Here is a 56,875-nt window from a genome sequence, read left to right as displayed (position 1 = left end):
TCGGCGCCCTGCTGGATCGCCTTGCCGCACGTGCTGATCAGGTTGCCACAGGTGGACGAGTTGATAGGTCCGGTGAAGTGGATGATATGTCTGGCCATGCTGGTCTCCGCATTCGGGGTGGCCCAGGGGCGCTCATCAAAAAAGAGCTCCCTTGGGTGGAATCTCCAAGCGCTGGCAAAGTTCCGTCGAAATGACCCATCGGCGACTTTCTGTTGACGTTATTTTCACAGTCCTCCCTTTAGCGTCACGGCCTTTCCGGCAGCCGCAGGACTCGCGGCCGCCATGGTTCAACGAGGCAAACGTGTCAGACACTACATCCCCTTCCACCGCAAAACGCCTGGACTGGGCCGGCCTGGGCTGGCTACTTCTGTTCTTCTGGTACTTCTCCGGCGTCACCCAGGCGCTCTTGCTGTTCAGCGGTACCACAGGCTTTGCCGGTTTTCGCGACGCCTTGTTCCTGAGCAGCCTCTGGCTTGCCCCGGTGTTATTGCTGCCGCGCTTCACCCGCGCCACCGCGGCAGTGATTGGCCTGGTGCTATGGGGCGCCTCCCTGGTGGGCTTGAGCTACTTCGGCATCTATCGCCAGGAGTTCTCGCAAAGCGTCATTTTCGTAATGTTCGAGTCCAACACTGCAGAGGCGAGCGAGTACTTCAGCCAGTACTTCAGTATCTGGCTGGGCTTGGCACTGCTGCTGTACACCGCGGTCGCCGTGCTGCTATGGAAGCGCATTCGCCCGGTTTCGCTGCCTCTTCGCAGTCGCGTTCCGGTAGTTGTTCTGCTGTTGGCGGCGAACCTCGTCTACCCCTTCTACAAACAGATGGTCAATCAGCAGCGCAATTTTGCCGACGCGATGGAAAAGGTCGAGCAGCGCATGGAACCGGCGGTCCCCTGGCAGTTGTTGGTCGGCTACCGGCAGTATCGCCAGCAACTGGACAACATGCAGGCACTGCTGGCCCGCAACGCCTCGTTGCCGCCCTTGAAAAATCTCCATGACAGCAGCGGTACCGAACCGCGCACCTTGGTGCTGGTGCTGGGCGAATCCACAACCCGCGAACACATGCACCTGTATGGCTACAACCGTCCGACCACCCCGAATCTCGACGCTCTGGCGGCCAGCGACAAAGGCCTGACGGTATTCCACAACGTGGTTTCGCCTCGCCCTTACACCATCGAGGTGATGCAGCAGATCCTGACGTTCGGTGACCAGCAGAACCCGGACCGCTTCCTCACCGATCCATCGTTGATCAACCTGATGAAACAGGCGGGCTACAAGACCTTCTGGATCACCAACCAGCAGACCATGACCAAGCGCAACACCATGCTGACCACGTTCTCCCAGCAGACCGACGAGCAGGTCTACCTGAACAACCAGCGCAATCAGAACGCCAGCCAGTATGACGACGTGGTGCTTTCACCGTTCGAGAAGGCATTGCAAGACCCCGCACCGAACAAGTTCATCATCGTCCACCTGCTAGGGACGCACATGGATTACCGCTATCGCTATCCGCAGGCCTACGATCGCTTCACAGACCGGCAAGGTGTTCCGCCTCAGCTCACCGACAGCCAGGCAGACACCTACAATTTCTACGACAATGCGGTGTTGTATAACGACTACGTGGTTTCGAGCCTGATCAAACGTTACTCGGCAAGCGCTGCCAATGGCTTCCTGATGTACCTGTCCGACCACGGCGAAGATGTGTACAGCTCGGGTAATCATGACCGCCTGGGACGTAACGAAGGCGCCCCGACCCGGCCGATGTACACCATTCCATTCTTACTCTGGACCTCGCCAAGCTGGCAGGCCACGCATCCGCGCGACTTCCAGGCGATGGCCAACCGGGCCTACAGCAGCTCGCACCTGATCCATACGCTGTCAGACCTCGCGGGGCTCAGCTATGACCGCTACGAGCCGAAGAAGAGCCTGGTCAGTTCGCAATTCGTGGCGGCGCCACGTTGGATTGGCGACCCCTATCGCAAGGACGGTCTGCATGAGTTCGACCAGTTGCCGCAGGATACCCTGGACAAGGCCACCCGGGTGCAGGGCACGGCGAACGCCGCCAATCCTAACCCTGGCAAGATCTGAGAGGTTGAGCGAAACGCGGCAATGCAGTGCCAGGACATGCCCGGCACTGCAGCGCCTTCACTCAAGTGCGACCGCCCTTGCGGCCCGACTCGCGGTCGTGGTCCATGTTGCTGCCGGAGGACTGGCCGCCCTTGCGCCCCGCTTCGGAGGCCTTCTGGCGGTCGTTGGCGAAGTTGCCAGGGTTCTTGCTGCCGCCTTGACTACCCTGGCGGCCATTTTCTTTGTTAGCCATGGTCTTTAACCTCATTTGGCTTCGGATATGCACGGCAGTACGCCGTACATAGGTTCGGAGTGCGGTCTCCCGCAGGGATTCGTTTTCAAAAGAAGGGTTCTGACCGGTGGCGTTAAATATGCGGGGAGTCTGTATTTGGCGCACCAAGCGACTGGCCATGACGTCGCCCCAGCCAACTGCCGGTCAGCCCCCAGCCCAGTGCCAGCAGAGCGCCAATGACCATGGCCAATTGGGGATGGTCGGCCATCACGTCCAGCCCGCGCTTGAGCCAACCGCTCAGCGCATCGCCGCCGCGGTAGATCACGGTGTCGACGAAGTTCTTGGCCTTGTACTTGTCCTCGGGCGTCAGCACCGTGAACAGCATCTCCCGACCCGGTCGCACCAATGCGTACTCTCCGGCCCTACGCACCACCATCACCACCACGAACACCGCAAAGACTGGATACAGCGCAAGGCAGACGAAACCGACCGCCATTGCCAGCGGCACCCCCACCAGTAGGACACCAACCCCCAGATATCGGGCCAGACGTCCGGTGAGAAACAGCTGGGTGAGAATCGCCAGGGCCTGGACGATGGTGTCGATCAGCCCGAAAACCTGGGTCTGGCGAGTGCGGTCGGTGAATGTCTCGCTGACGATCCGCGCCTGCTCGAAGTACAGGAAGGTGCTGACGCTGGCCAGCAACACCACGAAACCGGCAATGCCCAGCAGGTACGAGGAGTGCAACACGGCGGTGGCGCCAGACAGTGGATTTCCGCCCAGAGGTTTGGAGGGTGGGTGTTCGGAAATGGCGGGCAATGGGTGGCGCGCCCGCCAACGTTGCAAATACCCAGTGGCAACGATACTGCCCAGCAGACAAGCGGTGGCCAGCAGCAGCAAGCCTGCGTGGCCGAGGGGTGCCACCAACAAGGTGCCGAGGATCGGCCCACTGAGCCCGCCCAGGCTGGCCCCGGCGGCCAGCAGCCCGAACAGCCGCGTGCCCTGTTCGTTGTCGAAGATGTCGGCGAGCACGCTCCAGGCCAGGGAGATGGCCAACAGATTGAACACCGACAACCAGATGTAAAAGGCCCGTGCTGCCCAGATATCATCCGGATTGCGGGCAAAGAGCACAGCGAACAACAGAAGGTTGCTGGCGAAGAAACCGTAGGTCCAAGGCAAGATATGGCGTCGGCGTACCCGGCTGGCGAGCACGCCAAACAAAGGCAGGCTCACTAGGGTAGCGAAGAAGGTCCCGGTGAACAGCCACTGCAGGTTATCCACCCCGCCCGCCACGCCCATGGTTTCGCGCACCGGACGCAGCATGAAATAGCCGGTGAACAGCAGATAGAAAAGCACCAGGCCCGCCACCACCGCTGCGCCTTCCCCTGGTTGCCAGTTCAGCCCCTTGCCCAGTCGACGCCGCCAGGTGTTCATGGGTCAGGCGAACTGCTCGATCAGCGCCTGTTGCTGCGCCTGGGTCAATAGCGGCCCGTGCCCGGCCTTGAGTTGGTCGAGCTGGCGATCCGGGCGGCCGGTGGCTGGGATCACCGTGGTGACCGCCGGATGGCTGATGGCGAACTTGAGAAACAATTGCGCCCAACTGCCGATGCCTGCCTCGCCAGCCCATCCCGGAAGGGGCATATCCTTGACCCGGGCGAACAGACGCCCATCGTCGAATGCCCGGTTGATCAGCACCGCAACGCCTTTTTCCTGGCATAACGGCAACAAGGTCCGCGCCGCGTCCGGGGCGTTGACCGAGTAATTGATCTGGATGAAGTCCAGCGGCTCGCGGCGCACGATCTCGGCCACGTCGTCATGGCCGCTGTTGAGGTAATGGGTAATGCCCACGTAACGGGTCTTGCCCTGCTGCTTGAGTTCGCGGGCATAGGGCAGCTGGATCTGCCATTGGCGAAGGTTGTGCACCTGCAACAGCTCGACCTTGTCGGTGCGCAGGCTGCGCAGGGTACCCGCCCATTGCTCCTGGGCATCGGCGCGGCTGTTGGCAGCGATCTTGGTGGCAATGAAACACTGCTGGCGCCATCCGCCCTCCTCCAGCAACTGGCCAAGGATGGCATCCGCTCCGCCGTAGTTGGGTGAGGTGTCGATGACTTTGCCGCCACCCTCGAAAAAGGCCTTCAAAACGACCTTGAGCTGCTGGTACTGCGCGGAGCCGGCCTGGACCTCGAAACTGCCTGACGTGCCCGCCCCAATCACTGGCAAGGCTTCCTGGGTAGAGGCGATGGTGCGGGTAAGCAGCCCGTCGGTGTTGGCCGCCCGCAGCCAGGGGCTGGCGGCCATCAGACCAAGCGTCGCCCCAGCGCGCAGGACATCGCGACGTGCGTACATGGCAAAGCTCCCGTCATCTGTCGGAAACTTCCAAGGCTAGTTGCTCTATCCGTGGCCGCCGGGTGTTTCTGTATCTGGATGTTTAGCGATCAGCCGAGCAAACGCTGCAGATTCACCGCACCTTCGGTCATCGGCGGGCACCAGTAGTAACCGCCAGTGAGCGGGCGACTGAAACGATACAATGCATCGATGACACCGTCCTCGAGACCGCTCATGCGGCGCAGCTGCACCTCGAAAGCATCGAACGAGCGGCCCAAGGCCACGAAAGCCAGACCCGCACCACGCGAGTCGGTCCAGGACACCGAACGGCGGACCATGAAGGCCTCTGGCTCGAAGCTTTCCTGGGCGGTGCGCTTGACGTGGGCCGATTCCGGAGCGTCTTCGAGCTCTTCATTGTCGCTCAGGCGGCGACCGATGATGTCGTCCTGTTCAGGCTGGGGCAGCGACTTGAAGTAGTTCAGGTCATGCTTCCACAGCTGGAAAGCGGCGAAACTGGAGCCGCTCAGGCCAACGTGGTCGCCAGCGACGATGGCCGCCTCGACCGCCGCTTCGTCCCGCGGGTTCTCGGTACCGTCTTCATAACCTGTGAGGTCATGGCCTGCGCGGTGCAGGAAACCGTCGACACTGTCCACCAGGCGCAGGGCCGGGCTCAGCGATTGTTCAAGCTGCTGGGCGCGCAGGAACAGATCGCCGCGCTCTTCACCCCGCAGCCACAGCCACAAGGCATGCTGGGTACTTGGGTTCTCGACCACCGCGTCCAGCAGCGGAAACGGCCGCAGCCCTTCGATGTCGCGAGCCAGCGCTTTGGCCAGCGGTGCGCCAATACCCAGGATCAGGCTGCGTCCATCGACCTGTGGTTGCAGGGCATCGAGAACGGAGGGCAACGCCTCGAGCGATTCGATGGCGAAAAACAGGTGACGGGCGTGGGCTGGCACCGGCGTGGCAAGCAGACCTTGCTGATACGGCATGTCAGGCTAATCCTTGGCAAAAGCCCGAATGCTACTGCGCCCGCGGCCTCACCGCAACGCGGCAAGCGGCCGCTGCATATTCGGCCAGTACTTCTCGACGCGAATCGCCGGCGCTCCCGAAGAGGCCATCAAGCGCATCGTCCAGGCGTTGGTGCCAGCAAAGTTCGAGGCCAGCCGAGATGTGCGGGTAGACCCGGCCGCATTCACCGAACTGCTCGATCTGGCCGAGCGTATCGGGGTCCTCTTGCTGCCGGACGCCCTGGGCTGAAGCGAGTGCAGTAACAAAAGGTTACCAAGCACTGGCATTGTGCGATTAGCGAGTCAGTTAAGCCGACCTACACTCCTCGGATCATGCGCCCGAGAACCCGCCGATGACCGCCTCTCCCCTGTTGACCGCTGTCCTCCCCCTGGCCTTGGGCATCATCATGCTCGGCCTTGGGCTGTCGCTGACCTTGGCAGACTTCGCCCGCGTGGTGAAGTACCCCAAGCCCGTGGTGGTTGGCCTGACGTGCCAGATTCTGCTGCTGCCACTGGTCTGTTTCCTGATCGCTAACGGCTTTGGCCTCGAGTCGGCGCTGGCAGTGGGCTTGATGTTGTTGGCCGCGTCCCCGGGTGGGACCACGGCCAACCTGTTCAGTCACCTCGCTCATGGCGATGTCGCGCTGAACATCACATTGACGGCAGTGAACTCGCTGATCGCCATTCTGACCATGCCGCTGCTAGTGAACCTGTCGTTGGCCTGGTTCATGGCTTCTGAGCAAGCCATCCCGCTGCAGTTCGCCAAGGTCTTGCAGGTATTCGCGATCGTGCTGCTACCGGTCGGCCTCGGCATGTTGATTCGCCACTGGGCACCGCGCTTTGCCACTCGCATGGAAAGACCGATGAAGCTGATCGCTGCGTTGTTCCTGGCCTTCACCATCGTCCTGGCACTGGCCAAGGATTGGCAGACCGTCGTGGAGTATGCCCCCGTCGTCGGCCTGGCGGCCTTACTGTTCAACTTGCTGAGCCTGGCTGTCGGTTATTGGGTGCCTCGGCTGTTGAACATTCCCAAGCGCCAGGCTATCGCCATCGGCATGGAAATCGGTATTCACAATGGAACACTGGCCATTGCGCTGGCGCTAAGCCCGTCACTGCTCAACAACGCGACCATGGCCGTACCGGCAGCGCTCTACAGCTTGCTGATGTTCTTCACCGCAGCAGGCTTCGGTTGGTGGGTCAGCCGCGGGCATAGTGCGGCGGCACCTGCGCCCAAGGGCGAAACGGCCAATTGATTCACGGCCGTTTACGGCGCTGCTGCAACTGCCTTTTCAGTTTGCTCAGGGGTGGTGCGTAGAAGAAACCGAACGAAACGCAGCCTTCGCGCCCCTTGATCGCATGGTGCAGGCGGTGCGCGCGGTGCAAACGCTTCAGGTAACGATTGACCGGTTGCGGTTTACGGGGCCAGTGCCGGTGGAAGAAACCATCGTGGGCCAGCACGTACAGCAATCCGTAACCGCCCACGCCACCGCCCACCCACTGCAGCGGCGCGTAGCCTGACTTGCCCAACGCCACCAGCGTGGCAGCGATCAATCCCAAGGCCAGCAGGTACAGGTCGTTGGTTTCAAGCATGCCCAGGTGCGGTTCATGGTGCGAGCGATGCAGCCACCAGCCCCAGCCATGCATGATGTACTTGTGAGCCAGCGTACCGACGCCCTCCATGGCCACCAGGGTGCCGAACAGCACGGCAAGATTGAACAGCATGTCAAGGTCCGGGCGATGGAAAACGGATGGCCAAGGGTACCGGCTGCCACCGTTTTTTTCCACGAAACTGTCAGGTTTACGCGTTGTTTGTAGCCGTTTTCCTGATGAAGCCATTGTCATGTTTTTAGCCTTGACCGCCCTGGTTTCGCGGCGTATGGTCCGCGTCGCACTTTTGCATTCCTGAACAGGAGTCCTGCATTGGACAGTAGCCCCAGTCGTTTGCGACAGGCCCACCCGGCGAGCTAGTCCGGCAGATTCCTGCCACTGTCTCGCCATTGGCAAGGCAGTGGAATGCTCCTTCTTCAAGGCCAATTCCTCCCTCTTGTACCACCACCGGTGGTCCTGCGCATTTCTGGTTTTTCAACCGCGCCGTATGGTGGCGCTCGCATGGGCATTTGCCCATCGAAGAGGTTTGCTATGGATTGGAAAGTCTTTCTGCTGCGCGTCAGCACTGCCCTTCTGCTCGGTGCACTGATCGGCGCCGAGCGTCAACTACGTCAACGCATGACCGGCCTGCGCACCAATGCGCTGGTCAGTACCGGCGCCTGTTTGTTCGTGCTGATGACCCAGGCGGTACCCGGCATGGCCCCCAACGATGCCTCGCGTATCGCGGCCTATGTGGTCTCGGGCATTGGATTCCTGGGGGGCGGCGTCATCATGCGTGATGGTTTCAACGTGCGTGGCCTCAATACCGCCGCCACCCTTTGGTGTACTGCCGCTATCGGTGTGCTGTGCAGCCTGGGCCTGCTGCTGGAGGCAAGCTTGGGCAGCCTGGTGGTGTTGTGCGCGAACATTTTGCTGCGTGATATCGCCCAGCGCCTGGATCAGCAACAGGTCGTGCCTGCCAGTGAAGTCGAACAGCATTTCGAAGTGCGCATCGTTTGCCGAGCCGAGGACGAAATCCAGGTACGCAGCCTGATGCTGCATAGCCTTGCTGACCCTGGCCTGCGCTTGCAGTCGCTGCACAGCGAAGACCTGGCCGACCCGAAGCGCCTGGAGGTTCGCGCCGAACTGCTGGGTAACCCGCAAGCGGCTGGGCAGCTTGAGCGCCTGGTCAGTCGGGTCAGCCTGGAAAAGGGCGTCAGTGCCGTGCGCTGGCAAATACAGCCACAGGCACTGGCGGCTGATTGAACCGGTCAAGGCGCGTCAAGCGCCTGGGCGCTTACTGTGGGGCTGCGCCCTGCCCTTGAGCTGTAGCTGGCACGCCTCGAGCGCTTGATCGCGCTGCTTAAGCTCATCGTTCAGTCGCTGTAGTTCCCGTACCTGGTCAGCGCAAGTACCGCGCTTGGCTTCCAGCTGCTGAGTCTGGCTTTGCAGCTGACGCCGCATTTCATCGCTCGCCCCCTGCGCTTGCGCCAGGATCGTCCGCAGCCCCTGGATCTGGGCGTCGCGCTGCTCCAGCACGCTGTCCAGAACCTCGCGTTCACGGGTTGACTGTCGCTGCTCGCCGAGCATGCGCTCATTGTCCCGGTGCAGCCGGGTCAGTTCGTCTTGCTTGAACATCAAGCCTTGCTGCAACTGGCGCACTTGCGCCTGCAGCTGTTTCAGCTGCGCTTCATGGCGGCGCTGCTCTTGCTCTAGCGCATTGCGGGCGTGACGATGCTTTTCCTCCAATGAAAGAATCTGTTCGTCCTTGTCGGCGAGGCGCACCTTCAATTCGCCAAGCGACTGGCTGAGGCTTGCGTTGCGCAGCTGTTCCGTCTGCAGGGTACGTTGCGTGGTGCCGAGCGTTTCCGACGCTGCCTCCAATGCCTGGGTTTGAACCTGCAGCTGTTGATGGGTCGCAGCCAATGCCTGCTGGGCGAGCTGAAAACGGGCTTCAAGTTGCTCACGCTGCTGGCTGAATGCAACTTCGGCCGCCTCGATGCGCAGGTCGGCCTCCTGCTGCAATTGCCTGGCCAGTTGCTCCACCAAACGTCCCAGTGGCTCGCTTAGCGCCGCCGTGCCCTTTGGTGTGGCCGGCTGAAGGCTCTCTAGCTCCTTGAGATAACGATGGATGGTGGTCTTGGACCCGGTATTCCCGAGCTCGATACGTACCGCATCGATACTGGGATGTTCGCCACGGGCTAGCAACGCTTGCCGTGCCTGTTGCACCACCTCTTTATTTATTCCGACCCGGGCCATCGCCGCTCCTGATATTTCGTACCATAGTATGTACTATGTATTTACGTACGAATTTTCCCTTTGTTCCAAGGCAATTTCAAGGTTTCCCTCGCAAGCCCGCCGGGTCGATTCTTGCTGCACGATCTAGCCTTTTCGCTTGAATGCCTCGCGCCGGGCTGCCCGCTCGTGGGCGAACTCCTCACTCACGTGGGCTTCGAGATCATCACGCGTCACCGGCGCGCCGCAGTGCGGACAAATGCTGGCAAGGCCCACGTCATGCCCGCATGCCCTGTGCACCATACGTACCGCCACCGCCTCCCCCTCGCCTTTGCACCAGCGCTCTCCCCAGGCACGCAAGGCATAGATCACCGGGTAGAACGCCTGGCCCTTGGCGGTCAGGTGGTAGCCGTGTCGCCGGGGCTTGTCACTGTATGGACGGCGTTCGACCAGACCGTCGGCCTCCAGCGCCTTGAGCCGGGTAGTCAGCATTTGCGGGGTTGCCTGGGTCTGGATCTGGATATCCTCGAAGCGCGTCGCGCCCATGTACAGCTCCCGCAATACCAAGAGCGTCCATTTGTCGCCTACCTGCTCCACTGATCGGCTCACTGGGCATAGCGTGGATGAGGCATCGGCTGGCCGTTGTGTCACAACGTTTCTCTCCATAGTCACTTTGATTTTCAAAGTAACACGGCAACCAGCCTTTGGCCCACCTAAAGAAACGGCTAGAACCACCGAAACCATTGACACTATGATTTTCATAGCTGATATTCGGCACACCTATCCCGGAGCCTCCCCCATGACCGACACCGCCTACCCCCTGTCACGCACCGGCCTATTGCTGGTCGATCCTTACAACGACTTCCTTTCCGAAGGCGGCAAGCTGTTCCCGCTACTCAAGGACGTCGCCGAGCACGTGCACCTGCTCGACAACCTGCGCAGCACCGTTGCCAGCGCGCGCGCCAACGGCGTGCAGGTGTTCTATGTGCCCCACCGCCGCTGGCAGCCCGGCGACTACGATAACTGGAGCCATCCGAACCCGACCCAGCGCCTGGTGCAGCAGCGCAAAACCTTCGCCAAGGGCACCTGGGGCGGCGAATGGCACCCGGACTTCATCCCCCAAACAGGCGATATCATTGTCCATGAGCATTGGGGCCAGAGCGGCTTCGCCAACACCGATCTGGACTTCCAGCTCAAGCAGCAAGGCATCACTCACGTGATCGTGGTCGGGTTGCTCGCCAACACCTGTATCGAATCGACGGCACGCTTCGCCATGGAACTGGGTTACCACGTCACATTGGTGCGTGATGCCACCGCCGCCTTCACGCCGGAAATGATGCACGCCGCCCACACGCTCAATGGCCCGACCTTCGCTCACAGCATCGCCACCACCGCCGAACTGGCGCAGTCGCTGGCCGAACGTTGAGTACATGCCCGTGAGTGAACCTTCCGGCCGCTTGGTGGCGGTGATGGCGGCAAGCTGCGCGCTGGCCGTGTCCGCGCTCTACTACCACCAGCCCCTGCTGGCACAGATGGCAGCAAGCTTCGGGCTGACGGCGACACACGCCAGCGCCATCGCCACGCTGACGCAACTCGGCTACGCCCTGGGCCTGTTATTGATCGTGCCGCTGGCCGACGCGCGTCAACCGCGCCAGCTCGCCTCGGTGGCGATCATCGCCAACCTGGTGGCCTTGCTTGCCTGTGCCTGGGCCCCCAGCTTCGCCATGTTGTGTGCGGCGAGCTTCGCCGTGGGCATGACCGCGATCAGCGCGCAGTTGATCATTCCCACCGTCGCCGGCGCGGCATCGGCGGCAAGCCGCGCACGGGTGGTCGGCAGCTTGCTGGGTGGGCTGTCCAGTGGCCTGCTGCTGGCGCGCACGGTGGGTGGCCTGCTCGGCGCCAAGGCGGGCTGGCAGGCGGTGTTCTTGATGGCGGCAGTGGCCGACCTGGGCTTGCTATGGATCGTCGCCCGCCAGCTACCGCTCAACCCGAGCCTGGGTTCGATTGGCTACACACATCTGCTGCGTTCTCTCGCCACGCTGCTGCGCGAAGAGCCAGTGCTGCGCCTGTGCGCGGCCAGCGGGTTCCTGATGTTCGCCGCGTTCAGCGCGCTGTGGGCATCGCTGGCCTCGCTACTGAGCCAGCAGCCCTACAGCTTCGGCCCAGCCACCGTTGGCCTGCTGAGCCTGGTGGCGCTGCTCGGTATATTCGCTTCGCCACACATCGGCGCGCTGGCGGACCGCATCGGCACGCAGCGTACGGTGATGACAGGCGTGTCAGCGCTGGTCATCGGGTTCAGTCTGGTCGCCTTTGCCGACCACAGCCTGACCGCGCTGCTGGCCGGAATGGCACTGCTCGACCTGGGCAATCGTGCGGGTTTGGTGGCCAACCAGGCGCGGGTCTATGCGTTGCGCGCCGAAGCGCGCAGCCGACTGAACACGGTGTTCATGAGCACCTACTTCCTCGGCGGGGCGACCGGTGCGGCGCTAGGCAGCTACGGTGCGCACCAGGCCGGATGGGCGGGCCTGGCGGCGGTGGGTGGCGCGCTGGCCGTGGCGGCCGGGCTGCTCGGAGCACTCGCGCCTGGGGCTGAAGGGCAGCGACGCTAGCACGCACGTCGATGGCGTGCAGCTCAGGGCTGCCCCCTTCGCATCATCGGTCCCATCCCAGCATCGACCACGAAAGTCGCGGGCGCCACGCCTATCAGCTGAGCTGCGCCTTCAGCCAGGCGGCAAGCGCTTGTGCCTCTGGGCGGCGCTCCTGGCCGTGTCGCACGCATACCGACAAAGCGTCCTGCAGCACGACGGTCTCGGCGAATGGCGCAACCAGTTCCCCCCGCGCGAGCATCCCCTCTGCGGTGCGTCGCCAGCCCATGGCCAGCCCGTGTCCGGCAACAGCGGCCTGGAGCATCAACGAGTAGTTATCGAAGCTCAACGACTTGCCGCCGCTTGGCAACTCAAGGCCATGGGCCGCCATCCAGGTGTCCCATTCCAATTCGTATTGCGGCACTGTCTGGTGCAGCAGCAGGGTGCAGCGCTGCACCTGATCAAGCGTCAGCGCATCGCTGCCCATGCGCGCCAGATAGCTGGGGCTGCAGACAGGGAACACTTCATCGCTGGCGCTGAACAGCAGCGGATGCGCCCCTCGGTCCCGACAGCTGCTCTGCATCGCCACGTCGAAATAGCCCTCGTACTCGGCCAATGGCCGCAGCAACGTCGCGACCTTGAGTTCGATCTCCGGGAATTGTTGGTGAAAGCTCGATAGCCGAGGCATCAGCCAGTGGAATGCTTCGCACATCTGACACAGCAGCACCACTTGGTTGGTTCCGGCAACGCCGCGCAGCCGGTCGGCCTCGTTGGCAAGCCCAGCCAATGCATTACCCAGGATATAGGCAAGACTGCGCCCCGACTCGGTCAGGTACACGCCGCGGTTACGCCGCTCGAACAGCGCGACACCAAGGTCTGCCTCAAGCGCGCGAATCTGCCGGCTGACCGCTGCCTGGGTGATATGCAGCTCCTGGGCCGCACGCGATACGCTGCCGAGCCGGGCGGTTGCCTCGAACGGCAGCAGCGAGGCCAGTGGGGGGAGTGACTTGCCGAGCCTATTCATGACTTCAGGTTAACCCTCTGGACCGAAAGATCATTTGTAGCACAGCCTGCGCGCCCGCAGCATGGACACATGCCCACCACCGCCCCCGGCCAGGAGCCAACATGCTCGCCTCACCCTCATCCAGCGCCCGGGGCGTGGTCTTTGCCGTCATCGCCACGCTGTTCTGGGCCAGCAACTTCATCACCCCCTACGTCGCGGGTGAATATGGGATTCTCGACGTGTTGCTGGTGCGTTACCTGTTCACTGGTGCTCTGGGCCTGATTGGTCTGCTGCTGTATCGCGAGCGGCTGCGCCAGTTGGGGCCCCGGCAATGGCTGACCGGCATGGCCCTGGGCGTCATCGGCTATCTGGTCTACAGCGCCAGCATCGCGGGGAGCGTGATCTTCGGCGGCCCGACCCTGATCGCCGCCTTCATCGGCTGCGTGCCGGTGCTCCAGGCGCTGCTGGGCAATGTGCACGCGCAACGGGTGGCATGGACACGTCTGGCGCTGCCGATCGGGCTGCTGGGCATCGGCCTTTCGCTGATCAACCTGGACCTGTTCACCAGCCCCTACGCCCCTGCTGACGGTGTGCTCGCCGGGATATTCGCTGGCTTGGCGATCCTCGCCTGGCTGTCGTTCAGCGTCATCAACCAAAACGCGGTCGTCGATCTCGCGCCACGGGCTACCGCAGCTTGGACTTGCCTGATGATGGTTGGCGCAGGCCTGGTCGCAGCCCTTCTCGCGCCCCTTGCCAGTGCCTACGACCTGCTGCGCTGGCAGGGGGCTCAATGGAACACCGAGGGCGCGCTGCACCTGTATGGCTGGGCAGCGCTGATCGGCGTGTCCTCGTCGCTGGTCGGCGCCGCAGCCTGGAACATCGCCACCCGCCATCTGCCCATGGTGCTGTCTGGCCAGTTGATCGCCCTGGAGTCGGTGTTCGCCAGCCTGATGGGGTTGGCGTTCGTCGGCCGTGCACCAAGCGCTTTGGAAACAGCGGGCCTGCTATTGGTGCTCGCTGGCACCGCGCGCGCCATCCACATCATTCTCGCTCCTGCCCACTCGAGCGTGGCGCCTACCCACCGCAAAGGAGTCTCAACGAAATGAACGCGATCGCGGATTACCGCACCTTCCCGCTCATCAGCCCCTTGGCCAGTGCCGCATCCTTCGCCAGCGGGGTCTCGGTAACCTGGGCCGACGGCCGGGTCAGCCCGTTCCACAATCTTTGGTTGCGCGACAACTGCCCTTGCGGTGATTGTGTCTACGAGGTCACCCGCGAACAGGTGTTTCTGGTGGCCGACGTACCGGAAGACATCCAGGTGCAAGCCGTCACCATCGGCGACGATGGCCGGCTGGTCGTGCAATGGGACGACGGCCATGCCAGCGCCTATCACCCCGGCTGGTTGCGCGCCCATGCCTACGATGCCCAGAGCCTGGCCGAGCGCGAGGCGGCCAGGCCGCACAAGCACCGCTGGATGCAAGGTCTGTCGTTGCCTGTCTACGATCATGGGGCGGTGATGCAGGATGACGACACGCTGCTCGAATGGCTGCTGGCGGTGCGCGACGTGGGCCTGACGCAGTTGCACGGTGTTCCCACCGAGCCCGGCGCGCTGATTCCCTTGGCCAAGCGCATCTCGTTCATTCGCGAGAGCAACTTCGGCGTATTGTTCGACGTGCGCTCCAAGGCCGATGCGGACAGCAATGCCTACACGGCTTTCAACCTGCCCCTGCACACCGACCTGCCGACCCGTGAATTGCAACCGGGTTTACAGTTCCTGCATTGCCTGGTCAATGACGCCACCGGAGGAAACAGCACCTTCGTCGATGGCTTCGCGATCGCCGAGGCGCTGCGCATCGAGGCCCCGGCCGCCTACCGGCTACTCTGCGAAACGCCGGTGGAGTTTCGCAACAAGGACCGTCACAGCGACTACCGCTGCACCGCCCCCGTGATCGCGCTGGACAGCAGCGGCGAAGTGCGCGAGATCCGCCTGGCGAACTTCTTGCGCGCCCCCTTCCAGATGGATGCCCAGCGAATGCCGGACTACTACCTCGCCTACCGACGCTTCATCCAGATGACCCGGGAACCACGTTTTTGCTTTACCCGCCGGCTGGAAGCGGGGCAACTGTGGTGCTTTGACAACCGACGCGTGCTGCATGCCCGAGATGCCTTCGATCCGGCAAGCGGTGACCGGCATTTCCAGGGGTGCTATGTGGATCGGGATGAATTGTTGTCACGCATCCTGGTGTTGCAACGGTAGGACCGCCGCGGGGGCTCGATAGGCGCCCCCGGCCATTACCGCCACTTTCTTTTCTGGCCCATAACGAGGGGCAACCCAGGCGCGGCATGCATCATTCGATACACGACGTCACAAATGATGTAACTCACGGCCCATTTATCAGTTGGCCGTGAGTTCTTAAAGTTTCTCCATCCGCTGCTCATTACCCACAGCACACTGGATAGAGGAACTGATCATGCCATTTATCAGCGTTCGTATCACCCGTGATGGCGTTACCCGGGAGCAAAAGGCTCAGGTAATAAAAGAAATCACTGAAACCATGGAGCGCGTTCTCCATAAAGACCCGCTGTTAACGCATATCGTGATAGAAGAAGTCGACACTGATAACTGGGGTTACTCAGGTATTACAACCACTGAATACAGGCGGCAGTTGTCGGAATCGAAGTCATGAAACGGACAGTAGAAATCGATTTCGTTTCCGATGTCGTCTGTCCGTGGTGCGCACTCGGTTCGGCGGCATTGAATCAAGCCATCGCCAACGTAGCCGACGAGATAAACGTTCAGTTGACCTACAAACCGTTCGAGCTCAATCCCGAGATGCCTGCCGAGGGAGAACATGCCCTCGAACACATGGTTCGCAAATACGGTAGAACCGCGGAGCAGGTGGCGGCGCGCAACCAGTTGATGATCGAACGAGGACGAGAAATCGGCGTTGAGTTCAACCTTGAAAAGCGAACTCATTTTTTCAACACGCACGATGCTCATCGCCTGCTGTACTGGGCGGCCAGCAAAGGGCTTCAAACTGAGTTGCACCAGGCCTTGATCGAGGCGTACTTCGTCAACGGACAAAACCCCAGCAGCCACGCAACCTTGACGACCTTGGCCCAAAACGTCGGACTGAATGCCAAGGATGCGCTGCAAATCCTGGAGCGCGGGCAATACACGCACGAAGTTCGCCAAGTTGAAAGTTTCTACAGGGAACGCGGCATCAGTGCGGTGCCTGCAATGATCCTGAATCAACAGTACGTCGTTGCCGGCTCGCAATCTGTCGAGTTTTACGAGCAGGCCATAAGACAGTCGGCACGCATCACGTCGCCCACCTAAAGAACGTTAATCGATAACGGAGGAATTATCATGAGCAACCCTAAAAAAGTGATCATTGTAACTGGCGCATCTCAGGGCATCGGTGCGGGGGTGGTCAAAGGGTTCCGAGCCCTGGGTCACAACGTTGTCGCCACCTCGCGGTCCATTCAGCCATCGACGGATCCGGATATCCTGACCGTTGCAGGCGATATCGCGGACCCGGCCACTGCGCAGCGAGTGGTTAGTGAGGCCGTGGCCCGCTTTGGGCGCATCGATACACTGGTCAACAATGCAGGGATTTTCGTCGCCAAGCCCTTTACCCACTACACCCAAGAAGACTATGCGCATGTCGTCGCAACAAACATGAGCGGCTTCTTCTATATCTCGCAACTTGCCATCGCGCAAATGGAAAAGCAGGGTAGCGGGCATGTAGTCAGCGTCACCACCAGCTTGGTGGATCATGCTATCGACGGCGTTCCGTCGGTAATGGCGTCGCTTACCAAAGGTGGTATCAACGCTGCGACCAAATCGATCGCCATTGAGTACGCCAAGCGAGGCATCCGCGCCAATGCCGTGTCGCCTGGCATCATCAAAACCCCGATGCACGGCGCTGAAACGCACGAAGCCCTGGGTCAACTCCATCCCGTCGGCCACATGGGTGAGATCGATGACATCGTTCAAGCGATTCTTTACCTGGACAGCGCAGCATTTGTGACCGGCGAGATTCTGCACGTCGACGGCGGTCAGAGCGCAGGTCATTGATCGAGCCAGTGCTCATCATCGGAATGTCCCGGTGATGAGCAACTTGACGGTGCCTACTGGCGGCCGTGCCTTGGAATGAGAACGCCAACATCTTGCAGGGGGAGCGCGGCAAGTGCCGTCGTCAGTCCCGACGCTCGAAAATTGCCCCTTCCACACCCAGCACCTCGCCGTTGCTCGAATAGATACCGACCCCGGTCTCCCACACCCGCTTGACCTGCCCATCGGCACAGCGAATGCGATAGTCGAGTTGATACGGCTCGCGCTTGAGCAGCGCGCATTGCACGCAGTACCAGATGTAGTCGGAATACTCGTCGAGAATCAGCGTGCCATAGCTGCGTTGCGGGCTGCTGGTCAAGTATTCGGCGGGGTATCCGGTCAGGCTCAAGCAGCCAGCGCTGACATAGTCCATGAACCAGGTACGGTCGTTGTCCCCACGATAGATCAGCCCGGGCAACTCATCGAGTAAGCCGACCATGGACGGAATCGGTGCATCGAAAGGCGCAGGCGCACCCTCACTGGGCGGCGAAAGGTCGTCCGCCAGGCGCCACGACGCCCCGCTGCGGTGAATGCGGGTAGCCAGCTCCAAGCGAGAGTTGAGGCGAAATTTGCGCAGCAGGTTACGCACGTAGATCTTGACCGTGCCGTCGCTGATGCCCAGCTCGCGGGCGATCTGCTTGTTGCTCAGCCCCGATGTCAGCAATGCCAGGGTCTGGCCCTCGCGCTCGGTCAGCGCATCCCATACGGGAGCCTGGGGTAAGACGGTCGGTAACACGCTGGCGTGATGCATCCCTCTGTTCCTCCGCGGCACTCGATGGCTTGGCGCGCATTCGAACAGCAACTTTTATGCCTTGCGCGCACGACTACCCCTTTGTGCATACCTCCCCTAGCGGATTGAACGTTGATTCCCGAAGAGAAAATATCTTCCCCAACAGGAAACAACGACCCGTGCGAGGACAGCATGAGCAGTGCCGCCACCGATCACCCTTTCAGCGTGCCGCGCTACCCCTGCGGTGACCCTAACCAGGCCGCGACCACTTACCTGCTGGTGAGCCAGGCGCCAGGGCGCGACGAGTCAGCCGCCGTGGCCAGCGAACTCGGCGATGCCCAGGCAGGCCACCTGGCTCTGCCTGACTACGCCGACATGGCTGCACTTCAACGCGCCTTGGCCCAACGGCTGGCATCGGCCCAGGTTGGCTTGCACCTAGAGTTGCGCGGCGACCAGGCGTTCGTCTGGCCACTGCATGCCCAAGCGCGCGCTGCCGGCCTGCAAGAGGACGAGATAACCATCAGCAGCAGCGCGCAAGGCAGTCGTCTGGTGTTCTGCGTGCACTGCACGCACTGCCAGCCCACCGGCGCAACACCTCACCTGACCTGCTCCCATTGCGGTGTCGTGCTGGAAGTTCGCCGCCACTTTTCCCAACGCCTGGGCGCTTATCTCGGCGTCTGCGCCGATGCCGACCAGCCGTATAAGGAGGTGCACCCATGAGCGGTTTGATCGAAGTACGGGTCGCCGCCATCCGGCCCCTCACGCCAGTGATCCGCGAGTACCGCCTCGAAGCCGTCAGGGAACCGCTGCCCCGCTTCTCGGCAGGCAGCCATGTGCAGCTGCATCTCCCTAACGGTCGGCGCAACGCCTACTCGTTGCTTGGCGACCCGGCCAGGCATGACCATTACCGCATTGCGGTGCGGCACCAGACCAACTCCCGGGGTGGCTCGCTCTACATACATCAGCAACTGCAGATTGGCGACCGGTTGCGCATCAGCGCGCCAGCCAACTTGTTCGCGCTGCACCGGGAAGCCCGCCAGCATGTGTTGATCGCAGCCGGTATCGGTATCACGCCATTTCTGGCCTACAGCCACGAACTGCTCCGCAACGGCAGTGAGTTCGAACTGCACTATGCCTACCGCTGCGCAAGCAGTGATGCCTACCTGGACGAGCTTCGCCAATGGCTGGGGCCGCGCCTGCACGAGTACCCGAGCGGCGCGCGCCGCCTGGACATCGCCGCAATCCTGCAAGGCCGTCCACTGGGTACGCACATTTATGCCTGTGGCCCGCAATCACTGCTCGCCGACCTGCAGGCACACAGCCGCAAGCAAGGCTGGAGCCCCCGTCGGGTGCACAGGGAAGCCTTCGCCGCTGCCGAGCCAGGCCAGCCGTTCAGTGTCGAGTTGCTGCGCAGTGGCCGACAGCTGCAGGTCGCTGCCCACCAGAGCCTGCTCGAAGCCCTCGAAGAAGCAGGGTTGGAAGTCCCAAATCTTTGCCGCGGTGGCGTCTGCGGGCAGTGCCAGACGTCCTGGCTCAGGGGCGATGTCGAGCACCGCGACCTGTTCCTGAGCGCAGAAGACCGCACCCGCCATCTGATGCCGTGCGTCTCGCGCGGTTGCGGCAGCCCGATCCTGCTTGACCTCTGAACCGGAGACGCTCCCATGACCCTTACCTTCAAGCCTCTGGAAACCTACCGGGACGACTTCAGCTTCCGCAACAGCCCGGCGGCCATCGCCCGTTTTCCCTTCCCGTTTGCGCAAGACCAGTACATGTACTCGGTAAACCTGGAGCCGGCCGTGTCCCGCGACCCGGGCTCGGTGTTCGAACACTGTTTCGACATCGATGAGCACTACCTATCGGAGATCGCCGAGCGCGCCCGGGTACTGGAGCAGGATCCGCAGCGCTGCCTGGTCATGCCGCACATGGCCCAGGCTGCCTGGGACACCCTGGAAATGCTCATGGAGCATCTGGCCCGGGACTATCCCGAGGTGTTCCGTCTGAGCCGTGACGGCGCCGCCTGGCACTGGCAGAACTTCGCGCTGAACATCGACCAGCATTTCACCTACGGCGATGCCAGCACGCTGCCATGCGAGCCGCTGGAGTACGTCACCCGCCAGATGCAAGGCGACTTCGCCGTGCTCGATCAGCGTGACAGCGACCTTTACATGGATGCCGGCATGGTCACCTGCCCCGCGGACTGGTCATTGCGCTTCGACGCTGGCATGAGCTTCAAGCAATGGCACTCGCCGGTGCCCATGGCGCACCAGATGGGTGTGTTCGATCGTGCGTTGAAGTACCTGCTCAACCTCAAGGTCGGCCACCCGGTGCGCCGCCTGAACTGGACGCTGACCATCAACCCGCGCCTTGACACCTCGCCTGAGACCTTTCACCAGTGGGGAAGCGACCGCGGCAAGGTCACCGTCGAGAACGTCGGACGCCTGGTGCACCTGCGCGTCGAGCTGCAGACCATGAGTCGCCTGCCACGCTCGCACGCCCTGCTGTTCGGCATCCGTACCTACCTGATCAGCTTCGACGAATTGGTCAGCAATCCGGCCTGGGCGCAGCGTCTGCACCGGGTAATGCGCGACCTGCCCGACCCGATCGCCGACTACAAAGGCATCACCCGCTACCGCCAGCCCCTGGTCCAATGGCTGCGCCGCTTCGATGCCACTGCCTGAATCACTTGCCTGAACAACCACAACGAGAGGAACTGCCCATGGCTAACTCATGGCGCATCAGTGCATTGCGCGAACGTCACCTGGCGCTCGGTTCGAACCTGGAAGACTGGAACGGCATGGGCACCGCCTGGACCTACGCCAGCGACCTGGCCGACCACCACGAAGCGATCCGCACCCAAGCAGGACTGATGGACGTGTCGGGCCTGAAAAAGGTGCATTACGTCGGCCCTCACGCCGAAAGCCTGCTGGACTACGCCACGACCCGCGATGTCAGCAAGCTGTATCCGGGCAAGTCGGTATACGCCTGCATGCTCGACGACGATGGCATGTTCATCGACGATTGCATCATCTACCGCACCGGCCCCAATGCCTTCATGGTGGTGCATGGCGCCGGTAGCGGCCACGAGATGCTGATCCGCTCGGCCCAGGGGCGTCAGGTCGCGGTATTGTTCGACGACGACCTGCATGACCTGTCGCTGCAAGGCCCGCGCGCGGTGGACTTTCTCGCCGAGCATGTACCAGGCATACGCGAGCTTCCCTACTTCCACCACCTGCAGACCCACCTGTTCGGCCGTCCGGTGATGATCTCGCGTACGGGCTACACCGGCGAACGTGGCTACGAAATCTTCTGCAAGGCCGCTGACGCTCCCATGCTTTGGGACGGCATTCTTGAGCAGGGCAAGGCCCACGGCATCATCCCTTGCGCGTTCACTGCACTGGACTGGCTGCGGGTGGAGAGCTACCTGCTGTTCTTCCCCTATGACAACTCGCAGATGTACCCCTTCGCCGATCAGAAAGCCGGCGACACCCTGTGGGAGCTGGGCCTGGACTTCACCGTTTCTCCCGGTAAGCAAGCGTTTCGCGGTGCAGGCGAGCACCTGCGGCTCAAGGGCAAGGAGCGCTTTCGGATCTTTGGCGTGCTGCTCGAAGGCGCCGTCGCTGCCGAGGCCGGCGACACGCTGTGGCATCAGGGCCGCCAGGTCGGCGTGATCACCTGCGCGATGTATTCGCGCCTGACCGATCGCTCGATGGCCATCGCCCGCGTCGCCCCCCCTATCGCCGAGCAAGGCGTGCCGCTGCAGGTACGCGGCAGCCTGCAGGTGAACGCCATCACCCACACGCTGCCATTCGACGACCCGGAAAAGAAAAAACGCACCGCCAAAGGCTGACCTGTACGGGGACCCCACATGAGCCACTACCTACTGAAGATCAGCTGCCCCGCCACTTCCGGCATCGTCGCAGCGGTCACCACCTACCTCGCCGGTCGCGCGTGCTACCTGAGCGAACTGGCCCAGTTCGACGACGAAGTCACTGGACGTTTCTTCATGCGCGCGGTGTTTCGTTTCAACGACGGTGTGAAGGCCGACATCGAGGCGCTGCGCCAAGGCTTCGAAGATGTTGCCGTGCCTTTTGCCATGGACTGGGAGCTGTTCGAGGGCGACCGCCCCATGCGGGTGCTGCTGATGGTCAGCAAGTATGACCACTGCCTGGCCGATCTGCTTTATCGGCATCAGAAAGGCGAGATGGACATGCAGGTGACCGCCATCGTATCCAATCACCTCGACCTGCGACCAATGGCCGAGCGCGAAGGCATTCGCTTCATCTACCTGCCGGTGACGCGCGACACCAAGGCCCAGCAAGAGGCCGCGCTGCTCAAGCTGGTCGAGGAGACGGGTACCGAACTGGTGGTACTCGCCCGCTACATGCAGATTCTTTCCGACGACCTGTGCAAGCAGCTGTCGGGCCGGGCGATCAACATTCATCATTCGTTCCTGCCGGGCTTCAAGGGAGCCAAACCTTATCACCAGGCCTACGAACGGGGTGTGAAGCTGATTGGCGCCACCGCCCACTACGTCACCAGCGACCTGGACGAAGGGCCGATCATCGAGCAGGAAGTACAGCGTGTCGATCATGCCTACCTGCCAGAGGACCTGGTGGCGATCGGAAGGGACACCGAGACCGTCGCCTTGTCCAAGGCGCTGAAGTACCACCTTGAACACCGCGTGCTGCTCAACGGTGACAAGACGGTGATTTTCCGATGAGCGCCGTGACACTGATCGACGGCAAAGCAGCGGCCGCGCGGGTAATCGCCGAAGTCACAGATGAGGTCAAGGTGTTCAAGGCCAACGGCATCGCCCCCGCGCTGGCCGTGGTGCTGGTCGGTGAAGATCCGGCCAGCCAGGTCTATGTGCGCAATAAAGTGCGGCGCGCCGAGGAATGTGGCATCCGCTCGCTGGAGTTCGAGTTGCCCTCGCAGTGCCAGGCTGGCCGCTTGCTGGCCTTGATCGACACGCTGAATGCCGATGCCAGTGTACACGGCATCCTGGTCCAGCTGCCTTTGCCCGCGCACATCGACGAACACCTCGTACTGCAGGCCATCGCCCCCGTCAAAGACGTCGACGGTTTCCACGCCGCGAATGTCGGAGGCCTCACCCAGGGGCGCGAAGTGCTGACGCCCTGCACGCCTGCCGGTTGCCTGCGTCTGCTGCAAGACACCTGCGGCGATTTGAGCGGAAAGCACGCCGTGGTGATCGGCCGTTCCAACATCGTCGGCAAACCCATGGCCGCCCTGCTGCTCAAGGCGCACTGCACGGTAACCGTGGTGCACTCCCGAAGCACCCGCCTGCCTGAGCTGTGCCGCCTGGCGGACATCGTCGTTGCCGCTGTCGGTCGCCCTCGCCTAGTGAAGGGCGACTGGCTCAAGGATGGCGCGGTAGTGATCGACGTCGGCATAAACCGACTCGACGAAGGCGGGCGCGCTCGCCTGGTCGGTGATGTCGACTTCGACTCCGCCTGCACCCGCGCCGCCGCCATCACGCCAGTCCCCGGCGGCGTCGGTCCCATGACCATCGCTTTGCTGATGAAGAACACCCTGGCCGCGGCACGTCTGCAGCATTCAAGCGTCGACCGGTCCCAACCTGCAATGGAGATTCCAGCATGACACAACGCGTCGCCATCATCGGCGCCGGCCCTTGCGGCCTCGCCCAGTTGCGTGCCTTCCAGTCGGCCCAGGATAAAGGGGCCGCTATCGCTGAACTGGTCTGTTTCGAGAAGCAGTCGGACTGGGGCGGCATGTGGAACTACACCTGGCGCACCGGGCTGGACCAGCACGGCGAGCCGGTGCACGGGAGCATGTACCGCTACCTGTGGTCCAACGGGCCGAAGGAGTGCCTGGAGTTCGCCGACTACAGTTTCGATGAACACTTTGGCCGCCCCATGGGCTCCTACCCACCCCGCGAAGTACTGTGGGACTACATCAAGGGCCGGGTCGAGAAAGCGGGTGTCCGTGGCTACATCCGCTTCGACACCACCGTGCGCAATGTGACCTGGGACCCTTCCACCGGCACCTTCGAAGTCACCGCCCACAGCTACCAGGACGACCGGACCTACAGCGAGACCTTCGACTACGTGGTGGTCGCCAGTGGTCACTTCTCCACCCCCAACGTGCCCTACTTCGAAGGTTTCGAACGCTTCGCCGGACGGGTACTGCATGCCCACGATTTTCGCGACGCGCTGGAGTTCAAGGGCAAGGACGTTCTTATCGTCGGTGGCAGCTATTCGGCTGAAGACATCGGCTCGCAGTGTTTCAAGTACGGTGCGCGCACCATCACCAGTTGCTACCGCAGTGCGCCGATGGGCTACAAGTGGCCGGACAACTGGGAGGAGAAACCGCTGCTCACCCACGTCGACGGCCACATGGCGTTCTTTCGCGACGGCAGCAGCAAGCCTGTCGATGCGATCATCCTGTGCACCGGCTACAAGCATCACTTCCCCTTCCTTGCCGAAGACCTGCGTCTCAAGACCGCCAACCGCCTGTGGCCGCTGAACCTGTACAAGGGTGTGTTCTGGGAGCAGAACCCTCGGCTGATCTACCTGGGCATGCAGGACCAGTGGTACAGCTTCAACATGTTCGACGCCCAGGCCTGGTATGTGCGCGATGTCATTCTCGAACGCATCGCGCTGCCTGCACAAGCGGTCATGCACGCCGAAAACCTCGCCTGGCGCGCGCAAGAGGAGCGCCTGGAAACCGCACAGCAAATGTTCGAATTCCAGGGCGAGTACATACGCCAGCTGATCGAAGCCACCGACTACCCGAGCTTTGATATCGCCGAGGTCAACCGTACTTTCCTGGCGTGGAAGCACGACAAGTACGAAGACATCATGGGTTACCGCGACAAGTGCCATCGCTCGCTCATCACCGGAACCCTCGCCACCCCGCACCACACACCCTGGCTGCAGGCACTGGACGATTCGCTGGCGGCCTACCTGACCGACACCACGTTCGACCCGTTGAAAACGGCAAGCTGACCTCCCCGGATCTGCCCGGGCGCTCACCCACCGGGCAGGCCCTATCCATTGCCCTGAGTGGAGTCTCGCCATGAACCCTCCTTTGATTTCCAGGCCACGAGAACCGGCCCTGTTTGCCCGTGCGCCCAGCCTCGAACGCCACACCGTCGCCCCCGGTGGACTGACGGTAGTGGCGTTGGAGCCGGGTGACCGGCTCGACGTGATCGACCTCGAGGGCGACCAGCGCGCCGAGTTGCTGGCCTTCGCCGGCGACGGTCGTGCGGCGCTGTCGGCCCTAGGCTTGAGCGCCAGCCTGGATGCCAGATTCATCTCCCAGTTGCTCCACGATGGCAGCCGCGGCGCCGCCCATGTCAGCATGGGTCTGGCGCGGCGTGGCATCGACTACCGCCACCTGCCCTGCGCGGCATCGCTGTGGGAACGCGAAACACCTGCCGGCTTTGGTCGCAGCCTTCGCACCAGCGAAGCGCTGCTGGTGATCGTCGCCGCGCCGGGTGCACCGGCAGCGGTCGACAGCCAGTTACGCGCGAGCGAACTGCGCCTGCTGATTCACCGCGCCAACCCCCGCGCGCTTCTCACGCCCCCGTTACCGCCGCCTTTGGGCGAGGTGGTGGACGAGTTCACCATCGCCCCCGGCAATGCGATGGCGTATCGCGTGGCCCGAGGCCAATACATCCAGGTCCTGGATGTGGCCGGGCGCCAGTGCTCTGACTTCGTAGCCTTCGACCGGAGGGGGCTGGACGAAGGGCGCGAAATAGACCTCGACCCCACCGTTACCCGCACCTTGAACGGCAGTGCCTATCCCGGCCCAGGCCTGTTCAGCCGTTTCTACGACCGCAACCTGCAACCGATGCTGGAGGTGGTCCGCGACACCGTTGGCCGCCACGACACCTTCGCCCTCGCCTGCACGTCACGCTACTACGAAGCCCACGGCTATTTCGGCCATGCCAACTGCAGTGACAATATCAGCCGCGCCCTGGCCGGGTTTGGCGTGCAACAGCGTGGTGGCTGGCCTGCGATCAACTTTTTCTTCAACACCGGGGTCGATGCTCACCAGCAACTGACCCTCGACGAACCCTGGTCGCGGCCCGGCGACTATGTACTGTTGCGCGCCATGACCGACCTGGTGTGCGCCAGCTCATCCTGCCCCGACGACATCGACCCGGCCAACGGCTGGCAGCCCACCGATATCCATCTACGCGTGTATAGCGACAAGGAGCGTTTCAGTATCGCCATGGCCAACCGCAAGGCGCCCGACGCCGACCCCGTATTGACCCGCGAAAGCGGATTCCATCCCTGCACTGCGACACTGACCCGCCAGTTCAGCGACTACCGAGGTGTCTGGACACCCACGCATTACGATGGCTACGGTGCCATCGAGGAATACCATGGCTGCCGCGACCGGGTGGCGGTGATGGACCTTTCGGCGCTGCGCAAATTCGAGGTGCTCGGTCCGGACGCCGAATCCCTGCTGGACCATTGCCTGACCCGCGACGTGCGCAAGCTGGCGGTCGGTCAAGTGGTGTACTCAGCGATGTGCTACGCGCACGGCGGTATGCTCGACGACGGCACCCTGCTGCGCCTGGGCCAGGATGCGTTCCGCTGGATTGGCGGCGAGGACCAGGCCGGCACCTGGTTGCGCGAGCAAGCGCAGAAGCTCGGCATGAAGGTGTGGATCAAGAGCGCTTCGGAGCAGATCCATAACGTCGCGGTGCAAGGACCGCTGTCGCGCGAGCTGCTCAAGGACATGATCTGGACGCCCGGAACTCAACCGAAGCTGGAGGAGCTCGGCTGGTTCCGCTTTCTGACCGGACGGCTCGACGACTACAACGGCCCGCCGCTGATGGTGTCGCGTACCGGCTATACCGGCGAGCTGGGTTACGAGGTCTGGTGCCATCCGAGCGACGCACCGCGCGTCTGGCAGCGCCTGTGGCAACTGGGTGAACCGCTGGGATTGGTACCGTTGGGCCTGCATGCCCTGGACATGCTACGCATCGAAGCCGGGCTTATCTTCGCCGGCTACGAGTTCAGCGACCAGACTGATCCCTTCGAGGCGGGCATCGGCTTTTGCGTACCGTTGAAGACCAAGCAGGCTGACTTCATCGGTCGGGACGCCTTGCTGCGCCGCGCAGCCAACCCACAACAGCGTCTGGTGGGCTTGGAGCTGGACGGCAACGAGGTGGCAGCCCATGGCGATTGCGTTTATGACGGCCGTGCACAGGTGGGCATCATCACCAGTGCCACACGCTCGCCGGTGCTGAGCAAGAACATCGCTTTGTGTCGACTGGACGTTGCCTATGGCGAGCCGGGTACCGAGCTGGAAGTCGGCAAGTTGGACGGCCAGCAGAAGCGTATTCGCGCGATCGTGGCGTCCAGCACCGTCGCGTATGACCCACAGAAGACGCGCGTGCGCGCCTGATTCGAGAGGTTTGGGGCTGCTGCGCAGCCCCGCATCAACGCTCAGACCGCATCGTCCCCCATCTCTGCGGTCCTTATCCGGATAACCCCCTCCAGATCCTGGATGAAGACCTTGCCGTCCCCGATCTTGCCGGTGCGCGCCGCCTTCAGAATCGCTTCGACGGCCAGCTGGCAAACGCCATCCCTCACCACGATTTCAAGCTTGACCTTGGGCAACAACTCCACCAGGTACTCGGCACCTCGGTATACCTCGGTATGCCCTTTCTGCCGCCCATAACCCTTCACTTCGGTGACCGTGACGCCACTCACCCCTACCTCGGTGAGGGCCTCGCGCACAGCGTCCAGGCGGAAGGGCTTGATGATCGCGGTAATCAGTTTCATCGGCGCAGCCCTCAGTTGGAATATTTGTAGCCCATTTCACCGTGGGCAGAGAGGTCAAGCCCGTCCACTTCGGACTCTTCATCCACCCGCAATCCACCGCACAGCGCACCGGCAACCTTGTACGCGATCAAGCTGGTAATGCCCGAGAACGCCACGCTGAACAGGATCGCACCGGCATTGACCAACACTTGGTCGAGCAACCCACGGCCGTCGGCGAAGCCCTGTCCACCGATGGCCGTCAGTGCGAACACCGGGGTCAGCAGCCCACCCAGGATGCCAGCGACGCCGTGCACGCCGAACACGTCGAAGGCATCGTCCAGGCCAATCATCGGCTTGAGTTTCTCCACCGACCAGACACACACGGGACCTGCGATCAGCCCAAGCAGAATGGCGCCCATGGGGCCGACATAACCGCAAGCCGGGGTAATCGCCACCAGCCCGGCGATGGCGCCGGACAGCGCACCGAACATGCTCGGCCGGCCACGGTGCTGCCACTCGACCAACATCCAGCCCAGCGCCCCGGCGCAACTGGCGAGCATGGTGTTGACCATCACCAACATGGCAAAGCCATTGGCGGCCAGGGCGCAACCGCCGCAGAAGCCCAACCAGCCCACCCACAGCAGCGAGCCACCGGTGAGGGTCATGGTCATGTTGTGCGGTGCCAGCGAGGGCGTTCCAAAACCACGGCGGCGCCCCAGCAACCAGGCCCCTACCAACGCGGCGATGCCGACGTTCAGGTGCACCACGTTACCCCCGGCGAAGTCCTGTACGCCGAGGTTGAACACCCAACCACCGCCCCAGGCCATATGCGCCATGGGGATGTAGTTGATGGTCAGCCACACCACCATGAACACCATCACCGCGGCGAACTTCATGCGTTCGGCCAGGCCGCCGACGATGATCGCCGGGGTAATGGCGGCAAACAGCAGCATGAACAGGAAGTACAGGTATTCCGGAATGGTGCCAACCACCGAATCCTTGGTGATGCCCACCATGAACAGCTTGTCCAGGCCGCCGAGCACCGACTGCAAGGCACCGCCGTCGGTAAAGGTCAGGCTGTAACCGTAGAGCGCGAACAGCACGGACATCAGTGCCGCGGTGCAGAACACCTGCATCAGGATCGACAGCACGTTCTTGGTACGCGCCATGCCACCGTAGAACAGCGCCAGACCTGGCAGGGTCATCAGCAGCACCACCAGCGAACACACCGCGACGAAGGCAGTGTCACCGCTGTCGATGGCTGGCGGGGCCTCGCTGGCAAGGGCGGTGGCACTTGCGAACAAAAGGGAAAAACCCAACGTACCGCGGCACACATGGGAAAACCGGATCATGCCTTCTGCCTCCAACCGACGGGAAAAATATCCAACCCGCTGTCGGGTAACCGGGCTGGATTCGAACCGCAGGAAAGCTCGGTAAGAACGGCGACCAAACTTCCTGTGGTTCAATTTAGTTTCCCAGCAGGCAAAGCAATTGACCTGCCAATCCTGCGTATCGTCTACGAAATTGCGCTAACTGCTTGAATTGGAATCTATTTGCTTGGCGGGGTTTGTAACCGTGGGATACGTGAACTTGTCAAAGCGCCTGTTGTTGGTGCGCATTCAATTGCTCCGGCCCCGAGAGTGACCGTCATTGATTTCACCCCATGAAGTCGTCTGATCGCCACTCGAGGGTATTCATCGGTAGTTATCGTGCTCTGCTCCGCCGAATGATGGCCCGACCAGTCGCCGGACTTACTCGGATTACCCTGGGCTGAAGCGAGTCATTCGGTACGCCTTGCATCCGTCCAACCACCGAAAATGGGCTGTCAGATTCCCCGGTTGTGGGGATCTATACCCATTTTTGACGCTCCATTATTTCGCCAGCATCAGGCGCCACAAGGTTTTGTTTAACAAAGCATTACTTGAGCAAAGGTTGGCACAGGCGTTGCTCCTGCCCTCTCGACAAGGCAATACGCCATCGATGGCCCCAGGCCATTTAGCCGCGAGCGAGGCTTTACACCATGAAAAAACAAGCCGTGGTCAGTCCCTGCAACCCTGCGTTCAGGCTGTCATCAGTCACTGCGCTGATGCTTGGCCTCGGACTAGCCTCGGCCCTGGCCGCTTCGATGGATGATGTGAGCCAGCCGCCCCCCACGGACGCCTCGGCCTATACCGACCAGCCAGCAGACCCTACCCAGGCCTTGCTCAACCTGGACACCATGCCGGAAGCCAACGAAGGTGCTCTTGAACTCAAGGACGGCATGTACGGCGACCGCAACACGGTACGTATCGACAACGTGTTGCAGCCTGCCCAGCAGACCTCGCGCAACTACCCGACCAATGGCAAGCCAAGTCCGCTGTTCGGCGCCCAACCCTTCACCCAGCAGTTACTGCTGTTCGAGGAATTCGGCCCGGAAAAACTCGACCCTACCTTGCCGCCGCCGACGCTCACTTTTCCGGTCCCCACGCTCGGCCAGGCGCCGGCACAGGACCCCAACATCGTCGCCCGCAGCAGCCCGAACGGCAACGCCCTGGAAGCCTTCCTCAAGCAGCCAGGCCTGTACCCGTTCCCCACCCAGTATTCGAACACCCTCGACCGCAACCCCTGGAAAGCGCAGATCGAGATGTTTCTCAATCGCCAACCGATCGGCTCGCCGGCTGAAGGCCGCCCACCAGGAAAAGGCTGGTCGCACCAGCGCTGGAACGAGTTCTATCCCCAGGCTGGCTTCAAGACTGCTCAGGCCGGTGCCCGTATCAACCAGGGGCTGCGCGACCGCAAGCAGATGCACAATTATGCCGTCGGCGAGTTCGGCCCCGGCGGGCTGTATTACCAGACCTCGGACATCCCTACCACGCTCGGTACCACCAAGGGGGTCGACACCCGCTTTCATCCCAATTTTCCATTGCAGAACCACAAGTCATTGTGGACCTTCGACGGTACCTTCCCACCGAAACTGCTGATGGTCCGGTATGGGCAGCCCATCATCATGCGCCACTACAATGCGCTGCCGATCGACCCGTCGGCCAATGGTGGATTCGGCCTGCACACCATCTCGACCCATGAGCACAATGGTCACTCCCCGGCCGAAAGCGACGGCTTTGCCAATGCCTACTTCTTCCCCGGCCAGTACTACGACTATCGCTGGCCGATACAGTTGGCGGGCTACGACACCATCAACACCCGCGCCCAGGACCCACGTGCGGCTTTCCCCTGCTCGCCCGGCGAAACCTTGTTCGTCAACGACGCATCGCCTGGCCTGAAGACCTGCGAAAACGGCAGCATCAAGATTCGCGGTGACTGGCGTGAAACCATGAGCACCCACTGGTTCCACGACCACATGATGGATTTCACGGCACAGAACGTCTACAAAGGCAACGCCGTGATGATGAACTACTACAGCGCCCTGGACCGGGGCAACGAGGCTTTGCAGGACGGCGTCAACCTGCGCTTCCCCAGCGGCTCGGCCATGCCTTGGGGCAACCGTGACTACGACATCAACCTGGTAGTGGCCGACAAGGCCTGGGACGACAACGGCCAGTTGTGGTTCAACCCGTTCAACACCGACGGTTTCCTGGGTGACCAGATCCTCGTCAACTGGCAGTACCAGCCCAAGCTCAAGGTCCGCGCTCGCAGTTATCGCTTCCGTATCCTCAACGGCTCGGTATCTCGCTACTTCAAGTTTGCCGTGGTGCGTGAAATCGCCGGCACCAGTGGCGAGTTCAAAGGGCCGACCGGCTCGAACATCTCCTACGCGCGGGTGCCGTTCCACATGATCGCCAACGACGGCAACATCATGGAACACGCCGTACCCTTCGACGGCACCATGGACCTCAATGGCGACGGCGACCGCCAGGACAACAACGGCATCCTCCCACTGCAAGGCATCGCAGAACGCTACGACATCATCATCAACTTCGCCAGGAACGGCATCAAGGCCGGTGACAAGCTGTACTTCGTCAATCTGATGGAGCACGAAACCGGCAAGGGCCCCAAGCAGGCCATTTCGCTGGCCGATGTGCTGTCCGAGAAGTACAAGGCCGTGATCAAGCAGACCAGCAACGGGCCTGAGTGGGACAGGGGCGACCCTGTGGTCGGCAAGTTCCTGCAACTGCTGGTGCAGCCGTATACCGGCCAAGACGTGAGCATGGACCCTACCGCCTATGAGCCGGCCAAGCCAGGCAAGGCCGAAGGCCTGAAGATGATCCCGCTGCCGCTGGACCGCAACGCCATCGCCGACCAGGACAAGATCAAGACCGCCCGGCACCGTGAGTTCATCTTCGGCCGATCCGACGGCACCGATACCAAGCCATGGACCATCAAGACCGATGGTGGCTTCGGTTTCAGCATGGACCCACGGCGCATCACTGCCGCCGCTCAATTGGCCAGCGAGGCGACCCAGGGCGGCTTCAGCGGCGACGGAACCCTCGAGGTGTGGAAGATCAAGAATGGCGGCAACGGCTGGAGCCACCCGGTACACGTTCACTTCGAAGAAGGCGTCGTTCTCAGTCGCAACGGCAAAGCGCCACCAGAATGGGAAAAATGGGCACGTAAGGACGTTTACCGTATCGGCCCGGACGCCGACTCTTCGGAAGAGGTGGAAATGGCCATTCGTTTCCGTGAGTTCGCCGGCACCTACATGGAACACTGCCATAACACTCAGCATGAGGACTCCTCGATGCTGCTGCGGTGGGACATCGAGCATCCGGGCCAGTTCCAGGTGATGCCAACCCCGCTACCCGGTTGGGACGGTGTGCAGTATGTCGCGTCGGTTGGCCTGCCAACCTTCCGCAACGCAAGCAGCAGCAACGGCGATGACACCAGCAACAAGCCCCCCATGGCAGTGAACGACAGCGCTGCAACCGCGGCTGGTAAGCCTATCGTGCTCAACGTCCTGGCCAATGACACCGACCCTGAGGGCAATCTGCCGCTGACGGTGGTCGGCCTGAGCCAGCCCGACTCAGGCAAAGGCTCGGTCAGCACCGATGGCACGCAGGTGACCTACACCCCACCAACCACGGTTACCACGTCATTTACCGCCAGCTTCACCTATGCCGCGCGTGACGCCAAGGGGGCGGAATCGGTGGTGCCTGCGACCGTGAACATTGCCGTGAGCCCTCCAGCGGTCGCTGACGAGATTCAGGTCAGCAGCGCAACCGTGCAAGTACGCAGCAACAATCGCTATACCTGGGAGCTGTCCGGCACCACCTCGGTGGCGGCCAACAACAGCATCACGGTGTCGGTCGCCACTACCGCCGGACCGCTGAACCTGGGTGCAGCGACACTGAGCACTTCGGGGACGGGGGCGCGCTGGCGGGTGTCGGTCACAACCACTGGCAATGGGCCCGCCACACCCGCGACGGCGACCGTGCGGTCGGCACTGGGGCAGAGCGTGACGGTGCCGGTGAGTATCCGTTGAATCGTTAATCGCATGGGGGCGCTTCGCGCCCCGTTCGCGGTACGAGGCTGCTCGCACAGGTGCGCGCGGTGTCCGCAGGCAGCGTCGCGAGGCACTTCCTTTCCCACTGAAGAAGGGCTGCATCATGACAAGCTCATGGCGTGTACTCCTCGCACTTTCGCTGTTCGCCGCCAGCGTTCATTTCTGGCCCGTGCAACCTACCCGCCAGGCTCAAGCCCAAACCAGCACGCCATGGGGCGCCGACTACTTTCCCAATACCCTATTGGTGACCCAGGACGGCCAGGCCGTTCGCTTCTTCGACGACCTGATCAAGGACAAGGTGGTCGCCATCAATTTCATCTTCACCGGCTGCTCGGACTCCTGCCCCGTGGAAACCGCCAGGTTGCGCCAAGTACAGAAAATCCTTGGCGACCGGGTGGGTAAGGACATCTTCCTGTACTCCATCAGCATCGACCCTTACAACGACACCCCCGAGACGCTCAAGCGCTATGCCGAGAAGTTCGGTATCGGCCCCGGCTGGACCCTGCTAACCGGGCAACCCGAGGACATCGAAAGACTGCGCCGCAGCCTTGGCCTGTATATAGAAGGGCTGGAAAACGGTCGCTCCAAAGACCACAACCTGAGCCTGATCATTGGCAACCAGGCCACCGGCCGCTGGATGAAAGCCTCGCCCTTCGAAAGCCCCTACATCCTGGCCGACCGTCTGGGCAACAGCCTGCACAACTGGAAGCAGGCCAGCAGCATGCACAACGATTACGCCAATGCCCCGGCGGTTCGTCCGCCCAGCAGTGGTGAGCAGATATTCCGCACACGCTGCTCCTCCTGCCATTCGGTGGGCAATGCCGAACCCGGCGGCTTGCCCGGTATCGGGCCTGACCTGCTCGGCGTGACCCGCCAACGCGACCCGCGCTGGCTGGCCCGCTGGCTGAAAGAGCCCGACCGGATGCTCGCCGAAAAGGATCCTTTGGCCCTGCTCCTGTACGAGCAATACAACCGCCTGGCGATGCCCAACATGCGTCTTGGCGAGGCCGAGGTAGACGCGGTGCTGGCTTACCTGGAAGAAGAGACCGCGCGCGTTCAGTCGCCCCTCGCGGACAAGGGAAAGCCCTAGAGGCTAATAGCCACTAGTCATGAGCTTGTCATCTGACTGTCGTATTTTTCCGAGCTTCACCCAGGGTCGGGACTACCAGCAGTGATACGCCGTTCTCTCTCGTCAGCAGGCCTGTTGCGCCTGCTGATCCTGATGCTCTGTGCCGCTACACTGGCGTTCCTCTGGGGGCTGCATGTCAGCCAGAAAGCAGCCTCGCGCCAGGATGCGCTGTCAGCCAAGGCCGCCGAGCACCTGAACCTGGCCAGCATCGTCAGCGAAAGCCTGCGCCAGTTGGTTGACCGTGCCCAAGCGGTCGGCAGGGTTACCCAGGACGACATCAAAGCGCTGCGTCAAGGTAGCTTCAGCCTGGCGCGAATCCTCGCCGAAGACCCGGTGTTCAAACGCATGAGCCTTTACGACCGGCGCGGTCAGCTGTTGTCCTCCAGCCAGCCCGACGAGCCCCCTCAGTTGCCCGAGGACTGGCTGCAACAGCTCAAGGTCCATGTCGCCCAGTACGGATTCAAACCGTTTTTGCCGCGCATAACCCCAGGCACCGACCCCAACGGCATGCCCAACTGGCGCTTGCCCTTCCTGCTACCGCTGACCGACCTGCCCGGGCGCGAGATCGACAGCATCCTGGTGATTCACCTGGATATCGGCTACCTGGCGGTATTGTTCCAGCACATCGATTTGGGCAGCACCGGCCTGCTGCGCTTGCTCCAGGACGACGGACAAGAACGGTTGCGCATCGACACCAGCGGGTTGGTGATGGCCAACGATACACTGATGCCAGGCTTGCCGAAGACTGCCCAAGAGTCTGGCCAGTTGACTCAGTATGCCTTCGGCCACCCCTACCAGAGCCTGTACCGACGCGTCGCCGAGCGGGGTTTCAGCGTAGTGGTCACCCAGCGCGAGGATGAAATTCTCACGCCCTCGGCACAGGCCTATACGCGCCAGTTCTGGCTGAATATGAGTATGACCCTGATGATCCTCGCCGGCCTTGCCTGGAGCTTGCGCCTGCTGCGCAAGCGCCAAGAGGCATTCACCGCTCTGGAGCATGCCCAGCAGGTCAACCAGCAACTGATCGGCCGCCTTGAAGAGGAACACCGCCGCAGCAGCCATGCAGCGGCCACCGACCACCTCAGCGGCCTGCACAACCGCCGCCAGTTCGTCGAAGTGGCGAGCCAGGCCCTGACTCGCCAGCGCGGCAAGCGACGGCTGATGGCGATCCTGTTCATCGACATGGACCGCTTCAAGTCGATCAACGATTCGCTCGGGCACAAGATCGGCGACCTCTTGTTGCAGGCCGTGGCTGGGCGCATCCAGCGCCTGCTGGAGCCCGGGGATGAAGCCTCGCGATTCGGCGGCGACGAGTTCGTGGTGTTACTGGCGGGTGAACGCAGTGAAGAGCAGATCGACGCCTGGGTGCGCAGCCTGGTGCAGAAACTGTCGGCCACGTATGCCCTGGACGGCCAGGAGGTCAACACCAGCCCCAGTGTCGGGGTCAGCATCTGCCCGCGCGATGGCCAGGACATCGACAGCCTGATCCGCAGCGCCGACGCGGCGATGTATTCGGCCAAGCAGGCCGGACGCGCCCAGTACCGATTCTTCGACCCTTCGCTGAACCTCTCGGATATCCAGGCCTTCACCCTGGAGCAGGCGTTCGGCACAGCATTGGCCGGGCGCCAGTTCGTGCTGCACTACCAACCTCAAATTCGTCTCGATACACACCAGGTGCAGGGGTACGAAGCACTGGTACGTTGGGAGCACCCGGAATTCGGCCTGCTCTACCCGGACCGGTTCATCGGCGTGGCGGAGCGCAGCGGGTTCATCGTCGAACTGGGTTGGGAAGTGATTCGCCTGGCCTGCGAAGCATTGGCGCAATGGATGGTCCAGGGTCGCGATACGCGGCTTGCGGTGAACGTATCGGCGCTGCAATTGCGCCAGCCCGATTTCAGCTCACGCCTGCTGTCCAAGCTGCAGCGCTACGGCATTGCCCCGCAGCGGCTGGAACTGGAAATCACGGAAACCACCGTGCTTGATTCCGAAGGCACGGCAGTCGACCACCTGCACCGACTGCGCCGGGCGGGCCTGGGCATCAGCCTGGATGATTTCGGACGGGGTTATGCGGGCTTCGCCCACCTGCAGTCACTGCCCTTGAGCAAGCTCAAGATCGACCGCTCGTTGATCGCTCCATTGTCCAACAGCCACGATGACAGCCCGATCGTTTCCTCCACCATCATCCTCGCCAAGCGCCTGGGGCTCGAGGTGGTGGCCGAGGGCGTCGAGACCCGCGAACAGGTGGTGTGCCTTAAGCTTGCTGGCTGCGACATCGCCCAGGGCTATCACTTCAGTCGACCGTTGTCGCCGACGCAGTTGCGCGTATACCCGCCGTTCAATGGCCGGGAGGAAAAGACGCTGCAGTACCTGTAAGCAAGCTTGGGCTGGCCTCATCGCTGGCAAGCCAGCACCTACAAGTACCGCGCACGAGCGCCCTTGTGCCGCGAAAGGGCCACCTACGCTGCACGAATTCGGCCACCTCATTCCGTGAACGTGAAACGACGGATGCCCCCGACTTCCGGTCGGATTGCATAAAGGTCACCGGCATCGGGGTAATGCCGCAGCTCGGCCGGGGTCATGCCGAACCGTGCGGTGGTGATGTACAGGGTGTCCAGGTCTTCCCCGCCGAAGCAGCAACTGGTCGGACGCGGCACCGGCATGCTGACCTGATCGGTCAGGTAACCGTCGCGGTCATAGTGCAGCAGGCAACTGCCATTGAACTGGCACACCCACAAGCCGCCTTCACGGTCCAGCGCGATGCCATCCGGACGCCCCAGCTCGGCAGGCGTTTCGGCGAACAACGTGTACTGACCAAGGCGGCCCTCGCGCATGTACTCGGCACGGTAAATGGCCCGGGCAGCCGAGTCCACGAAATACACCGTGCGGCCATCTTCCGACCAGGCCAGGCCGTTGGGCAGCGCCAAGCCATCGAGCAGGATCTGCGCGCTGAGCTGTTGGTCGAAACGGTACAGCACGCCGGTCTTGCCGCTCGGGCCTTCATCCATCAATCCGGTGACGAAACGCCCCTGCGGGTCGCAGGCACCATCGTTGAAACGGTAGCTTGGACGATGATGCACGGGGCTGGAATACCGCCGCACCTTGCGCTCGGCCACATCCAGGATGGCCACGCTGGCATCCTCGGTGAAGATCAGGTTGTCCTGGTCGGTCAACGACAGCGCGCCGATGCGTGCCGCCGATTCGTAGAGCCGTTCCACTTCGCCGTCACGGGTCAGCCGGTTGATGCAGCCGTCGGAAATGTCGACATAGTACAAGGCACCGCTTTGCGCATCCCAGACCGGGCTTTCGCCGAGGTCTGCACGGGTGTTGGCGACCTTGACCGGCAGGTAGTGGCACTCCTTGATGCGACTCCAGCGCTCGGCCACTTCCGCCAGGCTGGCAGCCTCGACCCGCGCCAGGTCCCTGGGGTAGCTGACACCGCTGTTCTCGCTGAATCGCGTTGCTGTGAACTGGCCGTTGCTGGCCCTAAGGATGTAGCCGGTATCGCGGCACAGATCACTGGCCAGGTAGAGCACGCCTGGGGTAACCCATTCGGGCTTGAGTTCTTCCGGTGGCTGCGTTACGCCCCACATGCGGGTCTTGGCCACCGGAGACACCGCGTTGACCAGAATACCGTGCTCCAGGCCTTCCATGCTCAAAGCGTTCATGATGCCAATCTGGGCCATCTTGCCCGCCGAGTACGCCACCAGGCCCGGCTGGGCATAGCGTTGGTACATGGCGCGGTCCGAGGTGGTCAGCACCACCCGCGGTGCGTGGGAGCGCTTGAGGTACTTCCAGGCATGCTTGGCCAGCCAGACGGGCGCATGCACGCTGATGCCCAGCGCACGTTGCAGAAACGCTTCTTCCTGAACTTCTATACCCTGGTAGTCAACCCAGCCAGCATTGTGGATGAGGATGTCCAGCCCGCCGAAATGCTCGATGGCCAGTTCCACCAATTGCTGACATTCAGATTCGCTTTCCAGGTGCCCGACATGGGCGACGGCCTGGTGTCCTGCCGCTTGCAGGGCTTCGAGCGCCCGCTTGACGGCTGTCAGGTCTTGTCCGCAACCTGAACGGTCGGTGCCAAGGTCGCTGATCACCACCCGTGCGCCGCACTCGGCCAGGGCCTTGGCATAGGCCAGGCCCAACCCCTGGGCTGCGCCGGTGATGATGGCGACTTTATTCTTGAATGGGTCTGTGAACGGCATAATCGCGCCCTTTCGATGCTCCTTTTTACGATAACAATAAAAAAATCAATGACTTAATATTAAAAGCATGCAACTTTGATATCTGCGAGATATCACGCCGAGCTATGATTGCCGCCTCGCAGGGTTGGGGGTGCAGCCCCGCTGGCACCAGTTCGGCTCGATGAAGGAACGGAGAATGATCGAGACACGTTTGCTCAGGCAGTTCATTGCCGTGGCTGAGGAGTTGCACTTTCACAAAGCAGCCATCCGCCTGCACATGGCGCAACCACCCCTGAGCCAGGCGATCAACAGACTTGAGGAAAAACTGGGCTTCAGCCTGTTCCTGCGCAACAAGCGCGGGGTCAAGCTCACCGCAGCGGGCATGGCCTTCCTGGAAACGGCCTACCGCACGCTCAAGGAACTGGAACAAGGCATCGAGTACGCCCGTAATGTCTCCGAAGGCATCTGCGGCAAGCTGACCATCACCGCCATTTCCATCGCCTACTACGAGTCCTTGCTCAGTACGCTGCGACGATTCCGCGAAACGTACCCCAACGTGCGCCTGACCATTCGCGAGATGCCTTCGGCCTCCCAGGCCAAGGCACTGATGGCTGGCGAAGCCGACATCGGCTTCATGCGCAAGCTCCCCATGCCGCCCGACACCATCGAGTCACGCCTGCTGCTGAACGAGCAGATCGTGATGGCCTTGCCGGCCAGTCACCCACGGGTGACGCAGCCGGTGGTCGACCTGCGCGACTTCGCCGAAGACGACTTCGTGTTCACCCCACAGGCCCTGGGCAGCGGCTATCACAGTCAGTTGATCGCCCTGTGCGAATCGGCGGGTTTCTATCCGAAAATCGTCCAGGAAGCTGCGCAGATCCATACCCTGATCGGCCTGGTAGCCTGTGGTTTCGGTGTAGCCCTGGTACCCGAATCCATTGCCTATTCGACCTTGCGCGACCGCGTGCAATTCCGGCCGATCCGCCCGATCAAGGACCAGCCCGTTCCGACCATGGGCCTGTACATGAACTGGAACATCCAGAACGCCTCCCCCGCCCTGGGCAGTTTTATTTCCATGCTCGATGTCGGCGCGCCACGGCGCTTCAGCGACACCATCCAGAACCCGATCATCCTGGATGGCATCGACCAGCGCGAACTACACCGTTAACCCGTACTCACGCAACCAGGTGTCCAGTGCCAACGCCGTTTCCAGGTTGTTGCGACGCAGCTGCGAGTTGAAATAGCCCTGGGGCTGCTGCAGCTCGCAAGCCAGGCGACGGTGGTCGATGATCTGGAAAACCGGGCTGGCGACGTCGCTCAGCAGTTGCCGTGAGCGCTCCCGCAGGAAGCGCTCGTAGGCCAGGTTCGCCGAGGTCGGGTACGGGCTCTTGCGTCGGGCCAGCACCGATGGCGGCAACAGATCGGCACCGGCCTGCTTGAGCAGCCACTTCTCTTCACCGCCATGGCCCTTGATCGACCAGGGTACGTTGTACACGTATTCCACCAGGGCATGGTCGGTGAACGGCACACGCACTTCCAGGCTTGCCGCCATGCTCAGGCGGTCCTTGCGGTCGAGCAGAGTCGGCAGCCAGTGGTGCAGGTGCAGGTGGCAGATCTCGCGCATGCGCCGCTCGTGCGGCGTATCCGCTGTCAGGTGCTCGACCGCCTCCAGCGCCTGGCGGTATACGTTGTCCTGATGTTCAGCGAAGTTGCACAAGCGGTCGAACTCCGGATTGATCAGCTCCGCTTGCAGTAACTGCATGCGTGACAGCCACGGCAAGCGCGGCGCGGCAATGGCCTGGGGGTCTCGGAACCAGGCGTAACCACCGAATACTTCGTCTGCGGCTTCACCGGAAATGGCCACTGTGGAGTGCTCACGAATCGCCTTGAACAGCAGGTACAGCGAGGTGTCGACGTCGCCGAACGTGGCGGCCGAATCGTTGGCGCGGTACACCGCCAGACGTGCTTGCTCGGCGACCAGTTGGCGGTTGTCGATCAGGATGGTCTGGTGCCGGCTGCCGATGTGCTCAGCGGCAGCCAACGCGTAGGGCTGGTCGCGCTCGGGACGAAACGCATCGGCCTGGAACTGTTCGGCCTGGCCGACGAAATCCACCGAGAACGAATTGACCTTACCGCCCTGCTCTGCCCAAAGGCGCTGCTGAGCCAGGGCGGTGAGCAGCGTGGAATCCAGCCCACCGGACAGCAGGGAGCACACCGGGACGTCCGCGTGCAATTGTTCGCCCAAGGCGTTTGCCAGCAGCTCGCGGGTGCGTTCGACGGTGGTCGACACGTCGTCCTGGTGCTCGCGTCGCTGCAATTGCCAATAGCGGCAGACCTTCATCTGCCCGTTGGGCCGCCAGGACAACCGGTGCCCCGGCGGCAGTTCGACGATACCGCGCAAGGCCGTGCGGGGCGTGCCACGGGCCAGGCTTAGGGCGTCCACCAGGCCGACCACATCCAGCGCGCGTTCGAACGCCGGATGGGCAAGGATCGCCTTGCTCTCGGAGCCGAACAGCAGGCCTTGATGGTGGTGCGCGTAGTACAGCGGCTTGACACCCAGCCGGTCACGTACCAGCAGGCAGTGGCCGTCGCGCTCGTCGAACAGGGCGAAAGCGAACATCCCGCTGAAGTACTCGCAGCAGCGCTCGCCCCACTCCAGGTACGCGTGTAGCACCACTTCGGTGTCGCTGCGTGTGACGAAGACATGACCCGCCCTGCGCAGACGGTCCCGCAGCGCGTCATGGTTATAGACCTCGCCGGTGTATACCAACGCCACCTCCTGGCCGTTGGCGAAGCGGTAGGTCATCGGTTGCACACCGCCGCTCAGGTCGATGATCGCCAGCCGACGATGGCCCAGCAGCGCATGGCGGTGTTGCCAGTGGCCACTGGCGTCCGGCCCCCGCAACGCCAGGGTTTCGGTCATGGCGCCAAGGACGCAGGTTTGATGTGTCAGGTCGCGGGTGTAGTCCACCCAGCCTGTGATTCCACACATAGGCGAACTCCTTACACCACGGGACGACGGGTAGGTAGTGCGCCCACCAGCGCTTGCAGGCGCTTGGCGATATCCACCAACTGCCGCTCGCTATCGCGCCGGCCCATGATCTGCACGGCCAGCGGCGCCTTGCCGTCGGCGCTGACGCAGATCGGCACAGTGATCGCGGGAAGCCCACTGAAGCTGGCCAGCGGGGTGAAACCGATTTTCTGTGCGTAACCCTCATCGGCCGGCGATGGAATGGTCGAGTCGCCCGGCTGAGGGTTACGGCGGTCGAAGGGCCGGTTCGGATCCATGGGAAAGATCACGAAGTCCACCTTGGCGTTGTCGAACCAGGGGCCAATACCAGCGCGCACCTGGTCCATGTGCTGGTGAATCCGCTGGTAGTCGCTGTCACTGACCCCAGCCCCGACCGCCAGGGCGCTGTTGGTCGACCAGTGCAGTTCGCAATCGAATTGGCGTGCCCAGGCCGCCGAGGCCAACCAGGCGTCACGCGCGCACAACTGCCAGGCATCACCCCGTCGGGCCCACAGTTCAGGCATGGACACCTCGCAAGGTGGCATGCCCAGGTCGGCCAATGCGCTGCACGCCTTGGCCAGCATCTCGAGCATCGCCGTGCTGGTCAGCGCCGGGTCCAGGGCGTGCTCCAGCACACCGATGCGGTAGCGGGGCTTGACGGGCAGTTGCTCGCCCAGCAGAGGCTCCAGGCCCAGCAACGGGAACAGCAGGTCCAGGTCATCGGCGCTGCGGGTGACCCATCCCAGGGCATCCATGCGCGGCGACAACGGGAACACCCCGCCAAGGCTTTCGGCCTTCTGCGTCATGCGTAAGCCGATCATGCCGCAATGGGACGCGGGCCAGCGCACCGAACCAAGCACATCGGTGCCCAGCGAGATGTCGCACAATCGAGCAGCGACCGAGACCGCGGAACCGGTGCTCGATCCGGACGGATCGATCGTCGGGAAATGCGGATTGCGACAACCCGCGCCGAAGCCGATGTTGAGCTCGGTGGTGGCGACCTTGCTGGTCAGTGCGATGCGGGGGTCGAGGGACACCAGGGCCTGAGCGGTGCGCTTGGGGTAGTGCCGGTAGCTGCGCAGGCCAAGGCGGGTCGGCAGCCCGGCGACGTCCACGGTGTCCTTCACACCCAGGCGGAACCAGGGGGCAATGACCGCTCGCGTGCTGGTCAGGCAGCGGTAATCGCTGTCGGCATGTGTACACCACTGTTCATATTGCGCAGCCCAATCGGCGGCCAGCGCCGGGTTGCGCTCCAGCAGTTCGAGCCGCTTGCGCAGGCTCAGCGCCAGGTACTCCGGCTGCTCGCGGCCGATAGCGGCATCGGCGCCGCAGTGATTGAAGTAATGGGCGATGGTGTCTTGGGTATTAGCGTGGGTCATGCTTGCATTCCTTGACAGAAGATGAGGCGGCCCATACCTGGGGCTTGCCGGTGGCGGACAGGGGGAGATCGACGACACGACGTACGGCGGCCGGTCGTGGGTGGCCGGGGGCCAGGTGATCGAAGGCGTTCAGCACCGCCTGCTCGGTGAGCGTGCCGGAGCTGTACAGCACCTCGAAGGTTTCGGCGCGCAGTGCATCGCGCCGCGGTACGCAGGCCAAGGCCGGGCACTCCAGGCGCTGGCTGAGGTCGCTGGCCAGGCTGGCCAGGTCCAGACGCAGACCGTTGACCTTGATCAGGCTGCTGGCGCGACCGACCCACAGCAGCCGCCGGGCATCCAGTGGCTGGACCAGGTCATCGCAACGATGTCGGGCGGCGGCTGCATCGGCGCCGTGCGCTCGCGCGATGCGCGAGCTGCCGACCTCCAATGGGCCGACCTCGCCTATCTGGCTGAACAATGTGACATCGTCCAACAGCGTCCACGGTTGCGCTGGCGTGCTAGTCCCCTGCAACTCGCGGTAGGCCATGGCACCGGTTTCGGTAGAGCCCAACAACTCGACGAAGCCGACCTGCGGCCCCGCAAAGCGATGCACCGTGGCCAGCGCGCCTGGAGGCAGTACAGAAGCGCTGTGCACCACCAGCACCTGGCGTCGGTCGGCCAGTTGCTTGAGCAACATCGGCAACACCCGCCAAGTGCTGGCAATGGCGAGGATCACGCACGCGCCTTCACCCTCGAGCGTCGGCAACTGCTGGCGCTCGAGCGAGCAGACTTGCAAGCGTGCGTTCATCACCTGGGCGCCAACCTGGCCGAGGATCATGCCGTAGCTGTGGCGGGTCGGCGCGAAGGAGATGATCTCGCCAACGGCTGGCGACCACTTGCCGTAGATCAGCGCCGCTTCACTGACCATCTGCGCCTGGCTACGTAGCCACTGACGGGGGGCGGCGGTTGTGCCGGAGGTCGTGAACAGGTGGTCGGCGCTCATTGGACGGCCTGCAAGGTCAACTGGTCTTCGAGTTTCTGGCCGATGAACTGGTCCATCTTTTCCAGGGTTTCGAACCAGAAGCGAATATCGTCGCTGAGGTAATCCACTTCGAAGCCAAAACTAGCCTCGATGACGGTAACGACCTCGACCGCCATCAGGCTGTCGAAACGCTCGCCGAGAAACTCGCGGAAGCTATCGCGCATACCGATCAGTTCGACTTCCGGGCCGAGCAATTGCGCAAGGGCCTGGCGAATGCGGTGTTCATGGGTGTGGTGTGTCACGAGACTGTGCTTCCTTGTCGGTGGTCGGCATTGATCAGTTCCGGGCCAGCGCTGTAGTACACCTGCGCGGGCTCGATCAGGTTGATGTGGATGTAGATGAAGGCGCTCGGGTACACACTGCGCAGACAGCTGTGCAGCCCCTGAGCCAACCGCTGTTGTTGCTGCAGGTCGCGCTCGACCGACAGCGTGATACGCAGGTGAAACTGCAAAGGCGCCCCGTGCTGATCGGCACTGGGCAACGGCATGCCCGCACTGAAGGCATGGCCCGGGGGCAACGTTTCGAACAACACCAGGCAATGCGCCGGGTCAGCCCCGAGCTGCTTGAGCTGCCGGGTACACGCCAGGGCCACACGCTTGCGTTCCACAGGTTGCAGCGCAGCGCTCGATACGGTGATGGTTGGCATCGCCGCACCTCACGACAAATACAGGTTGGGTAGGCGCTGGCGCTTGCCCTCGGCAAAGGCTTCCAGCAGCCGCCCCAGGCAGGTCGACAGCGCGTCATGCCCAGGCAGGTACAGCGGCGACCAGGCATAGCCCTGCTCGCTGCGTATCTTGCCGAGGAAAAAGCGCAGGTGCGCAAGGTCGCACGTAATGTCCAGATCGCTCATCAGCGCCATAGCCTGGTAAGTGCTGAGCAAGTCCGGAATGCGCCGGCCCTGGTTGGCGAAGCCGCCCTGGGGTACCTTGTGTGCCTCCAGCAATGGCATGACCGCTTGCCTGACATCCTGGCCAATGAACGCCAGGCAACCGAGCGCCTGCAGCGAAGCGCGCAAGGTGGCCTGCCCGCGCGGGTAGGTTGCGTGGCCGCCGGACTGCCGGCAGCTGGCCACGAACGCCTCCAACTGCGCCAGATCGACGCCTGCGTCGTCGTTCAGCTGCCGCAGTACCGCCACCGCCGATGCGGTGGAGACCATGTCCGAGCCTCGCCCCTCCCAGAAACCGAAGCCGCCGTCAGGGTTCTGCAGCGTGGCCAGCCATTGGCCGATGGCCCCGCGCGATGCCGGCAAGTCAGCGAACGCGCCAGCCGCCAGGGCCCAGTTGCTGCAACGCACTTCGGCACCCCGTCCGGGCATGTACATCACCCCCGGCTCGTTGGGCATCTGGCAGCCTTCGATCCAGCGCAGCGCCTCCGCTTGCCGTGCAGGCGGCAAGACGCCGCCGAGTATGGCCGCCGCGGTGGTCAGCACATCCGCGGCATCGTCCTGACGGCGGTAGGTGTAGCCGCCTTCAGGCACGGCCAGGCTGGCAATGAACCTGGCCACGTCGTCTGCAAGGTGTCCCAAGGGTTCATTCAGGGCCTTGAGCGTGCCCACGGCGCAGAACGCCGCCCAGACATCCTCGCCGTCGTAACCAGACCAGCGCACGAAAGCACCCGTCGGGCCTACCAGGGACGCGATCCAGGCAATGCATTCGCTGCGACCCAAGGGCTCGGCCTGCAATACCGCAAGGCTGGCTGTGGCACGGTAGGTCGCCCACAGGCACGGCACGTCGGCGGCCTCGCTGAAGCGAAACCCGCCGCTATCCGTCTGCTGGGCTTGCAACCAGCCAATCAACTTGTCGATGTTCCAATCAGGTGCTGGCAACCCTTGGCTTGCCAGGGCGCGTGCCGCCATCACCCCGTAAAAGCAGGCCCGCGTATCGGCGTGGTTGCGTTGGGCGAAATCGGCGGACCAGCTCAAACCACCATTGGCGCACTGCAAACCGCCCAGCCAGGTGTACAGCGCCTGCACCTCGGCCACCTTGCCTGCACAGACCTCGATCAAGGTGCGCAAGGCGTAATGCGTGGCCCAAACGTCTGCGGTCTGTCCTGGGCACATGGCGTAGGCCTCGCCGTCGAACAGGCTGTGAAGCCAGTGGGCGGTTTCCTCGGATCGGTCAACGGCGATGCCCAGGTCCTGGAGTGTCTGGGTGCAATAGAAAGTGGCCCATGCATCGGACGGCATGCCTTTGCTCCAGGCAAAGCCGCCATCGCGGTTGCGCCGGGACTGGATGTAGCGCTGCAGGGCGAGGCTGTCCACGGCGTCCAACCGCTCGACCCAGGCGAGGCTGCGAATGGCTGCGTAGGTGCACCACAGGTCCGGCTGACCGTTGGCCAGCCCATGCCCTTCGGGGAACCGTGGCCCGATCATGGCTGGCCTCCGACGAAGCGCAGGTTGGTCTTCTTCCAACTCTTTTGCGATGCGCCGCTCTTGTTCACGGCCGACAGGTTGTTGACGAACAACACCCGGCTCCAACGCAACCCCATGCGCTGCTGCGAGCGCACCAGCAACTGAGCCTGCAGGTGTTGTTCCGCGCCGCTGTCCCAGTCCACGTCACGTTCCAGGATCAGCGCGGCGCTATCGGCCTGGCGGTCGATTTCGATGACATAGCCGGTGGCATTGCAAGTGCCGTACACCACCTCTTCGACCGCGCGGATATCCAGGTCGGCACCAGCCACCACCACGGTGTCGCTGTCCCGGCCGTTGACCAGCACGCTCGGGCTGGCCTGGCCCGGTATCCATGGCGCGGTGATGGTGACGCTGTCGCCGGTGTCCAGACGCAACAGTGGGCGGGCGAACAGGTTGAGCGGCGTGACCACCAAGCGCCCGGTCAGGCCTTCGGCCGGCGTCACCAGTTGCCCGTCGGGCAGCAGCAGTTCGAAATAGTTGGTCGCCGTCGCCAGGCGCATCTGCTGATCTTCGCCCACCACTGCCAGCGTCCCAGTTTCGGTACTGCCATAACTGGCGTCGAACACATCGCAGCGCCATTCACGGGCCAGGCGTTCGCGCAATGGCCTGGTATTGACCTCACCCAGCAGCATGACCGTGCGCACCGACTCAGCGAAACCCTCCAGCAGCCCGCGCTGCTTCAGAAAGCGTGTCAGTTGCACCAGCACGCCCGGAGCAATGAACATCACCGTCGGGCGATAGCTGGCGAATGTCTTGCACACCCGCTCCCAGTCGGTGATCCCGGTGGTGAAGGGGTAAAGCCGTACATGGGAAACGTCCAGGTACTCACAGACATGGGCAATCAAGTCGCCTACCGGGACGATATCCGACGGCATCAGGCTGGCGACCCGCGTGCCGGGCTGCAGCACCGCGCGCCAGTGCCCGGCGACGCTGACGGCGTTCCAGATGATGTCCTGTTTCAGACGTGGGGTGGGTGTCGGCTCACCGGTGGTGCCAGTGGTGGCGTAGTACTTGGCGGCCTCGCTGAGTGCCACCGTGCAGAATTGAAGCGGTTGGCTTTTGAGCAAGGCTTTTGGGGTCGGCGGCAGTTGCTGGAACGCCGAGAATTGGTAGTGGCCGATGTTCGCGTACTGGGCACTCTGGCGCGCCCTGGTCCATGCGGCTTGCAATTTACGCTCATAAAAACCGGCGTCGGGAATGCGCCCGATGTGCACCTGAAGTTCGCGTTCTGCGTCCTTCAGTACGCCGTAATCCTTGTCGCTGTGAACTAGCATCGACTCGCCCTCTGGAAAAAACAGGGGCGAGAATTGGCGAGCGCGGAGGGTAAGTAAAATACTTAATTCAACAGTGCGGTGAGCGCTGAAAAGTATCAAAGCGGGTCAAATAGTGGGCTTTTGCGCACCAAACGGTGCCTTTTGCTGATGGACAAAGGCCGTTTGGCCCCCGATTTCCGGAGGGATATCAGTCAGAGATGATTTAAGTATTTCTGGGGTCGTTGTGAGAGCGGCCTCGCGCGCAGCGCCAGGCCGTTCCAACAGAAAAACAGCGCAGTGGCTCGGATCAGGGGTGTTGCTTATGCCGAGGGGGCAACCGCTTGACGGGCGATACGCCACAGCCGGGCGATATCACGTGCTCTGGCATGCAGTAGCGCCGGGGCGTTGGCACAGGCATGCTCCAGGCTCATCGGCCCGTTGGCCAGGGCGAATGCAGCGTCGATACCGTGGACATACAGCTGCTGATAGCCTTCACCCAAGGTCCCAGCCAGCACCACCACCGGCACACCGTGGCGTTTGGCGACCCGAGCGACGCCCATCGGCGTCTTGCCGCGCAGCGTCTGGGCGTCGAAACGCCCTTCGCCTGTAATGACCAGGTCAGCGCCCTGCACCAAAGCGTCCAGACCCGCCAGGTCGGCTACCACCTCCACGCCAGGGCAAAACCGCGCCCCCATGAAGGCCTTGGCCGCAAAGCCCATACCGCCAGCGGCGCCGCAGCCTGGAAGATCACGCACATCCTCACCCAGCAACCGCGAACAGTGGTCGGCAAAATGGCCCAGCGCCAGATCCAGCGCCTGCACCTGCTCCGGGCTTGCGCCTTTCTGCGGGCCGAAGATCGCCGAAGCCCCATTGGGCCCACACAGGGGGTTGTCGACGTCGGCGGCCACTTCGACCTGTACGTCCAGCAGGCGCAGGTCGAGACCACTGGCATCGATACGCGCCAGCCTGGAAAGGGCCAAGCCGCCCTCCTCCAGCGCCTGGCCGTCGGCGTCCAGCAAACGCAAGCCCAGTGCCCTCAACATGCCGCTGCCACCGTCGTTGGTAGCGCTGCCACCAATCGCCAGGACAATCCGCTGGGCACCGGCTGCCAGGGCAGCGGCAACCAGCTCGCCGGTACCCCAAGTGCTAGTGCGGCAGGCATCGCGCTGGCCGGGCGGGACCAGTTGCAAGCCACTGGCCTGGGCCATCTCGATAATTGCCGTGCGGCTGTCGGCCAACCACCCCCAACCGGCTTCCACAGGTTCCCCCAGGGGGCCGCGCACGCGCTGGCGACGAAGCTCGCCATGGCTGGCCGCCAGGATCGCCTCCATGGTGCCCTCGCCACCGTCCGCCATCGGGCACTGAACCAGCGCGGCATGCGGCCATACCTCGGCCAGGCCACCGGCGATGGCACGGGCGACGCCAGCCGCGTCGAGGCTGTCCTTGAACGAGTCGGGGGCGATGACGATCTTCATGGGGATTCTCCTGTCCAGATGACCGGCATGCTGACAGGTGGCCGCCTGGCTGGCCTCGGTCGAATGCACAACACGTTCGCAGGGATGATTGGGCAAATGCCTGCCCCTGGAGGCCAGGTCAATCCGCGGGCAGCAATTGCAACCCCAGGTACAGGCTTAGCATGCCTTCCAGTCGCAAGGGATCGACCTCACTCAGCTCTGCAATGCGCTCCAGCCGGTAGCGCAGACTGTTACGGTGGATACCCAGTGCGTCGGCGCAGGCCTGGCTCTGCCCATCATGCGCACACCATGCCCGCAACGTGGCGAGCAGTTGACCACTGACATCCTTGGCCCGTATGCGCTGCAAAGGTTCCAGCAGCTCATCCAGCGCATCGTCGTTGCGATGTCGCCAAAGCAGAGCCGGAAGCCGGTAGCGCGCCAGGCTAAGCAGTGGCTCATTGGGCAAGACTTCGCGTCCATAGGCCAGCAGGTCCCGCACGCGGCGGTAGCCCCGGCGCAACTGGTCGAGGCTGTGCGCCACGGTACCCAGCGCCATCCGCTCGACCTCCCAGCCATGGCGCTGCAAACGCTCCAGCAGCCTGGATTCGTCCACAACCACGCCAGCGGGGCGGCACCACAGCAAGGACTGGCGCGCGGGGCTTACGCACCAGCTGTCCGGGTAGCGGCTCATCAGCCAGGCCGAGAGTGCCTCCGAAGGCGGGCCTGACTTGAGTTCGAACAGGTAGGGTATGCGCGGCAACTGTGGCTTGAGCCCCAACTGCTGTGCTTCGTCCAGAAGCCGTGGCGAGTCACCGGTGCCGCCCAGCAGCAGCGCCAGCAAGTCATCGCAGCGCTGGCGCCGCCATTGCTGCTCCACCTGCTGGTGCCGCTGGGCCAGCAGCATTTCGGCGGTCATCCGCACCAGTTCGCCATAGGTGCGCAACTGCCGTGGGTCACCCGTAAGCCCCAATACGCCGATCAGCCGCCCATCGAGCATCAGTGGCAGGTTCACCCCGGGCTGCACACCCTTCAGGCATTTGGCCGCATCCACGTCCAACTCCACGATCCGCCCGTTGGCCAATACCAGCTGGGCCCCTTCGTGACGGGTATTGATGCGCTCAGACTCGCCACTGCCCAGGATCAACCCCTGACTGTCCATGACGTTGACGTTGCAGGGCAAAATCGCCATCGCCCGGTCGACGATATCCTGAGCCAAGTCGTGGTCCAGTTCGAACATTCCAGCTCCTCAGCAGGTTAGGCGTGGCTTGGCCGAGGGCCTAGATGACTTTGTCCACGTACGCTTGCGCGAACCAGTCTGGGAGCTCCTCGACGTTGAACCGCAGATCGGTGCCATGGGTGATCTCGGCCAGCAAGATCGACTGCTCACTGGAGTTATCGAAAATGAACGCCCGGTTAGAAGCGGCAACCGCGGAAGGCAGAAGTTCTAGCGAGCGTACGTAGCGTTGCCGGATCTTGTCTTCGGGGACAGGGTGCCCGCCATCGCTGACTCGGTTGGCTACACGACTGATGTTGATGTCAACTGAATCCGTTGCGACGAAATAAAGGTAGGTGCGATATCCGCTGGCTCGCGCCAACTCGATAAAGCGGACCTTGTCCGCACTCGACATGACGGTTTCAAAAGTGAAGCTTTCCTTGAGTTCCAACAGCTTGTTCCGGATGAAATCGGAAATCACCGAGGAGTAGTAAGAGTTCATCTCCACTTTACTGAAGTCGACCTTCTGGCCGTGCAATTCAATGTCCTGCACTGTCCCCGCCAATCCAGCCTTGCGCATCAACGGGTGTGGCCCCAAGAACCCGTGGAGCTCTTCGGAGGTCGGAGTGATGTTGAACTGAGCCAGGTCGAGCAAGCCGCTGGCTTTTACTTCCTTCTCGATATCGTCCGCATTCACATAGGTCGAAATCAAGTTAGGGGGTACTTGGTCCTTTATGGTTGATTTGCCCGAACCGTTTGGGCCAGCGAAAACGCGTAGTCTAGGCACTGGCTTCCAACCGACGCACCTTGACCACTTCGCCAACAGTCACTTTCCTGCGCGGCTTGGTCTTGTTCACGACGCGGACAACGCCTTCAGCACTCGCTGCGACAATGTTGGAACCTTCAACCCGCAACACCGTGTGGCCTGCAGCCAAGGCACGAACATATGCAGCATATGTCGCGCAAGCAGCCGTTTGAGGGATGCTGACCTCGAGATTGTCAATTGCCTTCTCTGAAAGATCGTGCTTTAAGGCTTTTGCCGCCATGGTTGCCTCCGTTGTTCACTTCCGGGCAAAACTGGATTTCTTACATTCTAGCCTTGATTGCCCCCAAGCTGAAATGATCACTGGCCGATCCTCTCGCCCTGGCCGCTTGTTCGACGGCACAGCAGCCCGCCCAGGACACTGTGCAAAAGCACAAAGACAGCCGCCTCGCACTCCCCGAGACTCCTCAGGGCGAGCGCCGGAACAGGCGACGCGGCGACAACCATAACAACAGAGATCACAATCATGGCACACAGCCCCGCCCTTGACCAAGGCACGGACACCACCCGCAATGCGCTGTACCGGCGCATCACGCTGCGGCTGATTCCGTTCATTTTCATCTGCTACCTGTTCAACTACCTGGACCGCGTCAACGTCGGCTTCGCCAAGCTGCAGATGCTCGATGCACTTCAGTTCAGCGAAACCGTCTATGGCCTTGGCGCCGGGATATTCTTCATCGGCTACGTCCTTTGCGGACTGCCCAGCAACCTGGCGCTCAACCGCTTCGGTCCGCGACGCTGGATCGCAGCGATGATGATCGCCTGGGGTAGCCTCTCGACCTGCCTGCTGTTCGTCACCACGCCCACCGAGTTCTACACCTTGCGCCTGCTGACCGGTGCCGCGGAGGCCGGCTTCTTCCCTGGCGTAGTGCTGTATCTCTCGCGCTGGTTCCCGGCTGATCGTCGTGGCCGCATCATGGCGCTGTTCATGTCGGCGATTCCGGTCTCCGGCCTGCTGGGCGGGCCGTTCTCCGGTTGGATCCTCGAACACTTCGCCGCCGGCCAACATGGCCTGGCCGGTTGGCAGTGGATGTTCCTGATCCAGGGCCTGCCGACCGTCATACTGGGCGTGCTCGCCATCGGCCTGCTCAGTGACGGCTACCAGAAAGCCGCCTGGCTGAGCCCAGCCGAACGCCAGCTGATCGAAGCCGACCTCAAGGCCGACGCCGCCAGCAAGCCTGCCACGACGGGTGACAGCGTAGTCAGTGTGCTCACCAACCCGTTGATCTGGACCTTCGGCTTCGTCTACTTCTGCATCCAAAGCGGGGTTTACGCGATCAACTTCTGGCTACCGTCGATCATCAAGAACATGGGCTTCGACAACCCGCTGCTGATTGGTTGGCTCAGCGCCATCCCCTACTTGCTCGCGGGTGTGTTCATGATCCTTTGCGGGCGCTCGGCGGACCTGCGCAACGAGCGCCGCTGGCACCTTGTGGTACCGATGCTGATGGGCGCCACCGGCCTGCTGATCGCGGTGAACTTCGCAGGCAACCCGACCATTGCCATCCTCGGACTTTCGATCGCCACCATGGGTGCCCTCACCGGCCTGCCAATGTTCTGGCCGATGCCGACCGCACTGCTGAGCGCGAGCGCCGCCGTGGCGGGCTTGGCGATCATCAACTCGGTGGGCCAGATGGCCGGCTTCCTCAGCCCCTACCTGGTGGGCTTCATCAAGGACCAGACCGGCTCGACCGACGCGGCGCTGTACTCGCTGGCGGCGTTGATCGTGCTGGGTAGCCTGGTTGCCCTGCGCGTTTCGCGCGCTGGCGTGCTGCGCGCTTGCCAAACCAATTGATGCCCGTTCGCCAGCAAGTGGGCTCCTGTCCGTAGGAGCCGGCTTGCCGGCGAAACATCCAGCAATCCTCGACCCGATCGTCAGCTCGCTGCATCACCCCAAAGGCAAAGGCGTCAAATGGTTGCAATGGCCATTTGGAGAAGCCTCATGTCCCAGCACAACGTCGCCCGCGTCGAACAACTCGATCCCCGTCGCCCCCTGCGCGTGCAGGCCGGCAGCGAAGAGCTCGTCCTGGTCCTCCAGGGCGACCAGGTACACGCCTACCAAGCCAACTGTCCCCATGCCGGTGCGCCTCTCGACGAGGGCATGGTCTGTGGCGGCCTGCTGGTGTGCCCCTGGCACAAAGCTGCATTCGCCGTCGATGAAGGCGCGGTTTGCGAGCCCCCGGCGCTGACCGATCTGCGCCGTTACCGGGCGTGGGTGAAGGACGGAGCGGTATGGGTCGACGACCAACCTCTGGCGCAGGTCGAGCCACCCCGTCACAGCGATGCCCGTTGTTTCGCGGTGATCGGTGCCGGCGCCGCTGGCTCGGCAGCGGTCGCCACGCTGCTGGCCCACGGCTTTGGTGGCCGTCTGGTCTGGCTCGACCAGGAGCACCAAAGCGCCTACGACCGTACCGCACTGAGCAAATTCGTCATCGCCGGGCAAATGCCCGCAGATGAAGTGCCAGCATTGCTAGAGCCAGAGGCACTTCGCAAAGGCCACCTGGAGCGGCTGTTCGGCAAGGTGCGCGTACTGGACACGCAGAAGCGCCGGATTACCCTTGCTGACGGCAGGCACATCGACTACGACGCAGCCCTGCTTGCCACTGGCGGCAAGCCGCACCGCCCCGCCATCGACGGTGTCGAGCTGCCTGGCGTGTTCACCCTGCGCTCACGCGAGGACGCAGCCCGCCTGCTCGATGCCGCCGAACCAGGGCATCCCGTGGTGATCGTCGGTGATGGCTTCATTGGCCTTGAAGCTGCCTCGGCACTGCGCAAATACGGTGCCCAGGTGCATGTGGTGACCCGTCATGAAGTGCCGCTGGCCAAGCCGCTCGGGGAGCGCATCGGCCGCAGCATCCGCGCGCTGCACGAGCGCAAGGGCGTGATTTTCCACGGACCTACCGAGGTCGAACGCCTGGCCGGAAAGGGCCAGGTCGACACTGTGGTGCTGGCCAATGGCGAAACCTTGGCCGCTTCCGTGGTTCTGCTGGGCACCGGTGTCAGCCCGGCCACTGGCTGCGTCCAAGGCTTGGTGATGGCCCAAGACAAATCGTTGAACGTCGATGCACACATGCAGGCAGCCGATGGACTGTGGGCCGCCGGTGACATCGCCACCTTCCCCCTCTCGGGACGTCCGGTACGCATCGAGCACTGGCGACTGGCCCAGCAACAAGGCGTGATCGCTGCGGCCAACATGCTCGGCCAACAGCGGCGCTACGATGACGTGCCGTTCTTCTGGACCTACCAGCATGGGCGCACCTATGAAGTGCTCGGGCATGCACGAGACTTCAACCGCATGGAATTCGTCGGCGAGCCGGAAAAAGGCGACTTCATTGCCTTGCAATGCGTCGACGACCAGGTCGAGGCGGTGATTGCCCAGGGGTATTCGGATGCGATGGCGCAGTTGTCGCAACGGATGAAGCGGCCCCTGAGCCTGACTCAGGCGCTTGAACTGATTGGCTGAACCTGTGTAAAACGAACGGACACCCCCACTGCAAAGGACTTCCCAGCATGATCTATCGCTCCCTCGGCCACAGCGGTCTGCAGGTTTCAGCCCTGACGCTGGGCAGCATGATGTTCGGCGAGCAGACCAGCACCGAGGACTCGTTGCGGATCATCGACAAGGCCTGGGACCAAGGTATCAACTTCATCGACACGGCCGACGTCTACAACGCGGGCCGCGCCGAGGAAATCGTCGGTGAAGCGATCGCCCGTCATCGGCAGGACTGGATCGTGGCATCCAAGGTGGGCTTTGGGCCTGCCGACGGCTTGCCCAACCGCAGCGGTCTGTCGCGCAAGCACATCTTCAATGCCATCGACGCCACACTCACGCGCATGGACCTCGATTACCTCGACGTCTACTACTTGCACCGTGAAGACCACAAGGTTCCGCTGGAAGAGTCCGTGCGCGCCATTGGCGACCTGCTGCAGCAAGGCAAGATCCGCTACTGGGGCGTATCCAACTTCCGTGGCTGGAGAATCGCCGAAATCTGCAACCTGGCCGAGCGCCTGGGGGTAGCCAAGCCAGTGGTAAGCCAGCCGCTGTACAACATCGTCAACCGCCAGGCCGAGCCCGAGCAGATGACGGCCGCGGCCTACCACGGCCTTGGCGTGGTGCCATTCAGCCCATTGGCCCGAGGCGTGCTCAGTGGCAAGTATGCCCCCGGCGCAGCGCCGCAGGCCGGTAGCCGTGCGGCGCGCCAGGACCGGCGGATCATGGAGGTTGAATGGCGCCAGGAGTCGTTGACCATTGCCCGCCAGATCCAGGCTTACGTCGAGGCCAAAGGCGTAGGGATCGTCGAATTCGCCATTGCCTGGGTGCTGAACAACGAGCTGGTGAGCTCGGCAATCGTGGGTCCGCGCACCGAGGCGCAATGGGACACGTATGCCGGGGCACTGGAGGTCAAGATCACGGCAGAGGATGAAGCGTTCATCGATTCGTTGGTCACGCCAGGTCACGCCTCGACGCCTGGATTCAATGACGTGGCGCATTTTGTCAGCGGCAGGCGGGCACGTCGCTGAGTGTTTTTCCGACCTCTTCGCGGGCAAACCCACGCCCATACCGTGCTGCGCCTGCGGGAGCGGGTTGACCCGCGAGCGGACCAGCCGATCAGGGCTCGGCCAGGTATTGAGTATTCCAGGCCGCCAACGGCAGCGGCGGCTGTTGATCGAAGATGCGCCGCCAGATCAACGCCAAGTCATGGCCATTGAACATGCCGCCCACCCCCGCCTTCGGCCAAGAGGTCGGCGTATCCACGATCCATCGCCCTTGGCCATCACGGCGGGCCATGGCGAAGCGGAAGGTGTAGTTGCCCGGAATCCCCATGCGCAGGTCGGTGACCACCAACGCATCGCCAATCACGTCATAGCGCAGCCAGTCATCGGTGAACCAGCGCAGGCGATTGTGCAGGGGCGCGTCTGTGAGCGCCGTGGCCACGTTCAGATTGCGCGACAGGCGCTGCATCTCGGGCGGTGTGCGGTCGAAAATGCTGCTGATACCTTCGAAGTAATCACCATCCGGCGTCTTGGCCAGCACCCGCCACACCAGGCTGTTGAAGGCCATGGGCACAGCCCGCACGTCGCTCGCCACGACCCCTTGCTGGTCGAGGGCCGCGGCAAAGCGCTGCTCGGCGGTGATCCGGCCCGCCAGGCCAAAGCCCAGGTAGGCGCTGCTGAACAGCAGGGCCAGTGAGAGCACCCGCACCCCCCGTCCCTGCAACCCCTTGCAGGCGGCGTAGAACACCGCAGCCAGCAGTGGCACGGTATAGACCGGGTCGATGATGAACACCGCGGCCCAGCTCAGCGGAGTGAGCTGTAGTGGCCAGAACAACTGGGTACCGTAGACGGTGAATGAATCGAGGACCGGGTGCGTGACCAGCACGAGCCAGAAGGCGAGGAACAACCTCCCACGCGTGTAGCCCTTGTCGGGCCAGCGCCAGGCGACCAACCACGCCAGCATCAGGGCCAGACCGGTGAGCACGAAGAGGGAATGGGAGAAACCGCGGTGGTAGGTCATCTGCGACACCGGGTCGGCATAGCGGATGACCACATCGAGGTCCGGCACGGTACCCAGCAAGGCGCCGTACGCCAGCGAGCGACGGCCCTGTATGCGGCCGAGCACCGTGCCTTGGAGCGCGGCGCCGAGCACGGCTTGGGTCAGTGAGTCCAAGGTGAAACTCCTGATGAAGTGTTACCAGGAACCTACCGTTGTCCGCACCAATAACGCAAATCTAATGACGGCGATGTCCTGTAGGCACGGGGCCGCCTCGCGCCACAATCGCAGCCCCGCCATCGTTTCAGAACAACTGCCAGGTGTACACCAGCGTCACACGATTCTCATCGATATCGCTGCGATAGTTCGAACGCGCCATGGCGTTGCGCAGGCGAATGCCCAGCCCCTTGAACACGCCACTCTGCACGG

52 protein-coding genes and 1 pseudogene (2 of these 53 only partly in view) are annotated in these 56,875 nt (G+C 62.7%); 26 read left to right on the top strand and 27 right to left on the bottom strand.

What is annotated here, in order from left to right:
• Positions 1–98 carry the beginning of an ATP-dependent Clp protease proteolytic subunit gene (locus IF103_RS12000; protein ID WP_202676146.1) on the bottom strand. It extends 454 nt beyond the left edge of the window, so only the first 98 of its 552 coding nucleotides appear in the window; its start codon is at positions 96–98; its stop codon lies beyond the left edge, outside the window.
• Positions 99–301: 203 nt separating this feature from the next.
• On the opposite strand from IF103_RS12000, the gene IF103_RS11995 reads away from it, so the two are divergent.
• Positions 302–2,083, top strand: coding sequence for a phosphoethanolamine transferase CptA (locus IF103_RS11995; RefSeq protein WP_081669648.1), 1,782 nt, complete (start codon positions 302–304; stop codon positions 2,081–2,083).
• Positions 2,084–2,144: 61 nt separating this feature from the next.
• Here the strand turns inward: IF103_RS11995 and IF103_RS11990 are convergent, their stop codons facing one another.
• The 4 genes from IF103_RS11990 to IF103_RS11975 all read right to left on the bottom strand — a co-directional run bounded on the left by IF103_RS11990 (position 2,145) and on the right by IF103_RS11975 (position 5,606).
• Positions 2,145–2,315 (bottom strand): con-10 family general stress protein, encoded by a 171-nt coding sequence (locus IF103_RS11990; protein ID WP_023380570.1) that lies wholly within the window; start codon positions 2,313–2,315, stop codon positions 2,145–2,147.
• 112 nt (positions 2,316–2,427) lie between these two features.
• Positions 2,428–3,726 (bottom strand): NTP/NDP exchange transporter, encoded by a 1,299-nt coding sequence (locus tag IF103_RS11985; RefSeq protein ID WP_104883935.1) that lies wholly within the window; start codon positions 3,724–3,726, stop codon positions 2,428–2,430.
• Positions 3,727–3,729: 3 nt separating this feature from the next.
• The gene (locus IF103_RS11980; protein ID WP_202676145.1) at positions 3,730–4,638 is read right to left on the bottom strand and encodes an aldo/keto reductase; all 909 of its coding nucleotides are present in this window, start codon (positions 4,636–4,638) and stop codon (positions 3,730–3,732) included.
• Between the two features lie 89 nt (positions 4,639–4,727).
• Complete coding sequence (locus IF103_RS11975; RefSeq protein WP_186598864.1) at positions 4,728–5,606, bottom strand: Dyp-type peroxidase; 879 nt, start codon at positions 5,604–5,606, stop codon at positions 4,728–4,730.
• Positions 5,607–5,634: 28 nt separating this feature from the next.
• Here IF103_RS11975 and IF103_RS24885 point away from each other — a divergent pair, with 28 nt between their 5' ends.
• The gene (locus tag IF103_RS24885; RefSeq protein WP_238346476.1) at positions 5,635–5,874 is read left to right on the top strand and encodes a hypothetical protein; all 240 of its coding nucleotides are present in this window, start codon (positions 5,635–5,637) and stop codon (positions 5,872–5,874) included.
• 103 nt (positions 5,875–5,977) lie between these two features.
• On the top strand, positions 5,978–6,877 hold the full coding sequence (locus tag IF103_RS11965) for a bile acid:sodium symporter family protein (RefSeq protein WP_202676144.1): 900 nt from the start codon (positions 5,978–5,980) through the stop codon (positions 6,875–6,877).
• A 1-nt stretch (position 6,878) separates the two neighbouring features.
• On the opposite strand, the gene IF103_RS11960 is transcribed toward IF103_RS11965, so the two are convergent.
• Positions 6,879–7,346, bottom strand: coding sequence for a sterol desaturase family protein (locus tag IF103_RS11960; protein ID WP_023380564.1), 468 nt, complete (start codon positions 7,344–7,346; stop codon positions 6,879–6,881).
• Positions 7,347–7,763: 417 nt separating this feature from the next.
• Here IF103_RS11960 and IF103_RS11955 point away from each other — a divergent pair, with 417 nt between their 5' ends.
• Positions 7,764–8,477: an MgtC/SapB family protein gene (locus IF103_RS11955; RefSeq protein WP_023380563.1), complete on the top strand. Its 714-nt coding sequence runs from the start codon at positions 7,764–7,766 to the stop codon at positions 8,475–8,477.
• 15 nt (positions 8,478–8,492) lie between these two features.
• Here the strand turns inward: IF103_RS11955 and IF103_RS11950 are convergent, their stop codons facing one another.
• Complete coding sequence (locus IF103_RS11950; RefSeq protein ID WP_023380562.1) at positions 8,493–9,470, bottom strand: DNA-binding protein; 978 nt, start codon at positions 9,468–9,470, stop codon at positions 8,493–8,495.
• Positions 9,471–9,593: 123 nt separating this feature from the next.
• On the bottom strand, positions 9,594–10,112 hold the full coding sequence (locus IF103_RS11945; protein WP_041925494.1) for a winged helix-turn-helix transcriptional regulator: 519 nt from the start codon (positions 10,110–10,112) through the stop codon (positions 9,594–9,596).
• A gap of 133 nt (positions 10,113–10,245) precedes the next feature.
• On the opposite strand from IF103_RS11945, the gene IF103_RS11940 reads away from it, so the two are divergent.
• Both IF103_RS11940 and IF103_RS11935 read left to right on the top strand, forming a co-directional pair.
• The gene (locus IF103_RS11940) at positions 10,246–10,872 is read left to right on the top strand and encodes a cysteine hydrolase family protein (RefSeq protein ID WP_023380560.1); all 627 of its coding nucleotides are present in this window, start codon (positions 10,246–10,248) and stop codon (positions 10,870–10,872) included.
• A gap of 4 nt (positions 10,873–10,876) precedes the next feature.
• Positions 10,877–12,055: an MFS transporter gene (locus IF103_RS11935; RefSeq protein WP_049818717.1), complete on the top strand. Its 1,179-nt coding sequence runs from the start codon at positions 10,877–10,879 to the stop codon at positions 12,053–12,055.
• Positions 12,056–12,149: 94 nt separating this feature from the next.
• Here IF103_RS11935 and IF103_RS11930 read toward each other — a convergent pair whose 3' ends face one another.
• Positions 12,150–13,055 carry a LysR substrate-binding domain-containing protein gene (locus tag IF103_RS11930; protein WP_023380558.1) on the bottom strand — a complete coding sequence of 302 codons (906 nt, stop codon included), beginning with the start codon at positions 13,053–13,055 and terminating at the stop codon, positions 12,150–12,152.
• A 101-nt stretch (positions 13,056–13,156) separates the two neighbouring features.
• On the opposite strand from IF103_RS11930, the gene IF103_RS11925 reads away from it, so the two are divergent.
• From IF103_RS11925 to IF103_RS11905, 5 genes are all read left to right on the top strand, one after another.
• Positions 13,157–14,140: a DMT family transporter gene (locus tag IF103_RS11925; RefSeq protein ID WP_202676143.1), complete on the top strand. Its 984-nt coding sequence runs from the start codon at positions 13,157–13,159 to the stop codon at positions 14,138–14,140.
• Positions 14,137–15,291: a gamma-butyrobetaine dioxygenase gene (locus IF103_RS11920; protein WP_104881777.1), complete on the top strand. Its 1,155-nt coding sequence runs from the start codon at positions 14,137–14,139 to the stop codon at positions 15,289–15,291. The genes IF103_RS11925 and IF103_RS11920 overlap by 4 nt, the downstream gene beginning before the upstream one ends.
• A 214-nt stretch (positions 15,292–15,505) precedes the next feature.
• Positions 15,506–15,721 carry a tautomerase family protein gene (locus IF103_RS11915; protein WP_023380555.1) on the top strand — a complete coding sequence of 72 codons (216 nt, stop codon included), beginning with the start codon at positions 15,506–15,508 and terminating at the stop codon, positions 15,719–15,721.
• The gene (locus IF103_RS11910) at positions 15,718–16,374 is read left to right on the top strand and encodes a DsbA family oxidoreductase (RefSeq protein WP_104883941.1); all 657 of its coding nucleotides are present in this window, start codon (positions 15,718–15,720) and stop codon (positions 16,372–16,374) included. Before IF103_RS11915 ends, IF103_RS11910 begins: the two co-directional genes overlap by 4 nt.
• 30 nt (positions 16,375–16,404) lie before the next feature.
• Positions 16,405–17,115, top strand: coding sequence for an SDR family NAD(P)-dependent oxidoreductase (locus tag IF103_RS11905; RefSeq protein WP_104883942.1), 711 nt, complete (start codon positions 16,405–16,407; stop codon positions 17,113–17,115).
• A gap of 121 nt (positions 17,116–17,236) precedes the next feature.
• Here IF103_RS11905 and IF103_RS11900 read toward each other — a convergent pair whose 3' ends face one another.
• Entirely contained in the window at positions 17,237–17,902 is a 666-nt protein-coding gene (locus IF103_RS11900) for a LuxR C-terminal-related transcriptional regulator (RefSeq protein WP_104881779.1), read from the bottom strand.
• A 171-nt stretch (positions 17,903–18,073) separates the two neighbouring features.
• Between IF103_RS11900 and IF103_RS11895 the strand changes: the two genes are divergently transcribed.
• From IF103_RS11895 to IF103_RS11860, 8 genes are all read left to right on the top strand, one after another.
• Positions 18,074–18,601, top strand: a complete 528-nt coding sequence (locus IF103_RS11895; protein WP_027906962.1) for a dimethylamine monooxygenase subunit DmmA family protein — start codon at positions 18,074–18,076, stop codon at positions 18,599–18,601.
• Complete coding sequence (locus IF103_RS11890) at positions 18,598–19,527, top strand: PDR/VanB family oxidoreductase (RefSeq protein WP_023380550.1); 930 nt, start codon at positions 18,598–18,600, stop codon at positions 19,525–19,527. Before IF103_RS11895 ends, IF103_RS11890 begins: the two co-directional genes overlap by 4 nt.
• Positions 19,528–19,542: 15 nt before the next feature.
• Positions 19,543–20,559, top strand: coding sequence for a heme-dependent oxidative N-demethylase family protein (locus IF103_RS11885; protein WP_104883943.1), 1,017 nt, complete (start codon positions 19,543–19,545; stop codon positions 20,557–20,559).
• Between the two features lie 38 nt (positions 20,560–20,597).
• Positions 20,598–21,728, top strand: coding sequence for an aminomethyl transferase family protein (locus IF103_RS11880; RefSeq protein WP_027906965.1), 1,131 nt, complete (start codon positions 20,598–20,600; stop codon positions 21,726–21,728).
• Between the two features lie 18 nt (positions 21,729–21,746).
• A complete protein-coding gene (gene purU / locus IF103_RS11875; RefSeq protein WP_023380547.1) occupies positions 21,747–22,601 on the top strand; it encodes a formyltetrahydrofolate deformylase in 855 nt (284 codons plus the stop codon).
• A complete protein-coding gene (folD, locus tag IF103_RS11870) occupies positions 22,598–23,500 on the top strand; it encodes a bifunctional methylenetetrahydrofolate dehydrogenase/methenyltetrahydrofolate cyclohydrolase FolD (RefSeq protein WP_104883944.1) in 903 nt (300 codons plus the stop codon). Before purU ends, folD begins: the two co-directional genes overlap by 4 nt.
• Positions 23,497–24,867, top strand: a complete 1,371-nt coding sequence (locus tag IF103_RS11865) for a trimethylamine monooxygenase (protein ID WP_023380545.1) — start codon at positions 23,497–23,499, stop codon at positions 24,865–24,867. Before folD ends, IF103_RS11865 begins: the two co-directional genes overlap by 4 nt.
• Before the next feature lie 70 nt (positions 24,868–24,937).
• Complete coding sequence (locus IF103_RS11860; RefSeq protein WP_104883945.1) at positions 24,938–27,283, top strand: trimethylamine N-oxide demethylase; 2,346 nt, start codon at positions 24,938–24,940, stop codon at positions 27,281–27,283.
• Positions 27,284–27,324: 41 nt separating this feature from the next.
• On the opposite strand, the gene IF103_RS11855 is transcribed toward IF103_RS11860, so the two are convergent.
• Together IF103_RS11855 and IF103_RS11850 are read right to left on the bottom strand one after the other, a co-directional pair.
• Positions 27,325–27,663, bottom strand: coding sequence for a P-II family nitrogen regulator (locus tag IF103_RS11855; RefSeq protein ID WP_027906968.1), 339 nt, complete (start codon positions 27,661–27,663; stop codon positions 27,325–27,327).
• 11 nt (positions 27,664–27,674) lie between these two features.
• Positions 27,675–28,994 (bottom strand): ammonium transporter, encoded by a 1,320-nt coding sequence (locus tag IF103_RS11850; protein WP_202676142.1) that lies wholly within the window; start codon positions 28,992–28,994, stop codon positions 27,675–27,677.
• A 668-nt stretch (positions 28,995–29,662) separates the two neighbouring features.
• On the opposite strand from IF103_RS11850, the gene IF103_RS11845 reads away from it, so the two are divergent.
• The 3 genes from IF103_RS11845 (at position 29,663) to IF103_RS11835 (ending at position 36,581) form a co-directional block, all read left to right on the top strand.
• The gene (locus tag IF103_RS11845) at positions 29,663–33,058 is read left to right on the top strand and encodes an Ig-like domain-containing protein (RefSeq protein WP_202676141.1); all 3,396 of its coding nucleotides are present in this window, start codon (positions 29,663–29,665) and stop codon (positions 33,056–33,058) included.
• Positions 33,059–33,182: 124 nt separating this feature from the next.
• Entirely contained in the window at positions 33,183–34,169 is a 987-nt protein-coding gene (locus IF103_RS11840) for an SCO family protein (RefSeq protein WP_202676140.1), read from the top strand.
• A gap of 81 nt (positions 34,170–34,250) precedes the next feature.
• The gene (locus tag IF103_RS11835) at positions 34,251–36,581 is read left to right on the top strand and encodes a putative bifunctional diguanylate cyclase/phosphodiesterase (protein WP_104883947.1); all 2,331 of its coding nucleotides are present in this window, start codon (positions 34,251–34,253) and stop codon (positions 36,579–36,581) included.
• A gap of 107 nt (positions 36,582–36,688) precedes the next feature.
• Here the strand turns inward: IF103_RS11835 and IF103_RS24880 are convergent, their stop codons facing one another.
• Together IF103_RS24880 and IF103_RS24875 are read right to left on the bottom strand one after the other, a co-directional pair.
• On the bottom strand, positions 36,689–37,798 hold the full coding sequence (locus IF103_RS24880; protein ID WP_371919408.1) for an SMP-30/gluconolactonase/LRE family protein: 1,110 nt from the start codon (positions 37,796–37,798) through the stop codon (positions 36,689–36,691).
• A gap of 24 nt (positions 37,799–37,822) precedes the next feature.
• A pseudogene (locus tag IF103_RS24875) lies at positions 37,823–38,413 on the bottom strand (SDR family NAD(P)-dependent oxidoreductase); the annotation flags it as partial.
• 175 nt (positions 38,414–38,588) lie between these two features.
• On the opposite strand from IF103_RS24875, the gene IF103_RS11825 reads away from it, so the two are divergent.
• Complete coding sequence (locus tag IF103_RS11825) at positions 38,589–39,560, top strand: LysR family transcriptional regulator (RefSeq protein ID WP_104883948.1); 972 nt, start codon at positions 38,589–38,591, stop codon at positions 39,558–39,560.
• On the opposite strand, the gene asnB is transcribed toward IF103_RS11825, so the two are convergent.
• From asnB to IF103_RS11770, 11 genes are all read right to left on the bottom strand, one after another.
• The gene (gene asnB, locus IF103_RS11820) at positions 39,549–41,384 is read right to left on the bottom strand and encodes an asparagine synthase (glutamine-hydrolyzing) (RefSeq protein ID WP_104883949.1); all 1,836 of its coding nucleotides are present in this window, start codon (positions 41,382–41,384) and stop codon (positions 39,549–39,551) included. The two genes, IF103_RS11825 and asnB, sit on opposite strands and share 12 nt — an antisense overlap.
• Positions 41,385–41,395: 11 nt before the next feature.
• Positions 41,396–42,781 carry an amidase family protein gene (locus tag IF103_RS11815; RefSeq protein ID WP_027906974.1) on the bottom strand — a complete coding sequence of 462 codons (1,386 nt, stop codon included), beginning with the start codon at positions 42,779–42,781 and terminating at the stop codon, positions 41,396–41,398.
• On the bottom strand, positions 42,768–43,763 hold the full coding sequence (locus IF103_RS11810; protein ID WP_023380526.1) for an acyl-CoA synthetase family protein: 996 nt from the start codon (positions 43,761–43,763) through the stop codon (positions 42,768–42,770). The genes IF103_RS11815 and IF103_RS11810 overlap by 14 nt, the downstream gene beginning before the upstream one ends.
• Positions 43,760–44,044, bottom strand: coding sequence for an acyl carrier protein (locus IF103_RS11805; RefSeq protein WP_104883950.1), 285 nt, complete (start codon positions 44,042–44,044; stop codon positions 43,760–43,762). The genes IF103_RS11810 and IF103_RS11805 overlap by 4 nt, the downstream gene beginning before the upstream one ends.
• The gene (locus IF103_RS11800; RefSeq protein WP_023380523.1) at positions 44,041–44,448 is read right to left on the bottom strand and encodes a hypothetical protein; all 408 of its coding nucleotides are present in this window, start codon (positions 44,446–44,448) and stop codon (positions 44,041–44,043) included. Before IF103_RS11800 ends, IF103_RS11805 begins: the two co-directional genes overlap by 4 nt.
• A gap of 9 nt (positions 44,449–44,457) precedes the next feature.
• Entirely contained in the window at positions 44,458–46,173 is a 1,716-nt protein-coding gene (locus IF103_RS11795; protein ID WP_104883951.1) for a prenyltransferase/squalene oxidase repeat-containing protein, read from the bottom strand.
• On the bottom strand, positions 46,170–47,486 hold the full coding sequence (locus IF103_RS11790) for an AMP-binding protein (protein ID WP_023380520.1): 1,317 nt from the start codon (positions 47,484–47,486) through the stop codon (positions 46,170–46,172). Before IF103_RS11790 ends, IF103_RS11795 begins: the two co-directional genes overlap by 4 nt.
• A 299-nt stretch (positions 47,487–47,785) precedes the next feature.
• Positions 47,786–48,940 carry a glycerate kinase gene (locus IF103_RS11785; protein ID WP_104883952.1) on the bottom strand — a complete coding sequence of 385 codons (1,155 nt, stop codon included), beginning with the start codon at positions 48,938–48,940 and terminating at the stop codon, positions 47,786–47,788.
• Positions 48,941–49,058: 118 nt separating this feature from the next.
• On the bottom strand, positions 49,059–50,156 hold the full coding sequence (locus IF103_RS11780) for a sugar diacid recognition domain-containing protein (RefSeq protein ID WP_023380517.1): 1,098 nt from the start codon (positions 50,154–50,156) through the stop codon (positions 49,059–49,061).
• Between the two features lie 40 nt (positions 50,157–50,196).
• Entirely contained in the window at positions 50,197–50,844 is a 648-nt protein-coding gene (locus IF103_RS11775) for an ATPase (RefSeq protein ID WP_023380515.1), read from the bottom strand.
• 67 nt (positions 50,845–50,911) lie between these two features.
• Entirely contained in the window at positions 50,912–51,178 is a 267-nt protein-coding gene (locus IF103_RS11770; RefSeq protein ID WP_023380514.1) for a hypothetical protein, read from the bottom strand.
• A 243-nt stretch (positions 51,179–51,421) separates the two neighbouring features.
• Between IF103_RS11770 and IF103_RS11765 the strand changes: the two genes are divergently transcribed.
• The 3 genes from IF103_RS11765 (at position 51,422) to IF103_RS11755 (ending at position 55,476) form a co-directional block, all read left to right on the top strand.
• Positions 51,422–52,750, top strand: coding sequence for an MFS transporter (locus tag IF103_RS11765; protein ID WP_023380513.1), 1,329 nt, complete (start codon positions 51,422–51,424; stop codon positions 52,748–52,750).
• 147 nt (positions 52,751–52,897) lie between these two features.
• The gene (locus IF103_RS11760) at positions 52,898–54,418 is read left to right on the top strand and encodes an FAD-dependent oxidoreductase (protein WP_023380512.1); all 1,521 of its coding nucleotides are present in this window, start codon (positions 52,898–52,900) and stop codon (positions 54,416–54,418) included.
• 47 nt (positions 54,419–54,465) lie between these two features.
• Positions 54,466–55,476: an aldo/keto reductase gene (locus tag IF103_RS11755; RefSeq protein ID WP_023380511.1), complete on the top strand. Its 1,011-nt coding sequence runs from the start codon at positions 54,466–54,468 to the stop codon at positions 55,474–55,476.
• Positions 55,477–55,564: 88 nt separating this feature from the next.
• Here the strand turns inward: IF103_RS11755 and IF103_RS11750 are convergent, their stop codons facing one another.
• Both IF103_RS11750 and IF103_RS11745 read right to left on the bottom strand, forming a co-directional pair.
• Positions 55,565–56,623, bottom strand: coding sequence for a metal-dependent hydrolase (locus tag IF103_RS11750; RefSeq protein WP_202676139.1), 1,059 nt, complete (start codon positions 56,621–56,623; stop codon positions 55,565–55,567).
• Between the two features lie 127 nt (positions 56,624–56,750).
• A protein-coding gene (locus IF103_RS11745; protein ID WP_023380508.1) for an OprD family porin crosses the window boundary here: on the bottom strand, positions 56,751–56,875 show its 3' end. 1,126 nt of this gene lie beyond the right edge of the window; the window shows 125 of its 1,251 coding nt (coding positions 1,127–1,251); its start codon lies off the right edge, out of view; the stop codon is at positions 56,751–56,753.

It is taken from the genome of Pseudomonas sp. SK2, assembly GCF_016772395.1.
In the GTDB taxonomy this organism is placed as follows: domain Bacteria; phylum Pseudomonadota; class Gammaproteobacteria; order Pseudomonadales; family Pseudomonadaceae; genus Aquipseudomonas; species Aquipseudomonas taiwanensis.
Note: the sequence above shows the minus strand (reverse complement) of the source record. Positions and strands in the feature narration are given on the sequence as shown.

What these genes read in the sequence shown, in the direction of transcription:
- IF103_RS11990 (WP_023380570.1), bottom strand. Translation starts at nt 2,315, where the DNA reads ATGGCTAACAAAGAAAATGGCCGCCAGGGTAGTCAAGGCGGCAGCAAG.
- IF103_RS11985 (WP_104883935.1), bottom strand. Translation starts at nt 3,726, where the DNA reads ATGAACACCTGGCGGCGTCGACTGGGCAAGGGGCTGAACTGGCAACCA.
- IF103_RS11980 (WP_202676145.1), bottom strand. Translation starts at nt 4,638, where the DNA reads ATGTACGCACGTCGCGATGTCCTGCGCGCTGGGGCGACGCTTGGTCTG.
- IF103_RS11975 (WP_186598864.1), bottom strand. Translation starts at nt 5,606, where the DNA reads ATGCCGTATCAGCAAGGTCTGCTTGCCACGCCGGTGCCAGCCCACGCC.
- IF103_RS24885 (WP_238346476.1), top strand. Translation starts at nt 5,635, where the DNA reads ATGCTACTGCGCCCGCGGCCTCACCGCAACGCGGCAAGCGGCCGCTGC.
- IF103_RS11965 (WP_202676144.1), top strand. Translation starts at nt 5,978, where the DNA reads ATGACCGCCTCTCCCCTGTTGACCGCTGTCCTCCCCCTGGCCTTGGGC.
- IF103_RS11960 (WP_023380564.1), bottom strand. Translation starts at nt 7,346, where the DNA reads ATGCTGTTCAATCTTGCCGTGCTGTTCGGCACCCTGGTGGCCATGGAG.
- IF103_RS11955 (WP_023380563.1), top strand. Translation starts at nt 7,764, where the DNA reads ATGGATTGGAAAGTCTTTCTGCTGCGCGTCAGCACTGCCCTTCTGCTC.
- IF103_RS11950 (WP_023380562.1), bottom strand. Translation starts at nt 9,470, where the DNA reads ATGGCCCGGGTCGGAATAAATAAAGAGGTGGTGCAACAGGCACGGCAA.
- IF103_RS11945 (WP_041925494.1), bottom strand. Translation starts at nt 10,112, where the DNA reads ATGGAGAGAAACGTTGTGACACAACGGCCAGCCGATGCCTCATCCACG.
- IF103_RS11940 (WP_023380560.1), top strand. Translation starts at nt 10,246, where the DNA reads ATGACCGACACCGCCTACCCCCTGTCACGCACCGGCCTATTGCTGGTC.
- IF103_RS11935 (WP_049818717.1), top strand. Translation starts at nt 10,877, where the DNA reads ATGCCCGTGAGTGAACCTTCCGGCCGCTTGGTGGCGGTGATGGCGGCA.
- IF103_RS11930 (WP_023380558.1), bottom strand. Translation starts at nt 13,055, where the DNA reads ATGAATAGGCTCGGCAAGTCACTCCCCCCACTGGCCTCGCTGCTGCCG.
- IF103_RS11925 (WP_202676143.1), top strand. Translation starts at nt 13,157, where the DNA reads ATGCTCGCCTCACCCTCATCCAGCGCCCGGGGCGTGGTCTTTGCCGTC.
- IF103_RS11920 (WP_104881777.1), top strand. Translation starts at nt 14,137, where the DNA reads ATGAACGCGATCGCGGATTACCGCACCTTCCCGCTCATCAGCCCCTTG.
- IF103_RS11915 (WP_023380555.1), top strand. Translation starts at nt 15,506, where the DNA reads ATGCCATTTATCAGCGTTCGTATCACCCGTGATGGCGTTACCCGGGAG.
- IF103_RS11910 (WP_104883941.1), top strand. Translation starts at nt 15,718, where the DNA reads ATGAAACGGACAGTAGAAATCGATTTCGTTTCCGATGTCGTCTGTCCG.
- IF103_RS11905 (WP_104883942.1), top strand. Translation starts at nt 16,405, where the DNA reads ATGAGCAACCCTAAAAAAGTGATCATTGTAACTGGCGCATCTCAGGGC.
- IF103_RS11900 (WP_104881779.1), bottom strand. Translation starts at nt 17,902, where the DNA reads ATGCATCACGCCAGCGTGTTACCGACCGTCTTACCCCAGGCTCCCGTA.
- IF103_RS11895 (WP_027906962.1), top strand. Translation starts at nt 18,074, where the DNA reads ATGAGCAGTGCCGCCACCGATCACCCTTTCAGCGTGCCGCGCTACCCC.
- IF103_RS11890 (WP_023380550.1), top strand. Translation starts at nt 18,598, where the DNA reads ATGAGCGGTTTGATCGAAGTACGGGTCGCCGCCATCCGGCCCCTCACG.
- IF103_RS11885 (WP_104883943.1), top strand. Translation starts at nt 19,543, where the DNA reads ATGACCCTTACCTTCAAGCCTCTGGAAACCTACCGGGACGACTTCAGC.
- IF103_RS11880 (WP_027906965.1), top strand. Translation starts at nt 20,598, where the DNA reads ATGGCTAACTCATGGCGCATCAGTGCATTGCGCGAACGTCACCTGGCG.
- purU (WP_023380547.1), top strand. Translation starts at nt 21,747, where the DNA reads ATGAGCCACTACCTACTGAAGATCAGCTGCCCCGCCACTTCCGGCATC.
- folD (WP_104883944.1), top strand. Translation starts at nt 22,598, where the DNA reads ATGAGCGCCGTGACACTGATCGACGGCAAAGCAGCGGCCGCGCGGGTA.
- IF103_RS11865 (WP_023380545.1), top strand. Translation starts at nt 23,497, where the DNA reads ATGACACAACGCGTCGCCATCATCGGCGCCGGCCCTTGCGGCCTCGCC.
- IF103_RS11860 (WP_104883945.1), top strand. Translation starts at nt 24,938, where the DNA reads ATGAACCCTCCTTTGATTTCCAGGCCACGAGAACCGGCCCTGTTTGCC.
- IF103_RS11855 (WP_027906968.1), bottom strand. Translation starts at nt 27,663, where the DNA reads ATGAAACTGATTACCGCGATCATCAAGCCCTTCCGCCTGGACGCTGTG.
- IF103_RS11850 (WP_202676142.1), bottom strand. Translation starts at nt 28,994, where the DNA reads ATGATCCGGTTTTCCCATGTGTGCCGCGGTACGTTGGGTTTTTCCCTT.
- IF103_RS11845 (WP_202676141.1), top strand. Translation starts at nt 29,663, where the DNA reads ATGAAAAAACAAGCCGTGGTCAGTCCCTGCAACCCTGCGTTCAGGCTG.
- IF103_RS11840 (WP_202676140.1), top strand. Translation starts at nt 33,183, where the DNA reads ATGACAAGCTCATGGCGTGTACTCCTCGCACTTTCGCTGTTCGCCGCC.
- IF103_RS24880 (WP_371919408.1), bottom strand. Translation starts at nt 37,798, where the DNA reads ATGTGGGGCGTAACGCAGCCACCGGAAGAACTCAAGCCCGAATGGGTT.
- IF103_RS11825 (WP_104883948.1), top strand. Translation starts at nt 38,589, where the DNA reads ATGATCGAGACACGTTTGCTCAGGCAGTTCATTGCCGTGGCTGAGGAG.
- asnB (WP_104883949.1), bottom strand. Translation starts at nt 41,384, where the DNA reads ATGTGTGGAATCACAGGCTGGGTGGACTACACCCGCGACCTGACACAT.
- IF103_RS11815 (WP_027906974.1), bottom strand. Translation starts at nt 42,781, where the DNA reads ATGACCCACGCTAATACCCAAGACACCATCGCCCATTACTTCAATCAC.
- IF103_RS11810 (WP_023380526.1), bottom strand. Translation starts at nt 43,763, where the DNA reads ATGAGCGCCGACCACCTGTTCACGACCTCCGGCACAACCGCCGCCCCC.
- IF103_RS11800 (WP_023380523.1), bottom strand. Translation starts at nt 44,448, where the DNA reads ATGCCAACCATCACCGTATCGAGCGCTGCGCTGCAACCTGTGGAACGC.
- IF103_RS11795 (WP_104883951.1), bottom strand. Translation starts at nt 46,173, where the DNA reads ATGATCGGGCCACGGTTCCCCGAAGGGCATGGGCTGGCCAACGGTCAG.
- IF103_RS11790 (WP_023380520.1), bottom strand. Translation starts at nt 47,486, where the DNA reads ATGCTAGTTCACAGCGACAAGGATTACGGCGTACTGAAGGACGCAGAA.
- IF103_RS11785 (WP_104883952.1), bottom strand. Translation starts at nt 48,940, where the DNA reads ATGAAGATCGTCATCGCCCCCGACTCGTTCAAGGACAGCCTCGACGCG.
- IF103_RS11780 (WP_023380517.1), bottom strand. Translation starts at nt 50,156, where the DNA reads ATGTTCGAACTGGACCACGACTTGGCTCAGGATATCGTCGACCGGGCG.
- IF103_RS11770 (WP_023380514.1), bottom strand. Translation starts at nt 51,178, where the DNA reads ATGGCGGCAAAAGCCTTAAAGCACGATCTTTCAGAGAAGGCAATTGAC.
- IF103_RS11765 (WP_023380513.1), top strand. Translation starts at nt 51,422, where the DNA reads ATGGCACACAGCCCCGCCCTTGACCAAGGCACGGACACCACCCGCAAT.
- IF103_RS11760 (WP_023380512.1), top strand. Translation starts at nt 52,898, where the DNA reads ATGTCCCAGCACAACGTCGCCCGCGTCGAACAACTCGATCCCCGTCGC.
- IF103_RS11755 (WP_023380511.1), top strand. Translation starts at nt 54,466, where the DNA reads ATGATCTATCGCTCCCTCGGCCACAGCGGTCTGCAGGTTTCAGCCCTG.